The following is a 57671-nucleotide window of genomic DNA, read 5'->3' on the forward strand; positions in this document are numbered from 1 at the left end:
TAAACCTGGCGCGCATGCGCGCAGAAGCGGTCAAAGCGCGCTATGCCGGGCATTTCGGCGATGACCCTTTCGAGCATGGTTACAGCTGGGTTTGCGCAGTGCTGGACCAACCGCACAATGCCTTGCGTGCCCCGGTAGCCGGCTACCCGGTCACGGTTCGGCAGTTCAACATCATGGGCCATACCTTGCAGGGCGTGCTGCTGCTCAATAGCGCGACCTACAAGTCCCAGGCATGCGTTTTGTATACGCCGGATGCCCCGGACCGCAGGGCCTGGCGCCGCTTTCGCACACCGCGTGAACTGCTTCGGACCTTGCGCCTGCAGCCCGGGCTGAAAGCGTACGTGGCACAGCGCCTGCCATTGCTTCCTGCCGACAAGGTGCAGCGCCTTCTGGACAAAGGGCGCCTGGGCACGCATGTGAAAACCCCGGCGGTGAACGATGACCTGTTCTTCGTCTATTACCTGGCCGAAGTCAAAGCGCTGATCGCCCAGGCCGATGCCGACAGCATGACGACCCAGGAAGTGAATGCGCAGTCGGTCATCGCACTGAGCTGGCGCCTGGTGGACTTCATCAGTCTGCTACTACCCAACCACGCCCTGATGACGTTGTCGATCGGCCGCATGGCCATCGAGATCTGGGACGGCGTCGAGGCCTTCAAGCAGGAGGATGCCGAAGGGGTGATGCGCCACGCCTACAATGCTTTCAGCTACCTCAATGATGCAGCGATCAGTTATGTCGGCTCCGGCCTGCTGCGACGTTCGTTGCGCGGCATGCCCAAACAACCGCCATTGCCGTTGCCTGCGCGCCTCCAGGCGCAACCGGACACCAGCAACCTGCGCTATCGCATAGACGGGATCTACGGTGAAGGGGTGTACGAACAGCGCACGGCGTTTGGCGGGCTGTCGCTGTACTTCGTCAAGGACAACGACAACCGCTACTACCAGGTGAGTTTCGACGGCTACCGCTGGCGGGCCATCGACCCTGACCAGCCGGATGCCTACCTGCATCAGCCGCTCAAGCGCAAAGCCGACGGGCAATGGGTAATCGACTCTCCCCTGCAGTGGTATGACGGGCTGCCCGACCTTAAGCAGTTGCTGCAGGACTGCTACCTGCAAGCGCCACTGGCGGGCACACCGCTGAACGTCGAACAAGGGCTCTACCAGGCTGACGATCAACTGTACCTGGTGCTCAAGGGCGGCCAGTTACCTGTACGCCGCCACCTGCTGCCGGACCGTTACCATTTGCAGATTGCCGTAGCCAGCAGCGCCGGCGTAGTGCCGTGGGCAGTGCTGCGCCACGAGAACGGCCAGTGGCTGATACGCGTTCGCCAAGCGGGGCGCAGCAGCGACTGGCTGGCATTGCCAGATCAGCCACTGCCAGCCCGCTGAATGGCCGAACCGCAGGCCTCACTCACCCAGCTTCGGCAATAAACGGTCCAGCCGCTGGTGCAAGGCACTGCCACTCGGCCAGTTGCGCAACAGCCGTGCCCGGTCACGGGCATAGGCCGGGGCGAAGCTGAGCTGGGTGGCGTGCTGGCACATGGCATCAAGGTCGATCAGCGACCACCGGCCATTGTCCCAGAACAAGTTGTGGCCCTTGAAGTCGCCATGGCTGATGCGTTCGCGAATCAGCTGTTGCATCACCTGCACCAGGGCATCCACCTGCTCCTCGGGCGCATCGCCGTTTTCAACGTAGGGTGCAAAGCATGCCGTCAGGTCCGGGCCATCGACATACTCGGTGACCAGGTAGGCACGGCTGCGCAGCCCCATGACCCGTTGCTCCAGCACCGCCAACGGCTTGGGCGTGGCGATGTCGAGGAACTCCAGGCGGTGGCCTTCGATCCACGAATGCCAGGCCCGGCTAGGGCGCCAGAAGCGCTTGAACCAGTGCGCGGTGTTCTTGATGTTGTAGCGCTTGAGCACCAGCTTGCGACCGTTCACCTCGATACGCGCCACGCTGGCGGCGCCACCGGTCTTGTACAGGTGGCCCTTGTCGATCAGCGCATCTGCCTGCTCCAGCACAGGCTGCATGGCCTGCACCTCACTGCGGCGGATTGCCTGCAAGCCCGAGAGGCTGCGCTGGACGCTGAACAGGCTGCACTCGCGGCCCGCTTTGTCCAGGTAGTCCTTCTGGCGCCAGTTGCGCACCTTGTCCACCTGCTTTTGCAGGGCTTCCAGTGGCAACGCATGCTCGGCGTTGGCCAGCAGGTAGTGCACCAACAGCTCTTCGATAAACGGTTCCAGGCGCTTGGGCAGCTGGGCAAAGAAGACGCCGAGATTTTCCAGTACCCGTGGGCGTGACAGCTGCTGGCCCGGCGTTTCGGCCTTGATGCCGGCCCCATCGATCAGGTACAGCTTGCCGCCCTGGCGCAGCAGGTTGTCCAGGTGCAGGTCTTCTTGCCACAGGCCCTGGGCGTGCATGTGCGCGACAGCAGTCAGCGCTTCGCCCAACACCAGGTGCTGTTCGTCAGCCAACACCGGCAGGTTTTCCACCGCCGCCCAGGCATCGGCCAGGCTTTGGGCACCGTCAAGGAACTCGAACAGCAGCCAGCCGCCCTCGCCTTCCTTGAGGCCATCGGCCAACAGTTTTGGCGTGGTCAGGCCTTGCTCGGCCAGCAGCTTCACACCTTGCAGTTCGCGCTGGAAATGCCGGGCGGCGTTACCGCCCACCAGCAGCTTGGCCAGCACCGGGGTACCGCGCCACACACCCGCGCCAACATACCGCTGGCCTGGAAGCACGCGCAGCAGGCTGAGCAGTTGCAGGTCAGCGCTGCCGGCGGCATCCGCCAAGGTGATGCTCAGGGGCAACGACGGGCTGCGCCCGGCATCCTTCAGTTCAGACAAACGCATCAGCGGGCCTCTTTCTCACGACGCCGTTGCGTCAGACGTTGCAGCCAGTCATCGACCAGCGTGCTGTCAGCCGGCTGCCCCAGGTAGGTCGCCAGCACCGTGCGCACATCGGCCTCGCTCCAGGCCCGGGCGCGGCGCAGCAGCGGCTCCAGGTCCTTGAGGCGGTCGCGCATGCCGAACAATAATGGCCGGGTCTTTTCCAGGTCGATCAGTTGCGCGTCCCAGCCTTCACGGCGCTGGCGCAAGAAAATGTGCTTGGGGTAGAAGCAGCCATGCACCTGGCCGGCGTTGTGCAGGGTGCGCGCCAGTTGGCCGCACGCCTGCAGGATACCTTTGCGTTCGGCATCGCCCAGTTGTGGCCACTGCGCCAGCAGGCTGTCGAGGTCGGCCCACTCGTCCAGCGCGCGGGTCATCAGGATGGCCCGGTGCTTGCCGCCCTGCTTGCGCTCGCCATAGAACACCGCCTGCAAGGCAGGGATGTGCAGCTTCTGGTAGCGGCTGATGTTGCGAAATTCGCGGGCGAAAGTGGGCTCGCCAAACGGCCGGTGCAAGGTGCGGGTCAGGTAGTCGCTCTGGCGCTTGAGGTAGTAGCCCTTGCCTTCGAGCTCCAGGCGGAACACGCTGCTCCAGCCGCCACGGCCGGTGTTGGGTTCGTCCACGGCGTCCAGTTGCAGCGCCCACAGCGCCTCGAAGTCGTCCAGGCCATGGCGCTTGAGCAGCGCGAGGTCCGCGCTGGCCAGGTAATCGGTCATTCCCTTCCCTCGAAAAAGCCCAGCACCTGACGAATGCGTTTCTTGTCACGCACATTCAGCCGGTCGCGGCCACGGTACTGCAGATAGAAACGCAGGCGCTGGGTGGCCGACAGGTGGTATTTGGCCACTTTGTCCAGGCAGGCCAGGTCTTTGATCATCCGGTGCCGCCACATGAAGCCGCGCCAGAAGTCGCCGGTGGGGCAGTCGATGAAGAATAGCGTGCCCTGGTCGTCGACCAGCAGGTTGCGCCACTTCAGGTCATTGTGAGCAAAGCGGTGCTCGTGCATCACCCGGGTATGGCGCGCCAGCTGACGGCTGACATGGTCAACCCAGGCCCGGTCCGCCAGGCGTGCATCGTTGCGTTCGGCCAGCGCAGACAGGTCTTCGGTGTTCGGCAGCTCGCGGGTGATCATAGCCCCGCGACCAAAGGCCAGGCCATTGCGCTCCAGGCCCCAGGCCACCACTTCGGCGGTAGGGATACCCCACTTGGCGAACTGCTTGAGGTTCTGCCATTCGGCCTTGATACGCGGCCGGCCCAGGTAGCGGCGCATGTGCTTGCCAGCCCCGGTGTAGCGCTTGACGTAGTAATTGACCCCGTCTCGCTCGATGCGCACCACTTCGCTGAGCGGGTCGCGGGTCAGGCGTTCGCCTTGCAGGGCAAATACCGCATCGAGGCTGCCGAAGTCCACCGCCAGGTGTTCATAGCCTGGCGCCAGTGTCCAACCCGCCATCAGAGTGCATCCCCGTAGCGCTGCTTGCGATCGTAGAGTTTCTGCGCCTTGCGCTCCAGCCAGGCGAGCAACGGCGCTTCGTCCTTCAGCACTTGGCGCAGCGGGCGCTGGAAGTAACCCCGCAAAAAGCGCAGCTTGTCGCGCTGGGTAAGGCCGATGTCCAGCGCCGAGAAGTACAGCGCGGCCAGGTCCTTGTCGCGCCAGCGGCGGCTGATGGTCGCGCGGGTCTGGGCGCGGTGCAGGTCGATGACCGACAGCTTGAAGTCATCCGCCGTCACCGGGCGGTCGGTGTGCAGCAAGAAGTGGCAGATGTAGCAGTCGCGGTGGTTGACCCCGGCGCGGTGCATGCCGCCGGTCATCTTCGCCACTTCGGCGATCAGCGCACGCTTCAGGCGCGGCTCAGGCGGTTGCTTGACCCAGTCGATACTTAAGTCTTCCAGGCTGATGGTCGGCGCCAGCTCTTCGGTGATGATGAACGAGTGCTGCGTGGCCGGGTTGCTGCCACGCTCGCCATAGGCGACGGCGGTCATGGTCGGCACACCCACCTCGTGCAGGCGCTGGATAGCCCGCCATTCCTGGCCGGCACCCAGCACCGGCAGCTTGGCGGTGAGCAGGTTCTTGAAGATCTCGCCCCAACCGATGCCGCGGTGGATCTTGACGAAAAAGCCCTCGCCAGCCACTTCGGTACGCAGCGTGCGGCGCCCTTCCAGCTCGCGATAGACCTCGCCTTGCAGCGCCTCCACGGCGTCGAAGGCATCACGCCCGGCCCACAGGCGCTTGAAGGGTTCGGCCAGTATCAGCTTCATGCGGTTTTCTGCCCCAGGATCACATCGGCAGCATGCTGCGGCATGCTGTACAGATCGGCGGTTTCAGCAAACGCCAGGCCGTTGCGCGACCAGCTGGCGCGGGCCTGCGGGTCTTCAAGCATGCGTTGCAGGTAGCCGTTGAGCTGTTCCTGTTCGAATGGTTCGTCCAGCACCAGGCCGCAGTCGGCCTCGGCAATGTAGTGGGCGTAGCCGCACACCTTGGACACCAGCACCGGCAGGCCAGCCACCAGCGCTTCAAGCAGCACCGTACCGGTGTTCTCGTTGTACGCCGGGTGAATCAGCAGGTCGGCACCCAGCAGGAAGCGCGGGATGTCGCTGCGGCCCTTGAGGAACTGCACCTGGTCGCCCAGGCCCAGGGTGGCGCTCTGCAACTGGAACACCTTGGGGTCGTCCTGGCCAATCACCATCAGCTTCGTGCGTTTGCGCAGGGCCGAGGGCAGCGCGGCCAACGCCTTGAGGCTGCGGTCGACACCCTTGGTCTTGAAGCCCGAGCCAATCTGTACCAGCAACAGGTCGTCATCGCCCAGGTTGAATTCCTTGCGGAACTCGGCGCGGATCTCAGCGGCGTTGGCCGGCGCCCGGCGGTCCTGGGAAATGCCCGGCGGCAGCAGGTGGAAGCGCTCCACCGGGGTGCCGTAATGCTTGATGAACAGCGGCTGCTGCACCTCGGAAATCATCAGCACTTCGGTGTGGGCGTCCTTGCCGAACACCGCACGCTCGTACTCGGCAAAGTGCCGGTAGCGGCCCCAGCGGCGGTACAGGCCACCACGCAGGGTCTGCGCCTTGTCTTCGAAGCAGCCGTCGGCGGCGTAGTACACGTCCAGCCCCGGCATCTTGTTGAAGCCGATCAGGCGGTCGACCGGGCGCTTGGCCAGGTCGGCGGCCATCCAGGCGCTGAGCTTCTCGTTGCGGCGGTGGTTGAAAATGGCCTTCACCGGCGCCACCAGCACTTCGAAGCCAGGCGGAATGTCACCCTCCCAGATCAGCGTGTACACACGGATCTGGTGGCCCCGCTTCTGGCATTCCAGGGCAATGCGCATGAAATCGCGCTGCAGCCCGCCGAAGGGGAAATATTTGTAAAGCACGAAAGCCAGTTGCATCAACGGACATCCTCAGCCAGCAGCAACGCGCTCAAGCGGCCCGCCACATGCTCGGGATTCAGGCGAGTGAAGCACAGCGGCCACTCGCGTTTCAGATCGAACCGGCGCAGGTCGTCTACGCTCGGTTTATAGGTGCACTTCTTCTGCAGGCAGGGAGCGCAAGGCCAGTCACTGGCCTGGTGAATCTGGGTCCGTCCGTAGGCACCGGTCAGGCCCGGGTTGGTCGGGCCGAACAGCGAAATGGTCGGCACATCGAGTGCCGCTGCCAGGTGGCCAAGGCCGGTATCGACCGCCACACAAGCTTTTGCCGCCGCCAATACACGGGCAACGCCGGCAAGGTTCAATTTGGGGAGCACCTGGCAGTTGTTCAAGCCCTGGGCAATGCGCTCGGCCCGCGCCTTCTCGGCCGGGTTGCCCCAGGGCAGGCGCACTTCCAGCTTGCGCCGGCCCATGCGCTCGGCCAGCTCGCGCCAGTAGGCTTCGGGCCAGTGCTTGGTCGCCCAGGTGGTGCCATGCAAAAACACCACATAAGGCGCGGCGGGCGGCAGTTGCAGGCGCTCCAGGTCCAGCCCGTAATCGCCAATGCCTTCTGGCAAGTCGTAGGCCAGGGCCATGGCGAACAGCTGGCGCACACGCTCCACCGCGTGCTGGCCGGTGGCAACCGACAGGCGCCGGTCATAGAAGCGGCTGGCCCAGCCTTCGCGGGCCGAGTAACGGTCCAGGCCGGCGACCGGGGCCTTCACGTAGCGGGTCAGCCAAGCCGACTTGACCAGGCCCTGGGCGTCGATCACCAGGTCGTACTTGCACGCGCGCACACGCTGCTTGAACGCCTTCCACTCACCACTTTTCAGGGTTTGCCAAAGGTTCTTGCGCCAGCGGCGAATGGCCACCGGGATAACCTGGTCGACCGCAGGGTGCCAGCTGGGGATTTCGGCAAAGCCTTCCTCCACCACCCAGTCGAAACGGATGCCCGGGATGGCATGGGCGGCATCGGTAAGCGCCGGCAGGGTGTGGATCACATCACCCAGCGACGAGGTCTTGATGATCAGTACCCGCACTTAGTCGACCTCGGCCACGGTATCGATCAGGTCCGGCCCGCTCAGGCTGTGCAGGGCGGCGATGACTTTGCCCGGCTCCAGCAGGCGCAGGCAGTTGTAGTGGCCGAAGCGGCAGGTACGGTCGAAGCATGGGCTGCACTCGATACCGGTGCGCACCACCTCCACCTGGTCCGCCAGCGGCGGGGTAAAGCCGGGCGAGGTGGAGCCGTACACCGCCACCAGCGGGCGGTTCAGCGCGGCGGCGACGTGCATCAGGCCAGAGTCGTTGGACACCACGGCATGGGCACAGGACATCAGGTCGATGGCCTCGGCCAGCGAGGTTTCACCGGCCAGGTTGGACGATTCTTCGCGCAACCCCGGGATCAGACGGTCACGGATCTGCTCGCCAACCGGGTGATCGTTCTTCGAGCCGAACAGCCACACCTGCCAGCCCTGGCGGATCATCGCATCGGCCACGGCAGCGTAATGCTCGACCGGCCAACGCTTGGCTTCGCCGAACTCGGCGCCCGGGCACAGCGCCAGCACCGGGCGGTCCAGCTCCAGGCCGAACTTGGCCCGCGCAGCATCGCGGCTTTGTGCTTCGATCTGCAGGCTGGGGCGCGGGTACGGCTGCGGCAGCTCGGCGCCGGGCGCGTAGGCCAGGGCCATGAAGCGCTCGATCATCAGCGGGTAGCGGGCCTTGTCCAGCTTGCGCACATCGTTCAGCAGACCGAAGCGCATTTCGCCGCGCCAGCCGGTGCGCTTGGGGATGCCAGCGAAGAACGGCACCAAGGCCGACTTCAGCGAGTTGGGCAGCAGGATGGCCTGGTCGTACTGGCCGGCCAGGGATTTGCCGATGCGCCGACGCGTAGCCAGCTCCAGTGCGCCGTGGCCGAGCGGGAAGCTCAGGGCCTGACGTACTTCGGGCATACGCTCCAGGATCGGCCGGCTCCACTCGGGTGCCAGCACGTCGATCACGCAGTCGGGGTGCTGCTGTTTCAGGCACTGGAACAAGGTCTGCGCCATCACCATGTCGCCGACCCAGCTGGGGCCAATGATCAGTATTCTCATGCTTAGTCCAGAAACGCTCGGGGAGGCTACAGGCTGCGGTACAGCCTGGCCTCCCCTCTTTATATTCAGGCTATGTGGCGGACAGTGTACCACTCAGGCAGATCCATGGCTGATCGCAGCCCCTGTGGGAGCGGGTTCACCCGCGAACACGGGCGAAGCCCGTGCCAGACACCGCGGTGCCTGCTTCGCGGGTAAACCCGCTCCCACATGGCCTGCGGCGCCTTCAGGTCAAACCCAGTTCACCCCATATCCGCCGCACTTCGCGGCGTTCATCGGCAAACTGCGTCGCATCGATCACCCCGGCCTCCTTCTGCAAGGCCTGGCGGTGCGAGGCCGAGCGGAACGCCTTGTACACTTCACGCAACAGCACCGCGTCACTGGCCGGCATCAGGCTCGCCTGCTCCAGCTCTTCCAGAATGCGGATGTTATCGGTCCATCGCAGTATGGCCGGATGGTCGTGGGACCAGGCCAAAGCGGCGTATTGCACCATAAATTCGATATCGACGATACCGCCGGCATCCTGCTTGATATCGAAGGGCACACCGGCCTCGAAGGCGTTGGCTGCGGTACCGGCAGCCGTGGCCTTGGTACCGAGGTTGCCGCGCATCTTGGCGCGCATTTCACTCACTTCGGTGCGCAGTTTTTCCAGGTCGCGCGCCTGGCCCAGCACGTTGGCGCGCACGCCTTCGAATGCCGTGCCCACCTGCTTGCAACCTACCAGCACGCGGGCCCGCACCAGGGCCTGGTGCTCCCAGGTCCAGGCCTCGTTCTGCTGGTAGCGCTCGAATGCGCCCAGCGAGCTGACCAGCAGGCCAGAAGCACCGGACGGGCGCAGGCGCATGTCCACATCGTACAGCTGGCCCGAGTTGGTCTGGGTGGTCAGCAGGTGAATGATGCGCTGGCCCAGGCGGGTGAAGAACTGCGCACTGTCGATAGGCTTGGTGCCGTCGGTTTCCGCCTGCGGGTCGCCGTCGTGGATGAACACCAGGTCCAGGTCCGAGCCATGGCCCAGTTCCAGGCCGCCGACCTTGCCGTAACCAATGATGATGAACCCTGGGTCGCACAGGCTGCCGTCGCTGCGCTTGGGCTGGCCGTGGCGGGCCACGGTCTGGCGCCAGGCCAGGGCAAGCACCTGGTCGAGGATGGCTTCGGCCAGCCAGGTCAGGTAGTCGCTGACTTTCATCAGCGGCAGGTTGCCGCTGATTTCCGAAGCCGCCACGCGCAGGCTGTGCGCCAGCTTGAAGTGGCGCAGCGCTTCCATCTGCTGCTCCAGGTCGTCCTCGGGGATGCGCGTCAGGCGTTCGCGCAACTCGCTGGCCAGCTCTGGGGCCAGGGGCGGGCTGAACAAGCGGCCTTCATTGAGCAGTTCGTCGAGCAACAGCGGGTAGAGCGCAATTTGCTCGGCAATCCACGGGCTGGCGGCGCACAACGTCAGCAGGCGGCGCAAGGCGCCGGGGTTTTCGGTCAGCAGTACCAGATAGGCAGAACGCCGCGCCACGGCCTCGACCAGCGGCAACACGCGTTCAAGCACCAGGTCAGGGTTGTCATGTTCCACCGCCTGGGCCAGCAGCCGTGGAATGAAGGCATCCAGGCGCTCACGGCCGATACGCTGCATCGAGCGCAGCTGTGGGCTGGAGCGCAACCCGGCCAGACGCCTCAGGGCTTCGACGGGCTGCTTGAAACCGGCCTCTTCCAGCTGCCGGCCAGCGGCTTCCTCGTCCTGGGCCTGCTCCCACAGCGGCGACCATTCGCCCCCCACCACCAGTTCGCCCTCACCGTCTTCGTCATCCGGGTCGGCGATTACCTGGCGGAAGTGCCAGTCGATACGGCCACGCCAGTACATCAGCTGGTCGTGGAAGCTCTGCCAGTCGGCAAAGCCGAGCATATAGGCAACCCGCGCCTGGTCGGTCTCACCTTCCGGCAGCATTTGCGTCTGGCGGTCGGCGATGGCCTGGATGGCGTGCTCGGTGTAACGCAGAAACTCATACCCCTCGCGCAGCTCGGCCACCACCGCCGGCGGCAGGTAACCCTGGCCCTCGAGGGTGGCCAGCACCTTGAGCAACGGCCGTTGCTGCAGGCTGAGGTCGCGCCCGCCGTGGATCAGCTGGAAGGCCTGGGCGATAAACTCCACCTCGCGGATGCCACCGGCACCCAGCTTGATGTTGTCGGCCATGCCCTTGCGCCGCACTTCCTGCTGGATCAGCTGCTTCATGGTGCGCAGCGCTTCGATTGCGGAGAAGTCCAGGTAACGGCGGTACACGAACGGCCGCAGCATTTCCTGCAACTGCGCGCCGGCCGCCTGGTCACCAGCCACCACCCGCGCCTTGATCATCGCGTAGCGCTCCCAGTCACGGCCCTGGTCCTGGTAGTACTGCTCCAGGGCATTGAAGCTCAGCACCAGTGCGCCGGCCGAGCCATAGGGGCGCAGGCGCATGTCGACGCGGAACACGAAGCCGTCGACGGTCACCGGGTCCAGCGCCTTGATCAGCCGCTGGCCCAGGCGGGTGAAGAACTCCTGGTTTTCCAGCGAGCGCTTTACCCCTTCGGTTTCACCCCCTTCGGGGAAGCCGAAGATCAGGTCGATGTCTGACGACAGGTTCAGCTCCACCGCCCCCAGCTTGCCCATGCCCAGCACCACCATGTGCTGCGGCTGGCCGCTGCGGTTGCCGATGGGCGTGCCGAACTGCTGGCAATGGCGCGGATACAGCCATTGGTAGGCTTCGTCGATGGCGGCATCGGCAAGGTCCGACAGGTCGCGGCAGGTTTCGCCAAGCTCTGCCTGGCGGGTGATGTCGCGCCAGATGATGCGCAGCTGCTGACGGTTGCGCGCACGGCGCAGGTTGCGTGCCAGTTCGTCGTCGCTCTGCGCCGCCTGGGCAGCCGCCGCAATTTGCCCGCGCAGTTCCCCCGGCGCGTAACGCCGCTCCAGCTCACCACTGGCCAGCAGGTCGAACAGCATGGCTGGCTCGCGCTGGGCCAGGCCCAGGACAAAGTCGCTGGCTGCGGCAACCTGGTCGAATTGTTGCCGGTGCACCGGGGCCCAGGCATTCAGGTCGAGGTCGGGGTGCGCGGCCACTGCATCGTTGAGGAATTGCTGGTTGCGAGCGACCAATGGCTGGAGGGTGGCGGGCAGATCGGACGGCAAAGGCAGGCGCATGGTCTATCCTTGATCGGCGTGAAATAGAAGGGAAAAAGCGGCCAAGGGGAAGCCGGACCACGGTTGGACTGTCGTACAAAAGTTGGAAATAGCTGAAAAAAACGAAAACTTGGCAACAAACATCAAGAAGTACCCGTTCGCGTCACAATGCCAACCACCATGAACGTTTTTCCTCACAAGCCAAGGTGCGACCAAACGTCGCAGAAATGTAGTTTTACTACTACCCATGTCGTGCAAAAGCATGAAATGCGCAAGCAAATGTAGTAAAACTACACGGCGCCGGATGACACCCCGGTAATCCAAGAATTCACGACGTCTGCCCATAAGGCCAGTCGCAATCTCAGGCAATCGATTCTGGTTGCCTTTCCGCCCTGGAGCAAGCCATGCAAGACCTCGATCCAATCGAAACCCAGGAATGGCTGGATGCCCTGGAGTCGGTCCTCGACAAAGAAGGCGAAGACCGCGCTCATTACCTGATGACCCGTATGGGCGAGCTGGCCACCCGCAGTGGCTCCCAGCTGCCGTATGCGATCACCACGCCATACCGCAACACCATCCCTGTCACCCACGAAGCACGCATGCCTGGCGACCTGTTCATGGAACGCCGCATTCGCTCGATGGTGCGTTGGAACGCCTTGGCCATGGTCATGCGCACCAACCTGAAAGACTCGGACCTGGGCGGACACATCTCCAGCTTCGCCTCCAGCGCCACCCTGTACGACATCGGCTTCAACTACTTCTTCCAGGCCCCGACCGAAGAACACGGCGGCGACCTGATCTTCTTCCAGGGCCACGCTTCGCCAGGCGTCTACGCCCGCGCCTTCATGGAAGGCCGCATCAACGAAGACCAGATGAACAACTTCCGCCAGGAAGTGGACGGCAACGGCCTGTCTTCGTACCCGCACCCATGGCTGATGCCTGACTTCTGGCAGTTCCCGACCGTATCGATGGGTCTGGGCCCGATCCAGGCCATCTACCAGGCGCGCTTCATGAAGTACCTGGAAGCCCGTGGCTTCATCCCGGCCGGCAAGCAGAAGGTCTGGTGCTTCATGGGCGACGGCGAGTGCGACGAGCCGGAATCCCTGGGCGCAATCGCCCTGGCCGGCCGCGAGAAGCTGGACAACCTGATCTTCGTCATCAACTGCAACCTGCAGCGCCTCGACGGCCCGGTTCGCGGCAACGGCAAGATCATCCAGGAACTCGAAGGCGTGTTCCGTGGCGGTGGCTGGAACGTCAACAAAGTGGTCTGGGGCCGTTTCTGGGACCCACTGCTGGCCAAGGACACCAACGGTGCCCTGCAGCGCCGCATGGACGAAGTCATCGACGGCGAGTACCAGAACTACAAAGCCAAAGACGGCGCGTACGTTCGTGAGAACTTCTTCAACACCCCAGAGCTCAAGGCCATGGTCGAAGACCTGTCCGACGACGAGATCTGGAAGCTCAACCGCGGCGGCCACGACCCGTACAAGGTTTACGCGGCGTACCACCAGGCTGTGAACCACAAAGAGCAGCCGACCGTCATCCTGGCCAAGACCATCAAGGGTTACGGCACCGGTGCTGGCGAAGCCAAGAACACCGCGCACAACACCAAGAAGGTCGACGTCGACAGCCTGCGTCACTTCCGTGACCGCTTCGACATCCCGGTCAAGGATGCCGACCTGGAGAACCTGCCGTTCTTCAAGCCGGAAGAAGGTTCTGCCGAAGCCAAGTACCTGGCCGAGCGCCGCGCTGCCCTGGGCGGCTTCGTACCACAGCGCCGTGCCAAGAGCTTCAGCGTACCGACCCCATCCCTGGAAACGCTGAAAGCGATCCTGGACGGCTCGGGCGACCGCGAAATCTCCACCACCATGGCCTTCGTGCGTATTCTGGCGCAGCTGGTCAAGGACAAGGAAATCGGCCAGCGCATCGTGCCGATCATCCCGGACGAAGCCCGTACCTTCGGTATGGAAGGCATGTTCCGCCAGCTGGGTATCTACTCGTCGGTCGGCCAGCTCTACGAGCCAGTCGATAAAGACCAGGTGATGTTCTACCGCGAAGACAAGAAGGGCCAGATTCTCGAGGAAGGCATCAACGAAGCCGGCGCCATGTCGTCGTTCATCGCTGCCGGTACCTCGTACAGCTGCCACAACCAGCCGATGCTGCCGTTCTACATCTTCTACTCGATGTTCGGCTTCCAGCGCATTGGCGACCTGGCCTGGGCCGCTGGCGACAGCCGCACCCGTGGCTTCCTGATCGGCGGTACCGCCGGCCGTACCACCCTGAACGGTGAAGGCCTGCAGCACGAAGACGGTCACAGCCACATGATGGCGGGTACCATCCCGAACTGCCGCACCTACGATCCAACCTACGGCTACGAGCTGGCGGTGATCATCCAGGACGGCATGAAGAAGATGACCGAAGAGCAACAGGACATCTTCTACTACATCACCGTGATGAACGAATCCTACCAGCAGCCAGCCATGCCGGCCGGTGTCGAGGAAGGCATCATCAAGGGTATGTACCTGCTGGAAGAAGACACCCGCGAAGCCGCGCACCACGTACAGCTGATGGGCTCCGGCACTATCCTGCGCGAAGTCCGCGAAGCGGCGAAGATCCTGCGTGAAGAGTTCAACGTCGGTGCCGACGTGTGGAGCGTCACCAGCTTCAACGAACTGCGTCGCGACGGCCTGGCCGTAGAGCGCGCCAACCGCCTGAAGCCTGGCCAGAAGCCACAGCAGACTTACGTCGAGCAGTGCCTGAACGGTCGCAAAGGCCCGGTCATCGCCTCCACCGACTACATGAAGCTGTTCGCCGAGCAGATTCGCCAGTGGGTACCAAGCAAAGAGTTCAAGGTCCTGGGTACCGACGGTTACGGTCGCAGCGACAGCCGCAAGAAGCTGCGTCACTTCTTTGAAGTCGACCGCCACTTCGTGGTACTGGCTGCCCTGGAAGCCCTGGCTGACCGTGGCGAGATCGAACCCAAGGTTGTGGCTGACGCCATCGTCAAGTTCGGCATCGACCCGGACAAGCGCAACCCACTGGACTGCTGAGGAGTATTTTTAAGTGAGCGAACTCATTCGCGTACCTGACATCGGCAGCGGTGAAGGTGAAATCATCGAGCTGTTCGTCAAGGTCGGTGACCGTATCGAGGCTGACCAGAGCCTGCTGACCCTGGAGTCCGACAAGGCCTCCATGGAGATCCCGGCCCCCAAGGCCGGTATCGTCAAGGAGCTGAAGGTCAAGCTGGGCGACCGCCTGAAAGAAGGCGACGAGCTGCTGGTGCTGGAAGTCGAGGGTGCCGCTGCTGCGGCGCCTGAGGCTCCGGCCGCGGCCGCTGCCCCGGCAGCTGCTCCAGCGCCAGCCGCTGAAGCCGCGCCTGCCGCCGCCGCCGCAGCCCCGGCTGCGGCCAGCGTGCAGGACATCCACGTGCCGGACATCGGTTCGTCGGGCAAGGCCAAGATCATCGAAGTGCTGGTCAAGGTCGGCGACACCGTCGAAGCCGACCAGTCGCTGATTACCCTGGAGTCCGACAAGGCCTCCATGGAAATCCCGTCGCCGGCTGCCGGCGTGGTCGAAGAAGTACTGTGCAAGCTGGAAGACGAAGTCGGCACTGGCGACCTGATCTTCAAGCTGAAAGTGGCGGGCGCTGCCCCGGCTGCTGCGCCGGCACCTGCTGCTGCACCGGCGCCAGCCAAGGCTGAGGCTGCTCCGGCCGCCGCGCCTGCCGCTGCTGCCCCTGCTGCTGCCCCTGCACCGGCTGCTACCGCACCGGCTGCTGGCAACAATGCCAAGGTTCACGCAGGCCCGGCGGTTCGTCAGCTGGCCCGTGAATTCGGTGTCGAGCTGGGCGCAGTGGCTGCCACCGGCCCGCACGGCCGTATCCTGAAGGAAGACGTGCAGGTTTACGTCAAGGCGATGATGCAAAAGGCCAAGGAAGCCCCGGCAGCCGCCGGTGCGACCGGTGGCGCTGGCATCCCGCCGATCCCGGTAGTGGACTTCAGCAAGTTCGGTGAAGTGGAAGAAGTGGCCCTGACCCGCCTGATGCAGGTCGGTGCCGCCAACCTGCACCGCAGCTGGCTGAACGTGCCACACGTTACCCAGTTCGACTCCGCCGACATCACCGAGCTGGAAGCCTTCCGCGTTGCACAGAAGGCCGTGGCCGAAAAAGCTGGCGTGAAGCTGACCGTGCTGCCACTGCTGCTCAAGGCCTGCGCCTTCCTGCTCAAGGAACTGCCGGACTTCAACAGCTCGCTGGCACCAAGCGGCAAAGCCATCATCCGCAAGAAGTACGTGCACATCGGCTTCGCCGTGGACACCCCGGACGGCCTGCTGGTCCCTGTGATCAAGAACGTCGACCAGAAGAGCCTGCTGCAACTGGCTGCCGAAGCCGCTGCACTGGCCGAAAAGGCGCGCACCAAAAAGCTGTCGGCCGACGACATGCAAGGTGCCTGCTTCACCATCTCCAGCCTCGGCCACATTGGCGGCACCGGCTTCACGCCGATCGTCAACGCGCCTGAGGTGGCTATCCTGGGCGTCTCCAAGGCGACCATGCAGCCAGTGTGGGATGGCAAGGCCTTCCAGCCGAAGCTGATGCTGCCGCTGTCGCTGTCCTACGATCACCGTGTGATCAACGGCGCTGCCGCCGCGCGCTTCACCAAGCGCCTGGGCGACGTGCTGGGCGATATCCGCACCATGCTGCTGTAAGGCAGCCCGCTGCCCCTCCCTGGAGGGGCAGTACCCTTTTCGAGCTGCCACGCTCGTACCTCAACCCCGCCAATTGGCGGGGCTTTTTTTGCCTGGATATATTGGGAGGGCTTCGCCCTCCATCGCGACACAAGGCCGCTCCTACAAGGCGATCGCGGTTCCCTTTTTGCCTGGATATCTTGTCGCGACACAAGGCCGCTTCTACAAGGCGATCGCGGTTCCCTGTAGGAGCGGCCTTGTGTCGCGATGGGCCGCAACGCGGCCCCAAAATCTCCAGCCAAACTACAGAATCGGCCACGTCAGCCGATAACCTGTCCACAGCATCAAGCATGGCCGCTTGCCAGCCCTCGGGACATGATGCAACCTTGCCGAATCCGCCGCCGCTACAAGGCCGCGCTCCCTGTTCAAGCGAGTCTTCGATGAAAAGCCAACCCGATGCCGCCAGCCGTGTGGCGGCCGAGGTCGTCACGCCGTTACCCGTGCCCTCGCGGCTCGGTATGCTGCGTTTCGAAAGGCTCAACGAAGCCACTTGGGCCATGCTCTACCTGGACCCGGCCTGTGAGCGCCATTTTGGCCTGCTCGCCGCCGACCTGTGTGCCCTGGTGGACGCGCCCTATGCCAGCCTGATGGAGCCCGAGGCCCGCTACCGGCTGCACGACGAAATCCAGCTGCAACTGGCCCAGCGCGGCTACTACCGCGTGCGCTACTCCCTGCACACCCCAGGCATGCTGCTGCGCCTGCTGGAGACCGGTGAAGCCTACAAGCAGCACAACCGCCAGCTGTTGCGCGGTTACCTGAGCGTGCTCGACGACCAGCCCGACGACCCGGGCGAGAGTGCCAGCGACCTGGAATCGCGCAACAACCGCCTGCAACTGGCCCTGCAACTGAACCAGCGCGCCCAGCAAGAACAACTGCAACACCTTGAGCGGGTGCGCGGCCAGCAGGACCTGATCCTGCGCCTGGCCCGCCAGCGCTACAGCGCCGAGAACTCGCTGCTGGAAGCCGCCCAGCTGATCACCCGAAGCGCCTGCGAAATCTACAAGGTCGACAGCGCCAGCATCTGGCACCTGGACGACCAGCGCCTGGACCCGATCACTGCCTGGTACCGCGACGCGCAGGAGCATCGCCAGCCTGAAGCCATCGATGCCAGCCGCTTCCCCGATTACCTCGAGGCGCTGCACGCCAGCCGCGCCATCGACGCCCACAACGCTGGCCACGACCCGCGCACCCGCGCGCTCACGCAAAGCCTGCGCCCCGAAAACAAGGCCATGCTTGATGCCAGTATTCGCGTTGATGGCCAGGTAGTAGGCGTGCTGTGCCTGGAGCAGAGTGGCCAGCCAAGGGCCTGGCAATCGGACGAGATCGCCTTTGCCGGCGAGCTGGCCGACCAGTTCGCCCAGGTCATCACCAACCACAACCGGCGCGCCGCGGCCAGCGCATTGCATCTGTTCCAGCGTGCGGTGGAGCAAAGCGCCAGCGCCTTCCTGCTGGTCAATCGCGATGGCCGGGTGGAGTACGTCAACCCAAGTTTCACCGCCATCACCCAGTACAGCACCGACGAAGTGCAAGGCCGCCAGCTGGGCGAGCTGCCGGCACTGGAAAACCTGAGCGAACTGCTGTTCGACTCGCCCTCCAGCCTGGCCATGGGCAATAGCTGGCAGGGCGAGTTCAAGAGCCGGCGCAAGAACCTGGAGCCCTACTGGGGCCAGCTGTCGATTTCCAAGGTGTACGGCGACAACCGTGAGCTGACCCATTACATCGGTATCTACGAAGACGTCACCCAGACCAAGCTGGCCCAGCAGCGCATCGAGCGCCTGGCCTACACCGACAACCTGACCAACCTGGGCAACCGCCCGGCGTTCATCCGCAGCCTGGACGAGCGCTTTGCCCGTGATGGCGAAAGCGCTATGTGCCTGCTGCTGGTAGACATCGACAACTTCAAGCGCATCAACGACAGCCTCGGCCACCAGACCGGCGACAAGCTGCTGATCAGCCTGGCCAGGCGCCTGCGCAACAGCCTGCACAGCGGTGGCATTCTGGCGCGCTTTGCCAGTAACGAGTTCGCCGTGCTGCTCGACGACACCAGCCTGGAAGATGGCCAGGGCGTTGCGCTGCAGTTGCTGAGCACACTCGACAAGCCGATGTTCGTCGACAACCAGCTGATCAACGTCACCGCCTCGGTAGGCCTGGCCTGTGCACCGCTGCACGGCGTCGACCCGGCCAGCCTGATGAAAAACGCCGGCCTTGCGCTGCACAAGGCCAAAGCCAACGGTAAGCACCAGGTGCAGGTGTTTACCGAAGTGCTCAACGCCGAGGCCAGCTACAAGCTGTTTGTCGAGAACAACCTGCGCCGCGCCCTGACGCAGAACGAGCTGGAGGTGTTCTACCAGCCCAAGATCTGCCTGCGCAGCGGCCGCCTGCTGGGGCTGGAAGCGCTGTTGCGCTGGAACCACCCCGAGCGCGGCATGATCCGCCCGGACCAGTTCATCAGCGTGGCCGAGGAAACCGGCCTGATCATCCCCATCGGCAAGTGGGTGGTACGCCAGGCGTGCCGCATGAGCAAGCAACTGCGCGAGGCCGGCCTGGGCAACCTGCACGTGGCCATCAACCTGTCGCCCAAGCAGTTTTCCGACCCGGACCTGGTGGCGTCGATCAGCAGCATCCTCAAGGAAGAAGCCCTGCCCCCGCACTTGCTGGAGCTGGAGCTGACCGAGGGCCTGCTGCTGGAAGCCAGCGAAGACACCCACCGCCAGCTGGACGAGCTCAAGGCCCTGGGCCTGACCCTGGCCATGGACGACTTCGGTACCGGTTATTCGTCGCTGAGCTACCTGAAGAAGTTTCCGATCGACATCCTCAAGATCGACCGCAGCTTCATCAACGAAATCCCGGATAACCAGGACGACATGGAAATTACCTCGGCGGTGGTGGCCATGGCCCACAACCTCAAGCTGAAGGTGGTGGCCGAGGGTATCGAGACGCCGGAGCAGCTGGCGTTCCTGCGTCGGCACCGTTGCGACGTGGGCCAGGGCTACCTGTTCGACCGGCCGATTCCGGGGCGCGAGCTGGCCGAACGGCTGAAGCGTTATCCGCGCGGCCCGTTGGCCTGACAGCAGCGTAATCCTCGGGCACTATAGAACCTATTCGGGCCCTATCGCCGGCAAGCCAGCTCCCACAGGGACCGCACAGATTTCCAGACCTGTGATATGCCTGTGGGAGCTGGCTTGCCGGCGATGGCCCCAACACCTATCCCACTGAATAAACACAGAGGAACGGCCATGGTCCTGCGTTCGGAAATCCTGGTGAACAAAAACGTCATGCCAACTGCGGAACAGGCCCTGCCTGGCCGCGAAACGCCAATGAGCCTGCCCGAGTTCCACTACGTGTTCGAAGGCACCCCGCTGCTCGGCCCCTTCTTTGAGGGCGCCATCGACTTCGCCATCTTCGGCCTGGGTTGCTTCTGGGGCGCGGAGCGGCGCTTCTGGCAGCGCGAAGGCGTGGTCAGCACCGTGGTCGGCTACGCCGGCGGTTTCACCCCGCACCCTACCTATGAAGAAGTCTGCTCGGGCCTGACCGGCCACACCGAAGTGGTGCTGGTGGTGTTCGACAAAGACAAGGTCAGCTACCGCGAGCTGCTGGCGATGTTCTGGGAGCTGCACAACCCGACCCAAGGCATGCGCCAGGGCAACGACGTCGGCACCCAATATCGCTCGGCCATCTACTGCACCAGCCCTGAACAGCTGGACCAGGCCAAGGCCAGCCGCGACGCCTTCCAGGCCGAACTGACCAAGGCCGGCTTCGGTGAGATCACCACCGAAATCGACCAGGCACCGACCGTGTATTTCGCCGAGGCCTACCACCAGCAGTACCTGGCCAAGAACCCGGACGGCTACTGCGGCATCGGTGGCACCGGTGTATGCCTGCCACCCAGCCTGCAGGGGAACTGAACCATGGCCACGATGACCCTGTTCCACTCGCCATTGTCGCCTTTCGTGCGCAAGGTCATGGTGGTGCTGCACGAGACCTCGCAGCTAGAGCGTGTAAAGCTGCAAGCGGTAAACATCAGCCCGGTGAGCGGCGACCCGCAGCTTAACCAGGACAACCCGATCGGCAAGATCCCGGCCCTGCGCCTGGACGACGGCACCGTGCTGCATGACAGCCGGGTGATCTGCGAATACCTGGACCTGCAACACGTCGGCCTGCCACTGCTGCCCCGTGAAGGCTCGGCGCGCTGGCGGCGCATGACGCTGGTGTCGCAGGCCGATGCGATCATGGATGCGGCGGTGTCGTCGCGCTATGAAAGCTTCCTGCGGCCAGAAGACAAACGCTGGGACGGCTGGTTGCAGGCGCAGGGCGACAAGATCCGCCGTAGCCTGGCCAACCTGGAGCAGGAGCACCTGCCCGAGCTGGTGTCCGGGTTCGACCTGGCGGCGATTGGCGTGGCCTGTGCGCTGGGGTATCTGGATTTGCGTCAGCCGGAGTTTGGTTGGCGTGAACGCCAGCCAGGCCTGGCTGCCTGGTATGCCGAAGTGGCCAAGCGGCCGTCGATGGTCGCCACATCTCCAGTTGCCTGACAAGGCCTCTTCGCGGGCACGCCCGCTCCCACAGGTAGAGTGCTGTGGGAGCGGGCGTGCCCGCGAAAGCTTCATCTAGGTAATGCAGGAAACAGCTGCCCAATCCTGAGGGCCAGCCACCGCCCGATTTCTCTGTCCTCCCTCATGCCGACCTCCCCACCCGCGCCCAGTCCAGCCGCCGGGTCAGCACCATGAACACCCCCAGCAAGCCAAAGCACAGCAGCGAGCCCATCAGCAGCGCATAGTCCTCGGCACTCAACAGCCCGTAGAGCATCGCATACAGCGCCGCCAGCCCCGCCGCAAACCCCACGCCTCGCCCCAGGCTGCGCAACACATGGCTGAGGTAGAAGCCGATCAGCAGCACACACGCCGAAGCCGACAGCCCGTACGCCAGGCCAAAGCCTATGTGCTCGGACAACGACAACAGCAGCAGGTAGAAGAACGCCAGCGCCACGCCCACCAGGATGTACTGCACCGGGTGCACACTCAGGTTTTTCAACACTTCGAACAGGAAGAAGCCGGCAAAGGTCAGCGCGATGAACAGCAACGCGTACTTGATCGCCCGCTCACTCTTAAGGTACTGGTCCACCGGGTCGACAAAGCTCACGCCGAAGCTGCGCTCGCTGAAGTCTTCGCACTGGCCGGCGGTGGCGCACTGGCGCAGGGCATCTTCAAGGTTGGTGGCGAAGAACGACGTCTGCCAGTGGGCGCTGAAGCCTTGCGCATCGATGTCGCGGCGGTTGGGCAGGTAGTTGCCGACAAAGCTCGGGTGCGGCCAGTTGGCACGCATGTCCACGCTGCTGGTGCGGCCCACCGGCACGATGTGCAACTGGCCGGTGCCTTGCAGAGCAAGGTCGAAGCCATAGCTGAATTCCCGTGCCTGCATACCGTCCAGCCCCGGCAGGCTGGCATGCACGCCACCGCGCATCCAGTCGAGCTGGGTGCCGGCCTCGAACGGCACCTTGTGCTCGTCCATGCTCAGCTCCAGGCCATTCTCGATGCCGCGGATATCGCTGATGCCCACCACCAGGAAGGGTTTGTCGAAGCGATAGTCGTCGAAGTCCTTGTCGATGCCCCAACGCTCCGGGAGCTTGAAGCGGCCGCTGATACGTCCCTTGGCGTGGAACAGCCGGGCCTGGTAGATGCCGCGGGCACGCAGCTCTGTGTCCACGCCCAGGTCGGCGGCGAAGGTTTCCGGCAGGAAGTACAGGTGGCCGGCCACGGTGCTGGTTTCCTGGGTGCGCTCGCCGTCCTTTTCGATCCAGCGGCGCTGGTACTTGCGGTACGGCACCACCAGCAGCGGGCCGCTGAGCTGCTGGTCGAAGCTGGCACTTTGGGCGATGTCGCGCAACACGTTGTCGCGCAGGGCCTGGCGCTCATCGATCAGGCCGTTGATCAGCAGCAGCGGGATGAGCAGCAGCAATATGAGCACGGCGATCATGCCGAGTTTGTAACCGAGGGTCTTGGTCATGGGGCCTCCTTTGGCAGTGGGCGCAAGTGTCTGCGCCTTGCGTGGAGGCTTTGGGGAGCTTGTGTGGAGATCGTGTGTACTTTCAAGGACCAAATCGCCGGCAAGCCAGCTCCCACAGGTCCAGCACAAGGCCCGAAACCTGCGCAGTACCTGTGGGAGCTGGCTTGCCGGCGATGGGCTGCAAAGCAGCCCCGGCTATTTCAGCTGATACGCCGCACCGGCAGCCACAAGCGCACCCGCACCCCGCCATCGACGTTATCCACCGCCAACGCCCCGCCATGCAGTTGCATCACCTCGGCCACAAAATTCAGCCCCAGCCCGGTGCTCTTGCGCCCGCTCCCCGGCCGCGGCAGCGAGTAGAACCGCTCGCTGACCCGCCCGATGGCATACGCCGGTATCGCCTGCCCCTGGTTGAACAGGCTCAATGCTACCCGCTCGCCAGCGCGCTCCAGGTCAAACAGCAGGGCGCCACCGGCGGGGGTGAAATCCAGTGCGTTATCCAGCAGGTTGGCCAGCGCCTGGCGCATCAGGAACGGATCACACAGCAAACGCAAACCCGCCGGCACCCGCTGACGCACGTGCAAACCGGCGCCTTCGATCCGCGCCCCATGGGCCAACAGCAACTCGTCCACCAGCGCCGCCAGCGCCACCTGCTGTTCATCCTCCAGGGCCTGCATCTGCTCGACCCTGGCCAGGTTGAGCAGGCGCTCGACCATCTGCTGCAAGCGCTCGCTCTCGCGCTCGATATTGCCAGCAAAGCGCGCGCGCTGGTCGGCGGGCATGCCCTCGTCCTGCAGCAGCTCGCAAGCCCCACGGATGGCCGCCAGCGGGCTTTTCAGCTCGTGAGTCAAGGTATGCACATAGCGCTCGACATAAGCCTTGCCCTCCAGCTGGGTGCGCATGCGTTCCACCGCCTGGGCCAGGTGCGCCAGCTCGCCACCCTTGTAGTGCGGCAACGCAGCCCGCTCACCCTCGCTGACCGCCTGGGCATAACGCGCCAGCCGGCGCAGCGAGCGCGCCAGCCACCACGACAGCGCCGCGCCAATCAGCAAGCCGAGGCCGATCAGCCCCAGGCCCAGCGTGAGCAGGCGCCGCTCGGAACGGTCGATGTACGGCTGCAGCGAGCTGTTGGGTTTGGCCACGGTGACCACGCCGATGACCTTGCCGTCGTCGATGATCGGTGCGCCAACGTGCATCACCGAGGTGCTTTCATCATTGGGGTCGCTGCGGGTGGAGCGGGCGCCGTACTGGCCGCGCAGGGTCAGCAGCACGTCATTCCACTGCGAGTAATCCTTGCCCAGCGCCTCACCGCTGGAGTCCAGCAACACGATGCCCTTGGCGTCAGTGACATAGATGCGGTGGCTGACCTGGTTCTTGGCCAAGCCCCAGATCTGCGCGCCCGGGCTGCGCGAGCCGTAGGCCTTGAGTACTTGCGGCAGGCGGCTCTGGTTCAAGGTGCCGGCCTTGACGTCATCGCGCAAGATCTCGGCCAGCAGGTTGGCGGTGTCGACCAGTGTTTCTTCGGAAGACTGGCGCACCACCGGGCGGATCTGTTCACGCACCGTGTTGAGCAGAAAGTAGCCCGCCAGGCCGACGAACAGGAAGTACACAAGGAAGATCCGGATGCCCAGGCGCATCAGGCATGGTCCGGGCTGTAGCTGTAGCCGAGGCCGCGGTGGGTCTGGATCGGCTCGGCGTCACCCGCGACCTGGCGCAGCTTGGCGCGCAGGCTTTTGATGTGGCTGTCGATGGTGCGCTCGTACCCTGCATCGGAGGCCACCCCCAGGGCATCAAGCAGCTGTTCTCGGCTGAACACCCGCTGCGGCTGCTCCAGCAGCGATTGCAGCAGGCGGAATTCATGGCGGGTGAGTGTGAGTGGCTGGCCGCGATAGGTGATCTGCATGCGCAGGGTGTCGAGCTGGAACAACGCCGCATCGGTAGCCGGGGCGGCCCTGGGGCCCATGCGCTTGAGGATCGCCCGCACCCGCGCCGCCACTTCACGCGGGCTGAAGGGTTTGACCACGTAGTCGTCGGCACCGATTTCCAGGCCTACCACCCGGTCGATTTCACCGTCACGGGCGCTGAGGAACATCACTGGCACCTCGGTGAAACGGCGCAATTGCCGGCAGGTTTCGAAGCCACTGATGTCGGGCAAGCCGATGTCGAGGATGATCAGGTCGGCCGGGCGCTGGCGCTGCTGGTCGAGGGCGGCGCTGCCCAGGGTCACCCATTCGGTGCTGTGGCCGTCGGCCTGCAGGGCGTAGATCAGGGTGTCGGCGATGGCGGCTTCGTCTTCGACGATGAGGATATGGGGCATGGATGCGCGGCCTGTGCAGATGTCGATGGCGACGCACTATTGTGTAGGAGCGGCCTTGTGTCGCGAAAGGGCCGTAGAGCGGCCCCGGCTATATCTGCTTCAGCGCTGAGATCATGGGGCCGCTTTGCGGCCCATCGCAGGCAAGCCAGCGCCTACAAGTACTGCATAGCCCTCGAGAGCAGCGCTATCCTGTGGGAGCGGGCGTGCCCGCGAAGGGGCCGGTGCAGGCATCCCGAATCAGCAATCAGGCTTGCCAGCGGTAAACTTCTTCGCCGGGTTGACCGCCGCCTTGAACTCGCGCAGCGCCTTGGAGCCCACCAGCAGCGGGTAGTTGAAGCTGCTGCGGTCCACCAGGTTCACTTCCACGGTGCGCTTCACATCACCCAGGCACAGCTCCAGGTCCACCACCGGGCGCTTGGAAATTTCCGGCGCATCGCCCTCTTCCTCCTCATCGGCACGGCCCTTGATCTTGCTGATGCGCGAGACCTTATGCTCGTACACCTTGCCGTCCGAGTCCTTGGTCGCCAGGCGGAAGCGTACCCACTCGTCGCCATCGCGGCTGAACAGTTCGATGTCCTTGGCCGACAGCGACGCGGTGAAGGCACCGGTGTCCATCTTGGCCTTCAGGGTTTCGCCCAGCTCGGGCAGGGCGATGTTCTCGTACCGGCCGTAGATCGTAGGTTCGGCGGCCATTACTGGCAGCGCCAACAGTGACAACATGGCAAACAGAGATTTCACAAGCAGGCTTCCTTGAGAAGGGTCAGTGCTTAGACTGCACTGGCAGGATAGGTTCGCTGTCACAAGCCTAATCAACATAATGTGAAACATTTGTTGCCGCCGCAGGGCATTGGACATTTGGCGTAGGCCACTGCCCTGCTTATCATTGCCAGCCGTTTATTTCCCACAACAAGAGTCTCTTTATGCGTCGCCTGCTGACCGGCATTCTTACTACCACTCTGCTGCTGCTCAATACTGTGGTGTTGATCTGCCCGCTGCTGGTCTTTGCCCTGCTCAAGCTGGTGTTGCCCGGCCGTGGCCGCGACTATGCCTCGTGGGCAGTGATGTGGGTGGCCGAAACCTGGTCGGAAATCGACAAGGCCATCTTCGCCCTGTGCATTCCTACAAAGTGGGACATCCGCGGTGTGGAGAACCTGCGCAAGGACACGTCCTACCTGGCCGTGAGCAACCACCAGACCTGGGTCGACATCCCCGCGTTGATCGAAAGCCTCAACCGCCGCACGCCGTTCTTCAAGTTCTTCCTGAAAAAGGAACTGATCTGGGTGCCGCTGCTGGGCCTGGCCTGGTGGGGGCTGGATTACCCGTTCATGAAGCGCTACAGCAAGGCGTTTCTGGAAAAGCACCCCGAGCTCAAGGGCAAGGACCTGGAGATCACCAAGGCAGCCTGCGAGCTGTTCAAGCGCCAGCCGGTGACCGTGGTGAACTACCTGGAAGGCACCCGGTTTACCGAAGCCAAACGCCAGGAACAGCAGTCGCCGTATCGCTACCTCCTTAAGCCCAAGGCGGGCGGCGTGGCGTTCGTGCTGGCGGCGCTCGGCGAGCAGCTGGACGCACTGCTGGACGTGACCATCGTGTACCCCGGCAACCAGGCACCGGGGTTCTGGGCGTTGCTCAATGGCAGCATTAGCCGGGTGATTATCGACATTCAAGTGCGAGAGCTGGACCCGGCATTGTGGGCAGGGGATTACGAGAATGATCCCGAGTTCCGGCAGACCGTACAGGCCTGGGTGAACCAGCTGTGGGTCGAAAAGGACCAGCGGATCGAGCAGCTTAAGGCCGAAATGGGCTGATATGTTTATCGTCTGACCTGGCCTCTTCGCGGGTAAACCCGCTCCCACAGGGAGGGCGCGGCACTCAAAGGCAGTGCAGTACCTGTGGGAGCGGGTTTACCCGCGAAGAGGCCAGAACAGGCAAAGCACAATCCCCATTAAAACCCAGGCTAATAATCAACATTAGGATTACTTCTTTGTCACACCCCACCTAAGTGGATAAAAATCGATCAAAGCACAATTACAAAAAGCCTGGATCGATCAATGGCCAATCAACCTAGCTCCGCCCCGCCCCAGCTCCGCCGTGTCCTCGGCCTGCCCGCCCTGGTGTTCTTCGGCCTGGTCTACATGGTCCCACTGACCATCTTCACCACTTACGGCATCGTCACCGAACTCACCGGTGGCCGCACCGCCGGCGCCTACCTGGTCACCCTGGTGGCCATGCTGTTCACCGCAGCGTCCTACAGCTTCATGGTCAAACGCTTCCCGGTGGCGGGGTCGGCGTATTCCTACACCAACATGGCCTTCGGCCCCAACATCGGCTTTCTCGCCGGCTGGTCGCTGCTGCTCGACTACCTGTTCCTGCCGATGATCAACTACCTGCTGATCGGCCTGTTCCTCAACATCGCCTTCCCGGCAGTGCCCGCCTGGGCCTTCGTGCTCGCCTGCATCGCCCTGGTGACAGTGCTGAACGTGGTCGGCATCAACTCGGTGGCCAAGACCAGCAACCTGATCGTCGGCGCGCAGATCGTGTTTATCGGCGTGTTTGTCGCGCTGTCGTGCCAAACGCTGGCCGGCCAGCCGCTCGACCTGCTCTCGCCGCTGCTGGGTGACGGCAACAAACCAGGCTTCGGTCACTTGATGGCTGGCGCAGCGGTGCTGTGCCTGTCGTTCCTCGGCTTCGACGCCGTATCGACCCTGGCCGAAGAATGCCGCGACGCACGCCGCGACGTGCCACGGGCGATTATCCTCACCACCCTGTTTGCCGGCTTGCTGTTCACCCTGCTGGCCTACGTCAGCCAACTGGTGCTGCCGGGCAGCAGCTTCGCCAATGCCGATGCAGCGGCCAACGAAGTGATGTTCAAGGCGGGCGGGCAGTTTCTTACCAACTTCTTCACCGCCGCTTATGTTGCGGGCAGCCTGGGTTCGGCGCTGGCCTCGCAGGCGGCGGTGTCGCGCATCCTGTTCACCATGGGCCGCGACAACGTGCTGCCACGGCGTAGCTTCGGCTACCTGTCGCCGCGCTTTGGTACGCCAGTGTTCGCTATCTTGCTGGTGTCAGCCTTCTCGCTGCTGGCGCTGGTGATCGACCTGGCTACCCTCGCCTCGCTGATCAGCTTCGGCGCGCTGGTGGCGTTCTCGGCGGTGAACCTGGCAGTGGTCAAGACGCACCTAATGGATGACGCTAGCCAGCGTAATGCCAGGGGGCTGGTGAGCTATGGCGTGGTGCCGCTGGTGGGGTTGGGGCTGACACTGTGGCTGTGGACCAGCCTGTCGGCGCTGACGCTGGTGATTGGCCTGTGCTGGTTTGCCTTGGGCCTGGCCTACTTGGCGGTACTGACCGCCGGCTTCCGCCGCCCAGTGCGCCTGGTGGACTTCACAGAAGCCGCCTGACCCAATATCCCGAGGCCTGCGCGGTCCCTTGCAGGGGCGGCCATGTGTCGCGAAAGGGCCGCGCAGCGGCCCCGGCAACCTTCGACGCGAAGCTGAAAAACCGGGGCCGCTGCGCGCCCCTTTCGCGACACAAGGCCGCTTCTACAGGTACACCGCAAGTCTTCAGAGACTGGGATGCCAGCGCTGCCCTACAGGCCCTCAGACTGAAGGTTGGGCCAACGGCGCCGGCGTCGTCCACAAGCTCCCTAGGTTTTGCAACAGCGAACCAGCGATACCCTGCTGCCCCAGGTACTGCAGAATCAACGGCGCAAACTGCCCGATCATCCCGGTGTCCATCCCCAGCGCCTTGAACGCGCTGTCCAGGTCGCTGCGGTTTTCCACGTTGTTGCCCAGCGCATTGCTCAAGGCCGACTGATTTTCGCTGTTCTTGCCCAACAAATCGCCCAAGCCGCTCAAGCCACCCAGCGCATTGGCACCGGCCAGCAGGTCAAGCCCCGGCACTGCCTTGGTCAGCTGGCCGTAGTCATCGCTGCTCAGGTTGTTGCGTGCCAGCCCCAACATCGCCCCAGCCCCGCCCACGGCCTGCTCGGGGGTGATCTTCAATTCGCTGCCCAGGGTGTTCAGCAGATTGGCCTGTGCCTCGGGTGCCTGTACTTGGCCCTGCTGTTTCTGAGTTTGCATGGCGGACACAGCGTTGGCGGCGTCGCTGAGGTTGAAGGCGAACACCGGGCTTGCGGCCAGGCTCATCAGGGTTGCCAGGGTGAATGCTTTCATCGGTAGGGACCTCGTGGGCCGGGATGGCCGGGGAAACGAGGTTTTGACTATGGTTTTGGGAGATTGTTCCTAGCAGCAATCGGAACGTTTTGGTGCAACAGGACGGGATTGTCAACCTGACACTTCTATCAGTAGCCGCATATATTGAACTGTTAGATAATTACTGCCAGTCGCCCCCAGCCGCTATAGGTAAAATACGATGAATCAATATATAGCACAAACCTATACTGCATATGGCTACGCAGCGAAACTACCGACAGAGAAAATTCTTTTGGGGTTTAATGGTGAGCACCCTGACCTGCAGACAAGGCTCTATATTTTGGGTTCCGGGTATAGGGCTTACGCCGCAACATTAATGCGTTTCATGTCGCCCGACATTTTAAGTCCTTTCTCTCACGGCGGCATTAATACATATAGCTATTGCCTAAATGACCCAATCAACAACATTGATCCCACCGGTCATGCTGGGGTTCGGTCGTTGATTAGCAGACGGCAACAACCAGTAGTTCGGACTCGCTCGCAGATTCTGTACCAACTAGACAGCCCATTCCAAGTCAATACTCCTTCTCGGTATGATGCTCCGCCTTACTTCACCTCCCATCCAGAGGCATTTTCGACACCTGGCACTCCCCCCGCTTACAACCCCGGAAAGCTTCCAGAGTATTCCAAGCGGCTGCCACGTGGTCACCAGCGCATTATCACGCCAACGTCATCCTCTGGGGAATTTGTTCAATTAGCATCGCCGCCAGCCTATGAAAAGCTACCACTGCAAACCCAAAAAAAAGATCCGCTGCCTACGCATCAGGCGGAAGCCTATCGAGCTGAGCTACTAGAAATCAATGGAAGATACCGCCGGTTACACAACATGGTCGGAAGGCTCCGGCGCTCAAACATGTTTGTCCCCGAGGAATACCGCAGCAATCTTAATGATCTGCGCCGTGAGCGAAATAATATTCGCGATTTGCTAAGGGAATAACGCAAGGCGTGAAATTCGCCCAGGCTTCGTGATCGGTCCACTCATAGAAATAAAGCCCCTCAATTGGAGGGGCTCTTGTTAGCAGAGGCTGATTACGCCGCACCCCACATCTTGTGCGGGTCGATCACAAACTTCTTCGGTACACCCGCATCAAACTCGCCATACCCTTCTGGCGCCTGATCCAGGTTGATCACCTGCACCCCCACTACTTCAGCAATGTTGATGCGGTCCCACATGATCGCCTGCATCAGCTGGCGGTTGTACTTCATGGTCGGGGTCTGGCCGGTGTGGAAGCTGTGCGACTTCGCCCAGCCCAGGCCAAAGCGTATGCTCAGCGCGCCGATCTTGGCGGCGGCATCGACCGCGCCCGGGTCTTCGGTCACGTACAGGCCCGGGATACCGATGTTGCCGGCCACGCGGGTAACCTGCATCAGCGAGTTCAGCACAGTGGCCGGTGCTTCGTGCTTGGCGCCTTCGTGGCCATGGCCACGCGCTTCGAAGCCAACGGCGTCGACGGCGCAGTCCACTTCCGGCTCGCCGAGGATGTCGATGATCTGTTCGTGCAGCGGGGTGTCCTTGGACAGGTCGACCACTTCAAAGCCCTGGGACTTGGCGTGGGCCAGGCGGGCCGGGTTCAGATCGCCGACGATGACGCAGGCAGCGCCCAGCAGGCGCGCCGAGGCAGCGGCGGCCAGGCCGACCGGGCCGGCGCCAGCTACATAAACGGTACTGCCTGGACCAACGCCGGCAGTCACGGCACCGTGGTAGCCGGTAGGCAGGATGTCGGACAGGCAGGTCAGGTCACGGATTTTTTCCATGGCCTTGTCGCGGTCTGGCAGTTTCAGCAAGTTGAAGTCGGCGTATGGCACCAGCACGTATTCAGCCTGGCCGCCGGTCCAGTCGCCCATGTCGACGTAGCCGTAAGCACCACCGGCGCGGGCCGGGTTTACGGTAAGGCAGACGCCGGTGTGCATCTCTTTGCAGGAGCGGCAGCGGCCGCAGGCTACGTTGAACGGTACCGACACCAGGTCGCCGATTTTCAGACGTTCGACATCCCGCCCGATCTCGACGATTTCACCGGTGATTTCGTGGCCCAGGACCAGGCCGACCTGGGCAGTGGTGCGGCCACGGACCATGTGCTGGTCGGAGCCGCAGATGTTGGTGGAGACCACCTTCAGGATGACGCCGTGCTCGATCTTCTTGCCACGCGGGTCCTGCATTTTCGGGTAGTCGATGTGTTGCACTTCGACCTTGCCGGCGCCGAGATATACCACTCCACGATTGCCAGACATGCTCTTACCTCGCTTGATTTTTATTTATGCAGCGGTGGTTGAACGCGCCGCCATCCATGGGCGGCTTGTGTTACTGGAATGCAGGGAATTGTGGGCCTGATAGGCCGGGGTGCACTGACTGGAAGCGACAGGGGGATGTCTTTTAGCGGCAGGTACAAAGGTGTGAGGCCATTCGCGGGACAAGCCCGCTCCCACAGGCTCACCGCTCTTTCGAACATGGCGATGAACCTGTGGGAGCGGGCTTGTCCCGCGAAGAGGCCGGTACAGGATGTCAGAGCACGACCGTGCGGTTGGCGTTGAGGAACACCCGCCGCTCGATGTGATACCCCACAGCCCGCGCCAGGGTCAGGCATTCGATATCCCGCCCCTTGGCAATCAGGTCTTCCGGATAGTGGCTGTGGTCCACCACCTCGACGCCCTGGGCAATGATCGGCCCTTCGTCGAGGTCGTTGTTGATGTAGTGCGCCGTGGCACCCACCATCTTCACGCCCTTGTTGTAGGCCTGGTGGTAAGGCTTGGCGCCCTTGAACCCTGGTAACAGCGAGTGGTGAATGTTGATCGCCCAGCCATCCAGGCGCCGGCACAGCTCGGGCGACAGCACCTGCATGTAACGGGCGAGGATAACCAGCTCGGCACCCGTTTCCTCGATCACCTGCAGCACCTTGCGCTCTTGCCCCGCCTTGTCGTTGGGGTCGAGGGCGAAGTGGTAGTAGGGGATCTTGTGCCAGTGCGCCAGGGGCTCGAGGTCGGGGTGGTTGGACACCACCGCAACCACGTCCATGCCCAGTTGGCCGATGCGCTGCCGGTACAGCAGGTCGTTCAGGCAGTGGTCGGCCTTGGACACCATGATCACCACCTTGGGGCGGTGATTGGGTGCGGTCAGCTCAAAGGCCATGCCGAACGCTTCGCTGCGCTCGGCCAGGCCGGCACGGAAGCCCGTTTCGTCGAAATCGTCCGGCTGGCGGAATTCGACGCGAATGAAGAAGCGCCCCGACTGCCGGTCATCGAAGGAGTGGTGCTCAGTCACGTAGCAGCGCTGCTCGAAGAGGTAACGCGTCACCACGTCGACGGTGCCGAGCATGCTCGGGCAGTCGGCGGTGAGAATCCAGGTATCCGGTGCCCGACTCATGTTCTGCTCTCCTTAAGCTTCGATGCTCAGGCCGTATTCGGCCGAAGCGTCCTGCAGCCACAGCCACCAGTAGTCGGCGAAGCTGCGGCGAATCACCAGTTCCCAGGTGTCTTCGGCGGTACGGCGGATCACCAGTTGCGACTTGGCGAACACAGTACCCACAGCCTTGCCCACCGGAAAGTTGTTCGGGTGAACATCATAGCTGGTGGATTTCATCAGCACTTCGCGCACGTTCGGGCCGCGCAGTTCCAGCAGGCTTTGCCCGCCGCTGACGTTGACCACCTGGATGTGCTGGCCATCAAGGGCCGCGCGCAGCTTTTGCTCGACCGCCAGTTCCTGGCCACCGGGCACGATCAGCAGCCACTCGTCGGGGCCGACCCATTGCAGCGACATGTCGTTGTTGGCAACCACGGTCAGGGCTACTGGCAGCTCCAGGCCCAGGGCCTTGTGCACGCCGGCGGCGAACTCCGGGTTGTGGCCATCGCCACGCAGGGTCAGGTGGCCAAGGAATTTGCGTTCACGCAGGGTCACGCCTGCGTTCTTGCGGCCTTTGCCAACCAGGCTGGCCAGGTCGGCGTGGTGCAGTGGCGACTGGGCCTTGGCCTCGGCGCCGGGGTTTTGCTGGAAGACGTTGATAGCGCTCATTTCTTACCTGCCTTGAATTCTGTAGTTCCGAGCAACGCCGAACCTGTGGGAGCGGGTTCACCCGCGAAGAGGCCAGTGAGGCCAACATCGCATTCGCGGGTAAACCCGCTCCCACAGGGTTTGGCGCCACCATCCGGGGGCCTTAGACGTTCTGCCGCTCACCCTTCGGATCGAAGAACACCGAAGACACGATTTCCGCCTCGATCACGCTGCCATCTGCCTGCGGCGAGTAGACACGCTCGCCCATGCGCTTGAGGCCGCCTTTGACCACACCCATGGCGAACGAATAGCCCAGGGAGTTGGACGCGTAGCTGGAGGTAACGTGGCCAACCATGTCCATCGGGATCGGCTGTTTCGGGTCGAACACCAGCTGGGCGCCTTCCGGCAGCCACTTGGTCGGGTCGACCGGCTTCAGGCCTACCAGCTGTTTGCGGTTCTCGCGCACGCAGTCTTCGCGGTTCATGCCACGCAGGCCGATCCACGAATAAGGCTTGTTGCGGCCCACACACCAGCTCATGTTCAGGTCGTCCGGGTTCATCGAACCGTCGGTGTCCTGGCCAACGATGATGAAGCCCTTCTCGGCACGCAGTACGTGCATGGTCTCGGTGCCATACGGGGTCAGGTTGTACTTCTTGCCGGCCTCGATGATCTGTTCCAGCACGCCCATGGCGTAGTTGGCCTGCACGTTGACTTCGTACGACAGCTCACCGGTGAACGAGATGCGGAACACACGGGCCGGCACGCCGCCGACGTTGCCTTCCTTCCAGGTCATGAACGGGAAGGCTTCCTTGTCCATGTCGATGTCGGTCAGCTCGCTGAGCAGCTTGCGGCTGTTGGGGCCGGACAAGGTCATGGTGGCCCAGTGGTCGGTGACCGAGGTGAAGTACACCTTCAGCTCCGGCCATTCGGTCTGGTGGTACAGCTCCATCCACTGCAGCACGCGGGCGGCACCGCCGGTGGTGGTGGTCATGATGAAGTGGTTGTCGCCAACGCAGGCGGTTACGCCGTCGTCGAAGACCATGCCGTCTTCCTTGCACATCAGGCCGTAGCGGGCCTTGCCCACGTCCAGCTTGGTCCAGGCGTTGGTGTAGATGCGGTTGAGGAACTCGCGCGCGTCCGGGCCCTGGATGTCGATCTTGCCCAGGGTCGAGGCGTCCAGCAGGCCCACGCTGTCGCGCACGGCCTTGCACTCGCGGGCCACGGCGGCATGGATGTCTTCACCGGCTTTGGGGAAGTACCAAGGGCGCTTCCACTGGCCGACGTCTTCGAACTCGGCGCCGTTCTTCACGTGCCAGGCATGCAGGGCGGTGAAGCGCACGGGCTCGAACAGGTGACCACAGTGACGGCCCGCTACGGCGCCGAAGGTGACCGGCGTGTAGTTGGGGCGGAACATGGTGGTGCCCATTTCCGGAATGGTGATGCCGATCGAACGGGCGGCGATGGCCAGGCCGTTGATGTTGCCCAGTTTGCCCTGGTCGGTACCGAAGCCCAGCGCGGTGTAGCGTTTTACGTGCTCGACCGACTCGAAGCCTTCACGGGTGGCCAGCTCGATACCGGCCGCGGTCACGTCGTTCTGCTGGTCGACGAACTGCTTCGGCCCCTTGCTGCCTTTGTCGTGCGGCACCTGGAACAGCGCCACGGTGGCCTCTTCCTTGCGCGCCACGGTTTTTGGCAGGGTGCCGACAGAGGCTTTGAAGCCCGCCTCGGTGGCTGCGCGAACGCCGCCTTCGAAGCCATCGGCAATCACATCACCAAGGGCGTAGACGCCATTGATGCCACCCACGCACTCGCGTTTCTGCGGCGCATCCCCCGGTACGAAACCGAGGATGTCGTCACGCCATACCGGGCGACCGCCCAGGTGCGAAGCCAGGTGAACGATCGGGCTGTAGCCGCCGGAAGTTGCGATCAGGTCGCACTCAAGGGTTTCGCCTGGGCTGGTGACTTTGTGCGCCTGCACATCGATGGCCGCCACGCGGGCGCCGGTGACGTGCTTGCTGCCTTTGGCCTCGACCACGGCGCTGGAGGTGAGGATGCGGATGCCTTTGGCACGCGCTTCTTCAACCAGCGAGCCACGTGGGTTGTGGCGGGCATCGGCGATGGCGACCACTTGCAGGCCAGCGTCGTGCCAGTCCAGCGCGGCGCGGTAGGCGTGGTCGTTGTTGGTCGACAGCACCAGTTTGCGGCCCGGGGCCACGCCGTAGCGGCGCACGTAGGTGGAAACGGCACCGGCCAGCATGTTGCCCGGTACGTCGTTGTTGCCGTACACCAGCGGGCGCTCGTGGGCGCCGGGCGCCAGTACCACGCGCTTGGCGCGTACACGGTGCACACGGTGGCGTACCTGGCCGATCGGGGCGCGGTCGCCGAGGTGGTCGGTGAGGCGCTCGTGAATGGTCAGGAAGTTATGGTCGTGGTAGCCGTTGACCGTGGCGCGTGGCAGCAGGGTCACTTCCGGCAGGCCTTCCAGCTCTTTGATCACGGCGTTGACCCAGTCGGCGGCAGGCTTGCCGTCGAGGGTTTCGCGGCTGTCGAGCAGGCTGCCGCCAAACTCTTCCTGCTCGTCAGCCAGGATCACACGGGCGCCGCTGCGCGCAGCAGCCAGTGCAGCGGCCAGGCCAGCAGGGCCGGCGCCGACGATCAGCACATCGCAGTGCTGGTTCATGTAGTCGTAGCTGTCCGGGTCGTTCTGCAGCGGTGCACGGCCAAGGCCTGCAGCTTTGCGGATGTACTTCTCGTAGGTCATCCAGAACGATTTCGGGTACATGAAGGTTTTGTAGTAGAAGCCCGGCGGCATCATGCTGCCGCCCACCTTGCCGAGGATGCCCATGACGTCGTTGTTGACGTTCGGCCAGCCGTTGGTGCTGGTGGCGACCAGGCCTGCGTACAGCGCCTGTTGGGTGGCGCGCACGTTCGGGATCTGGGTGGCTTCGCTGGAGCCGATCTGCAGGATGGCGTTCGGCTCTTCGGTACCGGCAGCGATGATGCCGCGTGGGCGCGAGTACTTGAAGCTACGGCCAACGATGTCGACGCCGTTGGCCAGCAACGCAGCGGCCAGGCTGTCACCGGCATAACCCTGGTAGGTCTTGCCGTTGAAAGTGAAGTTCAGGACCTTGCTGCGGTCGATGCGGCCGCCGCTGGCGAGGCGATAGGTCTGGCTCATACTTTTTCCCCTTGGCCTTTGACGGTCGACGGTGCGTTTGCAGCTTTACCGTTGGCGGTCACTTGCGGCTTCTCGCCAATCTTGTAGGTTTCCAGAATTTCGTAGGTCACGGTGTCGCGGGTGACGTTGAAGTACTGGCGGCAACCGGCAACGTGGTCCCACAGTTCATGGTGAATACCGCGAGGGTTGTCACGGTAGAACATGTAGGTACCCCACTCCTCGTCGGAGCAGGCGGCAGGGTCCAGCGGGCGGGCGATGTGCGCCTGGCCAGAGGCGTGAAACTCTTCTTCGGAGCGCAGCTCGCCGCAGTGGGGACAGAAAATATGCAACATGACGGTGTCTCCGGTTAGTGGGCGACGGCGGCGGCGCCGTGTTCGTCGATCAGTGCGCCGTTGTAGAAACGGTCCATGGAGAACGGCGCGGCCAGTGGGTGCATTTCGCCCTTGGCCAGGCTCGCAGCAAAGACGTTGCCCGAACCCGGGGTCGCCTTGAAGCCGCCAGTGCCCCAACCGCAGTTGAAGAACATGTTCTTGACCGGGGTCTTGGTGATGATCGGGCAGGCGTCCGGCGAGGTGTCGACGATGCCGCCCCACTGGCGGTTCATGCGCACGCGCGAGAGGTTGGGGAACATCTCGACGATGGCCTGCAGGGTGTGCTCGATCACCGGGTACGAACCGCGCTGGCCGTAGCCGACCCAGCCGTCGATACCAGCACCGATTACCAGGTCGCCCTTGTCGGACTGGCTGATGTAGCCGTGCACGGCGTTGGACATGATCACGCTGTCGATGATCGGCTTGATCGGCTCGGATACCAGCGCTTGCAGCGGGTGCGATTCCAGCGGCAGGCGGAAGCCGGCCAGCTTGGCCATGTGCCCGGAGTTACCGGCGGTGACCACGCCAACGCGCTTGGCGCCGATGAAGCCTTTGTTGGTTTCCACACCAATGACCGCGCCGTTTTCCTTGCGGAAACCGATCACTTCGGTCTGCTGGATCAGGTCCACGCCCAGGGCGTCGGCAGCGCGGGCATAGCCCCAGGCCACGGCGTCGTGGCGGGCTACGCCACCACGGCGCTGAACGGTTGCGCCAAGGATCGGGTAACGGGTGTTCTTCGAGCAGTCCAGGTACGGGATTTCGGCCGCGACCTGGGCGGTGTTCAGCAGCTCGCCATCGACGCCGTTGAGGCGGTTGGCGCTGACGCGGCGCTCGGAGTCACGAATGTCCTGCAAGGTGTGGCACAGGTTGTAGACGCCGCGCTGGGAGAACATGACGTTGTAGTTGATGTCCTGAGACAGGCCTTCCCACAGTTTCATGGCGTGCTCGTACAGCTGCGCCGACTCGTCCCACAGGTAGTTGGAACGCACGATGGTGGTGTTACGGGCGGTGTTGCCGCCGCCCAGGTAACCTTTCTCGATCACGGCAACGTTGGTGATGCCGTGCTCTTTAGCCAGGTAGTAGGCCGTGGCCAGGCCATGGCCGCCACCGCCGACAATAACCACGTCGTACACCTTTTTAGGGGTTGGCGTGCGCCACATGCGCTGCCAGTTTTCGTGGTGGCTGAGGGAGTGTTTGAAGAGGCCGAAGCCCGAGTAGCGTTGCATGGTCGTTTACTCCACTCAGCGGTAAACAGGGAAGTCTGCGCACAGCGCCGCGACGTTCTTCGCCACATCGGCTTCGACGTCTGCGTCACCGAGGTTGTCGAGGATGTCGCAGATCCAGCCGGCCAGGGCCACGCACTGCGCAACCTTGAAGCCGCGGGTGGTGACGGCCGGGGTACCGATGCGCAGGCCCGAGGTGACGAACGGCGACTGTGGGTCGTTCGGCACGGCGTTCTTGTTGACGGTGATGTGCGCGCGGCCCAGGGCGGCGTCGGCATCTTTGCCAGTGAGGCCCTGGCGGATCAGGCTGACCAGGAACAGGTGGTTGTCGGTACCACCGGACACCACGTCGTAGCCGCGGTCGATGAACACCTGGGCCATGGCCTGGGCGTTTTCGATCACTTGTTGCTGGTAGGCCTTGAAGCCAGGCTCCAGCGCTTCCTTGAAGCACACGGCCTTGGCGGCAATCACGTGCATCAGCGGGCCGCCCTGGGCGCCCGGGAATACAGCGGCGTTCAGCTTCTTCTCGATCTCTTCGTTGGACTTGGCCAGGATCAGGCCGCCACGAGGGCCGCGCAGGGTCTTGTGGGTGGTGGTGGTCACCACATCGGCGAACGGGATCGGGTTCGGGTACAGGCCAGCGGCAACCAGGCCGGCTACGTGGGCCATGTCGACGAACAGCAGCGCACCGACCTTGTCGGCGATGGCGCGGAAGCGTGGGAAGTCGAGGGTTTTAGAGTAGGCCGAGAAACCGGCAACGATCATCTTCGGCTTGTGTTCGACGGCCAGGCGCTCGACTTCGTCGTAGTCGATCAAGCCGGTGTCGGTGTTGATGCCGTACTGCACGGCGTTGTACAGCTTGCCCGAGGACGACACTTTGGCGCCGTGGGTCAGGTGGCCACCGTGGGCCAGGCTCATGCCGAGGATGGTGTCACCGGCCTGCAGCAGGGCCAGGTAGACGGCGCCGTTGGCCGACGAGCCGGAGTGCGGCTGGACGTTGGCGTAATCGGCACCGAACAGCTGCTTGGCGCGCTCGATGGCCAGGGCTTCTACCTTGTCCACGTGCTCGCAGCCACCGTAGTAGCGCTTGCCCGGGTAGCCTTCGGCGTATTTGTTGGTGAGGCCGCTGCCTTGGGCCTGCATGACGCGCTGGCTGGTGTAGTTTTCCGAGGCGATCAGCTCGATGTGATCTTCCTGGCGCTGTTCCTCGGCATTCATCGCCGCCAGCAGTGCGTCGTCGTAACCCTGGATCTGGTCTTGCTTGCTGAACATCGTGTATCTCCCGGCAGCGATCGTTTTTTGTCGTGGGGCACTGTGGCCCTTTGTGGCGATGGTATGACTGGCGGGGTCTGGTCAGATGCCTGCGCACGCCTTGCAATGGCGCGTTTACGACATTCGTTTTGCACTGGGTTCTCTGGCCCTATCGCCGGCAAGCCAGCTCCCACAGAAATTGCAGCGTCCTCAAGCCCTGTGGAGTACCTGTGGGAGCTGGCTTGCCGGCGATAGGGGCTGTACAGGCAAAGCTGAAAATCAGCCGATACACAGCTTGTATAGGCAACCGCTGAATCGATGGTTTAGAGTGCTGTTCTGCGTCGTTCACAGGACCGTGTCATGACAGATAAGAGCCAACAATTCGCCAGCGACAACTATTCCGGTATCTGCCCCGAAGCCTGGGCGGCGATGGAAAAGGCCAACCACGGCCACGACCGCGCCTATGGCGACGATCAGTGGACCGAGCGCGCCTCGGAATACTTCCGCAACCTGTTCGAAACCGACTGCGAGGTGTTTTTCGCCTTCAACGGTACCGCCGCCAACTCCCTGGCCCTGGCCTCGCTGTGCCAGAGCTACCACAGCGTGATCTGCTCCGAGACCGCCCACGTCGAAACCGACGAATGCGGCGCGCCGGAGTTCTTCTCCAACGGTTCCAAGCTGCTGACGGCGGCCAGCGTCAACGGCAAGCTGACCCCGCAATCGATCCGCGAAGTGGCACTGAAGCGCCAGGACATCCACTACCCCAAGCCGCGCGTGGTAACCATCACCCAGGCCACCGAGGTGGGTACGGTGTACCGCCCCGATGAGCTCAAGGCGATCAGCGCCACCTGCAAGGAGCTGGGCCTGAACCTGCACATGGATGGCGCGCGCTTTACCAATGCCTGCGCGTTCCTGGGGTGCAGCCCGGCCGAGCTGACCTGGAAGGCCGGCGTCGACGTGCTGTGCTTTGGCGGCACCAAGAACGGCATGGCGGTGGGCGAGGCGATCCTGTTCTTCAACCGCCAGCTGGCCGAAGATTTCGACTACCGCTGCAAGCAGGCCGGGCAACTGGCGTCAAAAATGCGCTTCCTGTCGGCGCCGTGGGTGGGCCTGCTGGAAGATGGCGCCTGGTTGCGCCATGGCAACCACGCCAACCATTGCGCGCAGCTGCTGGCGTCCCTGGTGAGTGACTTGCCGGGGGTGGAGCTGATGTTCCCGGTGGAGGCCAACGGGGTGTTCCTGCAAATGCCGGAGCCTGCGATTGAAGCGCTGCGCGGCAAGGGCTGGCGGTTCTATACCTTTATCGGCAGCGGCGGGGCACGGTTCATGTGTTCCTGGGATACCGAGGAAGAGCGGGTGCGCGAGCTGGCGGCGGATATCCGCAGCATCATCACCGCCTGACAGGCCGCATTCGCGGGCATGCCCGCCCCCACATGGACCACACAAGGCTCAGGCCTGTGGTGATCCTGTAGGAGCTGGCTTTGCCGGCGATGAAGCCCACACCGATCTAAAGCCTGAACCCACCCATCTGCCGCGCCAGGTCATCAGCCAAGCCACGCAACGCCTGGCACTCTTCTCGGCAGCCCTGCACCTCTGCCGCCGTCTCCCGCGCCAGGTCGGAGATACCCTGCACCGTGCGGTTGATCTCTTCGGTCACCGCCGACTGCTCCTCGGTCGCCGTGGCCACCTGATGGTTCATGTCGCTGATGTGTTCCACCTGGTCGGTAATCGCCCCCAGCGACGCCCCGGTGCGCTGGCTCGATTCCACCCCACTGCCGGTCGCCTGCTGCCCCGCCTGCATTGAGCTCACTGCCGAACCCGCGCCCTGCTTCAGGCGCTGAATCATCTGTTGCACTTCGTCAGTGGACAGTTGCGTGCGTCGCGCCAGCGTGCGCACTTCGTCGGCCACCACAGCAAACCCGCGGCCCATTTCGCCTGCCCGCGCAGCCTCGATGGCAGCGTTCAGTGCCAGCAAATTGGTTTGTTCGGAAATGCTGCGGATAACCGCCAGAACTTCATCGATAGAAGCGACTTCGTCGGCCAACTGCGCCACTGCATCGGCTGCCTTGCCGATGTCGCCCGACATGCCCTCGATGCCCTGAATCGAACGCCGTACCACCTCGCGGGCCTGCAAGGCCTCATCCCGTGCCGACTGCGAGGCCTGCGCCGCATCACCCGCATTGCGGGCAATGTCCTGCACGGTCAGGCCCATTTCGTGTACGGCAGTGGCAACCATTTCGGTCATTTCCTGCTGCCGCCCTGAGCGCTCTGCCGTGTTGTCCACCACTTGGGTCACCTGCTCAACTGCCCGATGCAGCCGTTCGGAAGTCTGCAACACCTCGCCAATCAGGCTGCGCTGGCTGTCGAGAAAGCGGTTGAAACCCCGGGCCAGGTCACCCAGTTCGTCCTCGCGCGAATCATCCAGGCGGTGGCTGAGGTCGCCTGCGCCACTGCCAATCTGTACCAGCGCAGCGGTGACGCGGCGCACAGGGCGCACCAGGCCCCGCGCCAGCAGCACCACCAGCAGCAGCGACACCAGGGCCACGGCGCCACCGATCAGGCTGGTCAGCCATACCGCCTGATGCATTTGTGCGTAGATTTCCGACTCCGGCACCTCGGCTACCAGGGTCCAGTTGAGGTCGCGCAGGGGCAGGCCCAGCGCCAGGTAACGCTCGCCGTCACGGCTGAAACGGCTGCTGCGCAGGCCCTCGCCGCCCGTCATCACGGCCTTGGCAGCGTCCGTACCGAGCTGCTCGGTGAGCTGGCGCTTGCCGCTGAAAGCTGCGTCCGGGTGCACCTGGATCAGGCCGTCGTTACGTACCAGGAAGACCTTGCCATGCTCGCCAAAGCTGAAGTCGTGAATCAGCTTCGACAGCTCGGTCATGCGCAGGCCCATGCCGGCCACGCCCACCAGTTGGCCATTTTTTTCCACGCGGTAATCGATGAACAGCGCCAGCTCCCCGGTGGCACCGTCAATGTCGATATTGATAAACCGTTCGGCGCCGCTGTCGATGTAGCCGTAGAACCACTTGTCCTTGGGGTTACTGCGGTTGAGGGTGCGGTCCAGGCCATTCTCGTTGTAGTAGTGGCCGGTTTCGGTCGAGGCAAACAAGGTGGTGAAGGCTCGGTTGCGCTGTTTGGCTGCGCCCAGGTATTCGATGAATGCTGCAGCGTGCGCGGGGTCTTCACCGGCCGCCAGCCAGTCGCGCAGCAGGGTGTTGCCGGCAATGTCCGCCGCAGCCACCAGTGGCTGGCCGAGCATGCGCTCGATGTCATTGCGGATGGCCTCGACACTGGCGGGCAGGGCAGTGTCGACCAGGTAGCGGTCGGTAAGGCGGTTGAGCGCCACGGTGAAAATGATGACCACCACCAGGATGCTGGCCAGCAGGGCGGCGCCCATGCTGGTGATCAGCTGCCACTGGATGCTTTTACGCCAGATACGCATGCCCTACTCCCCCGCACATTATTGTTTTGCGGGAAGTGTATACACTTGCGTATCCAGTTAATCCAGTGATCTGGAACAATGAGTTGGGGCGTTGGGGCTGCTGCGCAGCCCATCGCGACACAAGGCCGCTCCTACAGGGGAACGCATAACCCTTGGAGGAGCGGCCTTGGGCCTTTCAGCTATCGATCAGGACTCTGAAATAGTCCGAACGATGGCGTCCACCGTGGCGTCGATCTGCGCCTGGGTACGCGCAAGGGTCTGCTGATGTTCTTTCTGCAGTTCAACCTGTTTGGAGCACAGGTTAAGGGCAGCCAGCACCAGCAGTTTGTCCCCGATCAGGGTCGGGTACTGACGCTTGGTTTCGTTCAGGGCGGTGTTGAGCATCCGCACCGCCTGGGCCAGGGTTTCTTCCTGGCCTTCGGGCGCCTTGATCGAATAGTCGATGCCGAGAATCGACACCACATTGACCGGCTGCTCTTGCAATCTCATGCGCCAACAACGCCAGCGCTGGCGCGATCAACCAGGGCTTGCAGGCGGGCGGCGGTGCTGCCGTTCTTTTCTTCCTGCTCCATCAGCGACAGCTGCAGGGTTTCGTTCTCTTCCTTGGCCTGGGCCAGTTGCGTGCCGAGGGCAGCGTTCTGCTCGGTGAGTTGAGCGTTTTTCTGCATCAGGTCGCTGACCAGTTGCTCGATTTGATTCAGGGAAGCTTCCAGCATGGGTCTATCTCAGGTTGTTGCGAGGGGCGCACACGATAAAGAAAAGCGCGGCCCATCGCCATTAAAAATCGGATTCACAAGGTGTCTGGCCCGCAGATTGACAGGGTAATCACCCCCTTGTTCCGACCTGGGTCAACCGCCGGTCAGGAAAAGGTTAGCTGCCTCACAATTTTTGCGGGTCGCACTCAAGACTGGCCAGTCACGACCGATAGCCCGGCAAGTCATGTTTTGTCGCACTTTGCGCACTCTTTATCCCTTGCCTGGATCCTCCTCTCCATGTCTCTACGTAACATGAATATCGCCCCGCGCGCGCTGCTCGGCTTCGCGCTTATCGGCCTGCTGATGCTCGGCCTCGGTATCTTCTCGCTGGTGCAGATGGGCAACATCCGCCAGGCGGGCGTGGCTATCGAGCAAGTCAGTGTGCCCAGTATCAAGATCCTCGACGAAATCACCGCGCTCAACCTGCGCATGCGCACCCTCTCCTACCGCCTGCTGACCAACCGCGAGCCTGCAATCCAAAGCGATACCCTCAACCTGCTGGCCCAGCGCAACAGCCAGATCGACCGCGCACGCCAGGCCTACCTGCCAATGATCGGCGCCGCCGACGAACAGGCCGCGTTCGACCAGTACGGCCAGTTGCTTGAGCAGTACCGCCAACTGGAATCGCGCATGCGCAGCCTCAGCCAGGCCGACCGCGTCGACGAACTGCGCGACCTGCTCAACCGCGACCTGCTGGCCAATTCCGAACAGATCAACAAGGTCATGGACACGCTGGTGCGCATCAACACCGACCAAACCCGCGCCACCAACGAGAAAGCCGCCAGCCAGTACGCTGCGGCCTTTGCCCTGGTGATCGGCCTGCTGGTTGCCGCCACCGTGCTGACCTTCGCCTGCGCCTTCCTGCTGACCCGCAGCATCGTCAAGCCGATCGATGAGGCGCTCAAGTGCGCAGAGCAAGTCGCCGACGGTGACCTGACCCATGTCATCCGCGCCGAAGGTACCGACGAAGCCGCGCGCCTGCTGCGTGCCATGGGCCGCATGCAGGACAAGCTGCGCGACACCCTGCAGCAGATCGCAGGCTCTGCCACCCAGCTGGCCTCAGCCGCCGAAGAGCTGAATGCCGTCACCGACGAAAGTGCCCGTGGCCTGCAACTGCAGAACAACGAGATTGAACAAGCCGCCACTGCCGTCACTGAAATGACCAGCGCTGTGGAAGAGGTGGCGCGCAATGCCGTGAGCACCTCGGAAGCCTCCAGTGAAGCCAGCCGTTCTACTGGCGACGGTCGTGACCTGGTGATGGAGACCGTGGGCGCCATCGAGCGCATGAGCGGTGATGTGCAGGCCACTGCCAAACTGATCACGCACCTGGCCGAACAGTCGCGTGACATCGGCAAGGTACTCGACGTGATCCGCGGCCTGGCCGACCAGACCAACCTGCTGGCGCTCAATGCTGCCATCGAGGCGGCGCGTGCCGGCGAGGCGGGCCGTGGTTTTGCAGTGGTGGCGGATGAAGTGCGTGCGCTGGCACACCGTACCCAGCAGTCGACCAGCGAGATCGAACGGATGATCGGCAGCATTCAAGGCGGTACGGAAGAGGCAGTGGAGTCGATGCGCACCAGCACCGAACGTGCCGAGTCGACACTGAACATTGCCCGTGGCGCGGGCATGGCGCTGGATACCATTGCCGGGGCAGTGGCGCAGATCAACGAGCGTAACCTGGTGATTGCCAGCGCGGCGGAAGAGCAGGCACAAGTGGCGCGGGAAGTGGACCGCAACCTGGTGAACATCAATGACCTGTCGGTGCAGAGTGCTACCGGGGCGCATCAGACCAGTGCGGCGAGTGCTGAGCTGTCGCGCCTGGCGGTTGACCTTAATGGTCTGGTAGCCCGTTTCCGCACCTGAAAAAGTTGGGGCCGCTTTGCGGCCCATCGCCGGCAAGCCAGCTCCCACAGGTTCTTCGCTGGTTTGAAGAGAGCTGTTAGGCTCCCAGAGGTTCTGCGCTGGTTTGAGAGGTACGGTGAGTCTACCTCAGGCCCTGGGTTGGTTTGAGGGGTACTGTGAGCCTTCCTCAGGCCCTGGGCTGGTTTGAAGGGTACTGTGAGCTGCGGGCTTGAGGATTACGGTGAGCCTGTGGGAGCGGGCTTGCCCCGCGAAGGGGCCGGTATTGGTATCAACATCCAGCAAACATTCCCCACTTCACGCCACTGACATCTCACCTAGTGTTGTGCCTGATCTCACTTCAGGGACCCCACATGGACTGTGCCCAATCCCATCTGCTGCGCCGCGGCCGTTTTTCTCAGCCGGGGGGGCTTTACCTGCTGACCACGGTCACTCATGAACGTCAGCAGATCTTCACTCAATTCAACTACGCCCGTGGCGTGATCCAGCAACTGAGACAGGCGGAGCTCGATGGGCTTTGCCGGTCCCTGGCCTGGGTGGTCATGCCCGACCATGTGCATTGGCTGATTGAGTTGCAAAGTGGCACGTTGAGCTGCTTGATGCGCAGGTTCAAATCACGGAGTAGTCATGCGCTCTATCAGCGGGGCATGTCACGCAAGAAAATATGGCAGCCGGGCTATCAGGACCGGGCCTTGCGGCGGGAAGAAAGTGTGCTGCACGTGGCGAGGTACATCGTTGCCAATCCCATAAGAGCCGGGCTGGTTGACCGTGCGGGCGACTACTCACATTGGGATGCCGTATGGATCTGATGGCCCTTTCGCGGGACAAGCCCGCTCCCACAGGTTTACCGAAACCTTCAGACCAGGGGTAAACCTGTGAGAGCCAGCTTGTCCTGAGTACAAACCGGGGACATGGTTTACAGGCTGCAAAGCAGCCCCACCACAGGCCTGAAGATCGCGCTAAACCTGTGGGAGCGGGCTTGCCCCGCGAATGGGCTGCAAAGCAGCCCCAGCATTACTGGATCAGTAATCGATCCGCACATCCCCTTTCGGCACGCTGCAGCAGGACAGGATGTAGCCCTCGGCTTCATCCTCTTCGGTAATGCCGCCGTTGTGCTCCATCTCCACTTCGCCACCCAGCTTCAACACCTTGCAAGTGCCGCAGATGCCCATGCCGCAAGCTTTCGGGATCATCAGGCCAACCTTGGCCGCCGCCGCATGGACGGTCTCGCCCGGGGCGATGCGGATGCTCTTGTCGCTGCCAATGAACTCCACCAGGTTGAGGTCGGAAACATCCAGCTCCGGTGCATCGGCCGCCTGCTCGGCGTGCTCCACTGCATCGGCCTTGGCCTCAGGTGGCGTCGCGCCGAACGACTCCTCGTGGTAGTTCTTCATGTCGAAGCCGACCGCTTCGAGCATGCGCTTGACTGCCGTCATGTAAGGCGTCGGGCCGCAGCAGAACACCACGCGCTCCATGTAGTCAGGGGCAATCAGCTCCATCAGCCGCTGGTTCAGGTAACCGCGGTACCCCGCCCATGGCTCGCCCAGGCCATGCTTCTCGCAAATGATATGCAGGCTGAAGTTGGGGATGCGCGACGCCATCTGTTCCAGCTCGCGGTGGTAGATGATGTCCTTCGGCGAACGCGCGCTGTGCACAAACACCATGTCGACGTTGGCGTTGGTGTCGTAGAACCAGCGCGCCATCGACATGACCGGGGTGATGCCCACACCGCCCGACAGGTACAGCGCCTTGCCCGCCGGGAAGTCGATGGCGTTGAACAACCCCACCGGGCCGTGCACCGGCAGCTCGGCGCCTTCGTGCATGGTGTCGTGCAGGAAGTTGGACACCAGCCCGCCCGGCACGCGCTTTACGGTGATCGAGAAGCTGTAGGGCACCGACGGCGAACTGGAAATGGTGTAGGAACGCATCACCGGCTTGCCTTCGATCTCCAGCTCCAGGGTGACGAACTGCCCGGGTTTGAAGAAGAACATGATCGGCTGATCGGCCATGAAGCAGAAAGTGCGCACGTCCCAGGTCTCCTGGATGACCTTGACGCAGCGCACGATGTGGCGGCCGTTGGCCCAGGTCTGGGTGGTGACCGGATTGAGGAAGGTATCGGACATGTTCATCTCCAGCAGCCGACTATTGGGCTTTTTATGGCTCGGATAATGCGCAAGCTTGCGACGGCGTACATTCCTGCCAGCGACATCGGCGTGCTTATCGCGACCAGCCCCGCGCTACAAGGGCTGGCGCGTCGTAATTCAATTCGGCCATGTCGCCCATGGATACGGTTCGCGACAGCTTCGGACGCACACTCCACGGCAAATAACCACGCCTGCTGTTGAAACAAAGAGCCGCTGAAAACAGCCTTGCGGCAACAACAACGATTAGCCACCTTTTGCCGGCCGCATACGGCCCCGAGGAATACACGATGGACGTCACCGCAACCCTGAGCCTGGGCGATCCACTTGAACCTGCACGCAAGGCGACCGCCGAGATGCTGCAGACCCGCGAGCGCACCTACTCGCTGCCCCAGCCTTTCTACACCGACGAGCGTCTGTTCCAGATCGACATGCAGGAGATCTTCCAGAAAGAATGGTTGATCGCCGGCATGACCTGCGAGATTCCGGCGAAAGGCAACTACATCACCCTGCAGATCGGCAAGAACCCGATCCTGGTGGTACGGGGTGCCGAAGGTAAGGTGCACGCCTTCCATAACGTCTGCCGCCACCGTGGTTCGCGTTTGTGCGTAAGCGACAAAGGCAAAGTGGCCAAGCTGGTCTGCCATTACCACCAGTGGACGTATGAACTGGACGGCCGACTGCTGTTCGCCGGCACCGAAATGGGCGCCGACTTCGACATGAAGGACTACGGCCTGAAGCCGGTACACGTGAAGGTGGCCGGCGGCTACATCTTCATCAGCCTGGCAGAAAACCCGCCTGCCATCGACGAGTTCCTGGCCACCCTGGAACACTACATGGAACCGTACGACATGGAGAACACCAAGGTGGCGGTGCACACCACCTTGATGGAAAAGGCCAACTGGAAGCTGGTGCTGGAAAACAACCGCGAGTGCTACCACTGCAGCGGTTCGCACCCGGAGCTGCTGCAAACCCTGCTGGAGTGGGACGACACCAACGACCCGCGCGCCAGCCAGGAATTCAAGGACCACGTGGCCGCTTCGGCCGCCGCCTGGGAAGCCGAAAAAATCCCGTACCTGCACAAAAGCCACGGCCTGCGTAACCGTATCGTGCGCATGCCGCTGCTCAAAGGCACGGTATCGATGACCATGGACGGCAAGCAGGCCTGCCAGAAGCTGATGGGCCGCATCAAGAACCCAGACCTGGGTTCGATGCGCATCCTGCACCTGCCGCACTCCTGGAACCACTGCATGGGCGACCACATGATCGTGTTCACCGTGTGGCCGATCAGCGCCCAGGAAACCATGGTCACCACCAAGTGGCTGGTGCACAAGGACGCCGTGGAAGGTGTGGACTACGACCCTGAGCGCATGCGCAAGGTGTGGGACGCCACCAACGACCAGGACCGCCGACTGGCGGAAGAAAACCAGCGTGGCATCAACTCCACGGCGTACCAGCCTGGGCCTTACTCGAAGACCTACGAGTTTGGTGTGGTGAACTTCATTGATTGGTACAGCGACCGCGTGTTGGCCAACTTGGGCGCAGAGCCTGCTGCTTACCTGAAAGAGGTGAAGGCGCAGTGAGTATTTAGCGTTAGCCTGCCGCGCTCCACTTGCCTGGCGAGTTGGAGCGCGTCGGCCGACGTTTGGATACCTTGGCCTGCCGCTACACGGGGACGTCGTGCGGGGTCGGGCGCGCTGACCTCATCCCTTTCGCTACTGCTGTAAACCCCAGCGCCACGTAAGCAGGAATCTCCGCCACCATCGTCACATCCATCAAAGTCTCCAGAGCAACCACGGGAATTTCACGCGGGTTTGCCCACAAGTAACTTCCCACCTCACGTGCTGCAGCAAAGTTACCTATCGAACCGCCGCTCAGGTTGGTGACTGAATTCACCACGCCCAATATATCCGTCACTGTCTGGACGGCAGGCGACACACCAGAGATCGCAGCAGCCAACTGCCCAGCTACCCCAGCGCTCCCGGTAAGGAAAAACTGCTGATTCGAGACTCTGGATGCATGAGGCAGCTCCTGATGGGGCACGGAGGGCACGGGCCCGTCTACCCCCGCAGGATTATTGTTGGCCCGGAAAGCGGCCCTGCGCCCCGCTACATTCTTGGCAGTACGTGCCAACGAGCCGAACAACGTAGCACCGCTGGACGCCACGCCAACGATTCTGAGCACGACACCCCAGAAGGCCCCGCTCGGGTCATGGCGATTCACGGGATCGCCGCCACAATAGCCGTATGCATGGATACCTCCCTTGCCGAACGGGCTTAGCGAGTCAGCGCTGATGAACCGCCTCAGGCTCGGACTGTAGAAGCGGCGACCATTGCCCAGCGGATAACAGCCTGTCAGCGGATCCAGATGCTGACCACAGAAAGCCAGCCCTGGTAGTAGTGCGGTGCTCAAGGCACCGTAAGGCGAAAAAGCGCGCGCCTCGTGACGCCCCCTGCCCAATACAGAGTGCTGGCGGTCGATGCTTAGCAGGAATGTCGTCATGGTTATCCACAATTCACGGGAGCGTGTGGACAGGGTAATGAGGGACGTTGCGTTTGCGTACTGGCAAAAATAACAGGCCGGCAACTGGTCACTATTCAACCAATCCCGCCAAGGCCCCGCGATTTCTGGGCTACAGCGATGTTCATACACCTTGTCCACAGAGACACCAACAGAGTTTGTGAGCAAAACGCGGCAATGCAGCCTTTGTTCTGTGGATAAGCGATTCAAGGCCTTGATAATCATGGATCAGGAGGCATTCGCCCCAATTTGATCATTTTCTAATCAACTCCTCACAAGCCATGACCTGCGCGGCTTTCAGGTAGTGCCGAACAGATTATCCACAGACCCGCTAACAGCGATTGTGGGCAAAACCAGCCAGAGGTATGCATAATTGTGTCTGAGGAGCCGGCTCAGAGCTGATCAGTTTATGATCAAAACTCTGTAAGCCCCGCTATTCAACGCCCACAGCCATGCGCCAACACTTTATCCACACCTTGGCGAACAGATTCCGTGGGCAAAACGCGGGCGTACCTGATATTTCTGCCAGTTCCGTGAATGCAGCGATGTGATGGGGTAATGGCTACTACTTTGGCATAATCCAGGAGTGACTTATGCACAGCCGCCAAGAAGGCACTGTGAAGTGGTTCGACGAAGGGCGGGGATTGGGGTGATCAGCGTCGAAGGTCAAACCCGAGAATTCCTGGTTCTACGCTGCGCAGCGGTAAATGTGGCCAGGGAACATCATTAGCCTGTCAGGGCCAATCGCCGGCAAGCCAGCTCCCACAGGTATTGCACTGAACCCGTAGGCAGTGGTGATCCTGTGGGAGCTGGCTTGCCGGCGATGAGGCCAGTAAAGGCCTTAGCGCAGCACGCCCTCTTCCACCAGCAGCTTGAGGATGGCCTCAGCACCTTCCTGTGGCGAAACATCCTTCAGCACCTTGCCGCCACCACCGCTGGCCTTGGCCGTCGCCGCTTTCATCCGGTCGGCGCCGCTCTTGGCCTTGATCACCTTAAGGCGCTTGGGCCGAGGACGGGCCGGCTGCAGCTCTGCGTCAGCCAGCAGTTCATCTTCGACAATGGCCACATTACGCGCCGCCAGCACACCACGTCGCGCGGGCCCGAATGCGCTCTGGCGCGGCTTGGGCGCAGCGTTATCCACAGTCGCCAGCAACGGCAGGCGCACTTTCAGCCGGCGCCGCTGACCCCGCGGCAAGGCCTGCAATACCTGGGCGGTGCCGTTCTCGATCGACTCCACCTCGGCCAACCCCACAATCAACGGCCAGCCAAGTTTTTCGGCCAGCAGGAACGGCAACATGCCCGACCCTTCACCCGTCTCGGCCTGGCTGCCGGTCAGCACCAATTGCGCGCCGGCGTCGCGCAGGTAATCCCCCAGCACGCCAAGCACATCGGCACCGGCCGGCTGCTCCAGCACGTCAAGATGGTCCAGCCCCATGCCCAGGTAGGCGCGCAGCGCTTCTTCCTGCGGGTTGCCGGCATGTACCACCTGCAAGTTATCCCCAGCCAGCTGCAAACCCAGTTCCACGGCGCGGGCATCCTGCTCGGCGCGGCGGGCGCGCCCGGAGCTTGGGTGAGCACCGATGGAAACCAGGCTGATCACTTTCGTACTCATGCTCGTGCCCTTATGCCGCGTCGCGCTGGCCGCCGCTGCGGTAGTTGTCCACAGCCTCGATCAGTGCCTTGAGAATCGCCGAGCTGTCGCCAATCACCGACAGGTCGGCCCGTTTGATCATGTCGCAACCCGGGTCCATGTTGATCGCCACCACCTTGTCGCAGGCGCCGATACCCTGCAGGTGCTGGATCGCACCCGAGATACCCACAGCCACGTACACGCGCGCGGTCACCCAGGTGCCGGTAGCACCCACCTGGCGGTTGCGCGGCATGAAGCCATCGTCCACCGCCACCCGCGAGGCGCCTTCGGTGGCGCCAAGGGCTGCGGTGGCCTGGTGGTACAGGTCCCAGTCCTTGACGCCGTTGCCGCCCGAGATGATGAACTCGGCCTCGGCCATGGCAATGGTGGCCGGGTCCACGGCCACCGAGCCCAGGTCTTCGATGCGCGACAGGCTGCGCGCCACGCTTGTGGACAACTCCACCGGCAACGCTTCGTGGCGGGTTTCGCTGACCGGCTCGGCACACTCGGCCGCTGCCAGGATCAGCCGTGGTACAGCGCGTTGCAGGTCTTGCTGGCCGGCACCGGCGCGGCCGATGCACTGGCCGTCCTTGACCTGCCACACCCGCGTGGCCGGGCGCTCGCCCAGCGCCGCGCCCAGGCGTCGGCCCAGTTCGCCGCCACCGGTGCGGCTGTCGGGCAGCAGCCAGTGGCGCGGGGTGAACTGGTTATCCACAGCCCGCAGGCCCTGCACCAGTTGCTCCGGTGCATAACCCTCGAAAGCCTCGCCTTCGATGACCAGCAGGCGGTCGACACCGGCTGTGGAAAAGTTGCTTTCCTTGTGCTCGCCAAACACCACCGCCAGCACCGCGCCGTCACTGCCGGCCAGGCTGTGGGCCAGGCCGAGCAGATCGCGGTCGTGGCTGCTCAGGCGGCCACCGACCATGTCCGGCACCACGGCGATGTAGAACGCCGGCGCGGGCACCTGGTGCAGCGGCAGCTTGACCTCTGCCGCCGCCGTGCGCCGCCCGCCCACACCCGTGCCCTGCTGGGCGCCGCTGCGGTCGATGCGCTTGATGCCGGCCGGGCCGATAAAGCCTGCGGCAATCGCATGGGGGTTCTTGCGGATCAGGCCATTGGGGCCCATCCAGCTGGTCTGTTGCGTCTGCATGGCCGCATGCAGCGGGTGCAGGCGGTTACGGGCGATCCACTCGGCCCGTGGGTCGCGGCGGATAATGTCGCTCATCAGTGCACCTCCGCAGGTTCACGTTTAGCCGTTTGCGGCTTTGGGGCAGTGGGCGCGTCCTCTTCGATCAGCACGTCGGCCACCAGCTCGGCCAGGTCCTTGATTTGCGGGCGCGGCTCGACCACGCCTTCGAGCATGGCGGTGCACTGTGGGCAACCCACGGCCACCAGCTCGGCCTCGGTCTCGCGGATGTCGTCCATGCGCATGTCGGGGATACGCTGCTTGCCAGGGATGTCAGTGATCGGCGCACCGCCACCGCCGCCGCAGCAACGGGAACGGAAGCCCGAGCGCTGCATCTCGCGCACTTCGATACCCAGCGCCTTGAGCACTTCACGCGGCGCTTCGTACTCACCGTTGTAGCGGCCCAGGTAGCACGGGTCGTGGTAGGTGACGCTGCCGCCCTTGTGCTGGCCGAGGTTGAGCTTGTTGGCCGCGATCAGTTCGGCAATGTAGGTGCTGTGGTGCTGCACCTGGTACTCGCCGCCCAATGCGCCGTACTCGTTCTTCAGCACATGGAAGCTGTGCGGGTCGCAGGTGACGATGCGCTGGAACTTGTACTTGGCCAGGGTCTGGATGTTGCGTTTGGCCAGTTGCTGGAAGGTCGCTTCGTCGCCCAGGCGGCGGGCAACGTCGCCACTGTCGCGTTCTTCCAGCCCGAGCACGGCAAAGTCCACGCCCGAGGCCTTCAGTACTTTGACAAACGAACGCAGCGTGCGCTGGTTGCGCATGTCGAAGGCACCATCGCCAACCCAGAACAGCACCTCGGTGGTTTTCACCTCCGACAGCAGTTTCAGGTTGAGGTCGGCTGCCCAGTTCATGCGACCGCCGGGGGCGAAGCCGCCGGGGTTGTCGGTGGCGATCAGGTTATCCAGCACCTCGGCGCCCTTGTTCGGGGTGGCGCCCTTTTCCAGGGTGAGGTGACGGCGCATGTCGACGATGGCATCGACATGCTCGATCATCATCGGGCATTCCTCGACGCAGGCTCGGCAGGTGGTGCACGACCACAGCGTTTCAGCGTCGACCAGGCCATTGACGATCGGCTGATGCGGATGACCGCCATGTTCACCAATCGGCTTGCCCGGGTAAGGGCTGCCGGCAAACTTGGCGTCCGTGCCACCGGCCAGGCCGATGACCATGTCCTGAATGAGCTTTTTCGGGTTCAGCGGCTGGCCAGCGGCAAAGGCCGGGCACATGGCTTCACATTTACCGCACTGCACGCAGGCGTCGAAGCCCAGCAGCTGGTTCCAGGTGAAGTCCGCCGGCTTTTCCACGCCCAGCGGTGCGTTGGGGTCTTCCAGGTCCAGCGGCTTGAGGCCGGTGGAACGGCCGCCGCCGAAGCGCTCGGCACGGCGGTGCCAGGCCAGGTGCAGGGCACCGGCGAAGGCGTGCTTCATCGGGCCGCCCCAGGTCATGCCGAAGAACAGCTCCGACACGCCCCACAGCACGCCCAGGCCGAGCACAGCAACCATCACCCAGCCACCCGTGTTGGCGGGCAGGATACCGGCGACCGGCAGGGTGGCAATGAAGAAGCTTGCGGCGAACACCAGCAGGCTCTTCGGCAAGCGCATCCACGGGCCTTTGGACAGGCGCGCAGGCGGGTTGAGGCGGCGTTTGAAGACAAAGAGGGCGCCGGTAAACATGATCACCGTGGCTACCAGCAACGCGTAGCCGAGGATTTTGCTCTGCAGGCCAAAGCCATGCACCAGGATCGCCAAGGCAGCCGACAGCACGAAGCCGCCTGCGGTGGCCACGTGGGTCTTGGACATGTATTTGTCGCGCTCGACCACGTGGTGCAGGTCCACCAGGTAACGGCGCGGCATGGCCAGCAAGCCGCCGATCAGGTCGACCTTGGAGGCCCGGCCCCGCCGCCACATGCGCACCCGGCGCAGGGCGCCGAGCACCGCCAGGCCAAGGGCAGCGAACAGCAGGATGGGTAGAAGGGTGTTCAACATGGGAGGCTCCCACAACAGCTAGATTCTTGCGCCACTCTGAAGCTGGGATTGGCCCCTGTGGGAGCGGGTTTACCCGCGAATGCGTCCGATCAGACAACGCTGTTGCTTGTGCTGACGCATTCGCGGGTGAACCCGCTCCCACAGGGACCATGCCCTGTGGCGAAAATTTGGATCGATCAGAAATCCTTGCACAGGCGCAAGGCGTCGTAGATCGCCGCGTGCACGTTGCGCTGGGCCACGCAGTCGCCGATGCGGTACAGCAGGTAACCTTCGCCCGGCTGGCTGAGGATCGGCTGTGGCTTGATGGCAAACAGCGCCTCCACATCGATCTGGCCCTTGTTGCGCGAGCCGTCCTTCAGCGCGTAGTACAGCGCTTCATCAGGCCGCACGCCGTTCTCGATCACCACCTGGTCGACCACGCGTTCTTCCTTGGCGCCGGTGTATTCGTTCTCCAGCACCGCCACCAGCTTGTCGCCTTCGCGGTAGACCTTTTCCAGCATCATGTCGCCGGTCATGATCACTTCTTTCGGGTACATGCTGCGGTAGTAGGTCGGGAAGGTCGTGCCGCCCATGGCCACGCCCGGCTTGATGTCGTCGGTGACGATCTCGACCTGGCTGCCTTTGTCGGCGACGAAGTCTGCCGCCGACATACCGGTGAATTCACAGATGGTGTCGTACACCAGCACGTTCTTGCCCGGCGCAACCTTGCCGTCGAGCACATCCCAGCTGCTGACCACCAGCCCTTCGGCAGCGCCCCAGTGCTCGTTCTGCTCGACGAACGGATGGCCACCCACCGCCAGCACGATAACGTCCGGGCGCAGGTCCTGGATGGCGTCCACGCTGGCAGCGGTACCCAGGCGCAGGTCCACTTTCAGGCGCGCCAGCTCCAGCTGGTACCAGCGGGTGATGCCGGCGATCTGGTCACGCTGCGGTGCCTTGGCGGCAATGGTGATCTGCCCGCCGATCTGGTCTTTCTTCTCGAACAGGGTCACGTCGTGGCCACGTTCGGCGGCCACGCGGGCTGCTTCCATGCCGGCCGGGCCTGCGCCAACCACCACCACCTTGCGTTTGACGCCGGTGGTTTTTTCGATGATGTGCGGCACACCCATGTATTCACGGGAGGTCGCGGCGTTCTGGATGCACAGTACATCCAGGCCCTGGTACTGGCGGTCGATGCAGTAGTTGGCACCAACGCACTGCTTGATCTGGTCAATCTGGCCCATCTTGATCTTGGCAATCAGGTGCGGGTCGGCCATGTGCGCACGGGTCATGCCGACCATGTCTACGTAGCCGCCTTCAAGGATGCGCGTGGCCTGGTTCGGGTCCTTGATGTTCTGCGCGTGCAGCACCGGGACCTTGACCACTTCCTTGATGCCGGCTGCCAGGTGCAGGAACGGCTCTGGCGGGTAGCTCATGTTGGGGATGACGTTGGCCAGGGTGTTGTGGGTGTCGCAACCCGAACCAACCACGCCAATGAAGTCGAGCATGCCGGTGCCGTCGTAGTAGGCGGCAATCTGCTTCATGTCCTCGTGGCTGAGGCCATCCGGGTGGAACTCGTCGCCACAGAGACGCATGCCCACGCAGAAGTCGTCGCCCACTTCGGCGCGCACGGCTTTCAATACTTCCAGGCCGAACTTCATGCGGCCTTCAAACGTGCCGCCCCATTCGTCGGTACGCTTGTTGACCCGCGGGCTCCAGAACTGGTCGATCATGTGCTGGTGCACCGCCGACAGTTCGACGCCGTCCAGCCCGCCCTCTTTAGCACGCCGCGCAGCCTGCGCGTAGTTGCCGATGACGCGCCAGATCTCTTCCACCTCGATGGTCTTGCAGGTGGCGCGGTGCACCGGTTCGCGGATGCCCGACGGCGACATCAGGGTTGGCCAGTTGAAGCCGTCCCAGCGCGAGCGACGGCCCATGTGGGTAATCTGGATCATGATCTTGGCGCCATGCTTGTGCATGGCGTCGGCCAGGTTCTGGAAGTGCGGGATGATGCGGTCGGTCGACAGGTTGACCGACGCCCACCATTCCTGCGGGCTGTCGATGGCGACGACGGACGAGCCGCCGCAGATCGCCAGGCCGATGCCGCCCTTTGCCTTCTCTTCGTAGTACTTCACGTAGCGGTCGGTCGTCATGCCGCCGTCAGTGGCGTAGACCTCGGCGTGCGCGGTGCTGAGCACGCGGTTGCGGATGGTCAGTTTGCCGATCTGGATCGGCTGGAACATTGCTTCGAATGCCATGACGCTATCTCCGGCTTACAACGGCTTTGTAACGAACAGGCCATCTTCGTGGCCTTCCTCCGACCCACCGTAGACTTGTTCGGCCACGGTGCGGATCGAGCTGCCACGGGCAGCGAGAATCTGGTCCATTGCGCCGGCGAACCAGCCGGTGAACATGTAGTCGACCTTGCGGCCAACCTTGCCGTACACGTACACGAACGCCGAATGCTTGAGCTTGACACTGCAGGTGCCTTTGTCCAGGTCGATGTCCTGGATCTCGAACAGGCCCCAGCCACGCTGGGACAGGCGCTTCATGTAGTGCTCAAACACCGCCACGCCTTCCAGGCCATGGCACTCGGCTTCTTTCTCACACCAGTGCCAAGCGGACTTGTAGCCGGCCTTGTAGAGGATCTCGGCGTAGGCGTCGGCGCCCAGCACTTCCTCGATGCCCATGTGGTTGTTGACGAAGAAATGGCGCGGCACGTACAGCATCGGCAAGGCGTCGCTGGTCCAGACACCGGTCTCGCTGTCGACTTCGATTGGCAATTGCGGGGCGATCTTGGCCATGGAAACTCAACTCCATACAAATTTTTATGTGGGTGCCCCGGCGTTGCTGGCAGGGGCTATCAGGCTTGGAGAGCGGCTTACTCGCCCCAGACGTCCTTCAGGACGTTGACCCAGTTCTCGCCCATGATCTTGCGCACCACACGCTCGGAGTGGCCGCGCTTGAGCAAGGTTTCGGTGAGGTTGGGGAATTCGCCCACGGTGCGGATGCCCAGCGGGTTGATGATCTTGCCGAAGTTGGTCAGGCGACGGGCGTAGCCCTTGTCGTGGGTCAGGTACTCGAAGAACTCCTGGCCATGGCCCTGGGTGAAGTCGGTGCCGATACCGATGGCGTCTTCACCGACGATGTTCATGGTGTACTCGATGGCTTCGGCGTAGTCGTCGATGGTCGAGTCGATGCCTTTGGCCAGGAACGGCGCGAACATGGTCACGCCGACGAAGCCGCCGTGGTCGGCGATGAACTTCAGCTCTGCGTCCGACTTGTTGCGCGGGTGCTCTTTAAGGCCCGACGGCAGGCAGTGGGAGTAGCAGACCGGTTTTTTCGATTCGAGGATGACCTCTTCGGAGGTCTTGGAGCC

Annotated in this window: 44 protein-coding genes (2 of these 44 only partly in view); 13 read left to right on the forward strand and 31 right to left on the reverse strand. The window is 63.1% G+C overall.

All coding sequences use genetic code 11. The features are described 5' to 3' along the window. On the forward strand, positions 1 to 1388 hold the 3' end of the coding sequence (locus tag N805_RS20545) for a dermonecrotic toxin domain-containing protein (RefSeq protein WP_019470542.1). It extends 1399 nt beyond the left edge of the window; only the last 1388 of its 2787 coding nucleotides appear in the window; its start codon lies beyond the left edge, outside the window; the stop codon is at positions 1386 to 1388. Between the two features lie 18 nt (positions 1389 to 1406). Here N805_RS20545 and N805_RS20550 read toward each other — a convergent pair whose 3' ends face one another. The 8 genes from N805_RS20550 to glnE form a co-directional block, all read right to left on the reverse strand. Further along, positions 1407 to 2849, reverse strand: coding sequence for a lipopolysaccharide kinase InaA family protein (locus N805_RS20550; RefSeq protein WP_019470541.1), 1443 nt, complete (start codon positions 2847 to 2849; stop codon positions 1407 to 1409). Beyond that, a complete protein-coding gene (locus tag N805_RS20555) occupies positions 2849 to 3601 on the reverse strand; it encodes a lipopolysaccharide kinase InaA family protein (protein ID WP_019470540.1) in 753 nt (250 codons plus the stop codon). Before N805_RS20555 ends, N805_RS20550 begins: the two co-directional genes overlap by 1 nt. Next, a complete protein-coding gene (locus N805_RS20560; protein ID WP_019470539.1) occupies positions 3598 to 4332 on the reverse strand; it encodes a lipopolysaccharide kinase InaA family protein in 735 nt (244 codons plus the stop codon). The genes N805_RS20555 and N805_RS20560 overlap by 4 nt, the downstream gene beginning before the upstream one ends. Then, complete coding sequence (gene rfaP, locus N805_RS20565) at positions 4332 to 5138, reverse strand: lipopolysaccharide core heptose(I) kinase RfaP (protein ID WP_019470538.1); 807 nt, start codon at positions 5136 to 5138, stop codon at positions 4332 to 4334. Before rfaP ends, N805_RS20560 begins: the two co-directional genes overlap by 1 nt. Continuing rightward, entirely contained in the window at positions 5135 to 6259 is a 1125-nt protein-coding gene (locus N805_RS20570; RefSeq protein ID WP_019470537.1) for a glycosyltransferase family 4 protein, read from the reverse strand. The genes rfaP and N805_RS20570 overlap by 4 nt, the downstream gene beginning before the upstream one ends. Continuing rightward, on the reverse strand, positions 6259 to 7317 hold the full coding sequence (waaC, locus tag N805_RS20575; RefSeq protein ID WP_019470536.1) for a lipopolysaccharide heptosyltransferase I: 1059 nt from the start codon (positions 7315 to 7317) through the stop codon (positions 6259 to 6261). The genes N805_RS20570 and waaC overlap by 1 nt, the downstream gene beginning before the upstream one ends. After that, complete coding sequence (gene waaF / locus N805_RS20580) at positions 7318 to 8367, reverse strand: lipopolysaccharide heptosyltransferase II (RefSeq protein ID WP_019470535.1); 1050 nt, start codon at positions 8365 to 8367, stop codon at positions 7318 to 7320. A gap of 223 nt (positions 8368 to 8590) precedes the next feature. Next, positions 8591 to 11524 (reverse strand): bifunctional [glutamate--ammonia ligase]-adenylyl-L-tyrosine phosphorylase/[glutamate--ammonia-ligase] adenylyltransferase, encoded by a 2934-nt coding sequence (gene glnE / locus N805_RS20585; RefSeq protein WP_019470534.1) that lies wholly within the window; start codon positions 11522 to 11524, stop codon positions 8591 to 8593. Between the two features lie 383 nt (positions 11525 to 11907). Between glnE and aceE the strand changes: the two genes are divergently transcribed. From aceE to N805_RS20610, 5 genes are all read left to right on the forward strand, one after another. After that, positions 11908 to 14553 carry a pyruvate dehydrogenase (acetyl-transferring), homodimeric type gene (aceE, locus tag N805_RS20590; protein WP_019470533.1) on the forward strand — a complete coding sequence of 882 codons (2646 nt, stop codon included), beginning with the start codon at positions 11908 to 11910 and terminating at the stop codon, positions 14551 to 14553. A gap of 13 nt (positions 14554 to 14566) precedes the next feature. After that, positions 14567 to 16207 (forward strand): dihydrolipoyllysine-residue acetyltransferase, encoded by a 1641-nt coding sequence (gene aceF, locus N805_RS20595; RefSeq protein ID WP_019470532.1) that lies wholly within the window; start codon positions 14567 to 14569, stop codon positions 16205 to 16207. A 419-nt stretch (positions 16208 to 16626) separates the two neighbouring features. Then, positions 16627 to 19314, forward strand: a complete 2688-nt coding sequence (locus N805_RS20600; protein WP_019470531.1) for a putative bifunctional diguanylate cyclase/phosphodiesterase — start codon at positions 16627 to 16629, stop codon at positions 19312 to 19314. 168 nt (positions 19315 to 19482) lie between these two features. After that, entirely contained in the window at positions 19483 to 20151 is a 669-nt protein-coding gene (gene msrA / locus N805_RS20605) for a peptide-methionine (S)-S-oxide reductase MsrA (RefSeq protein ID WP_019470530.1), read from the forward strand. Positions 20152 to 20154: 3 nt separating this feature from the next. Next, a complete protein-coding gene (locus tag N805_RS20610; protein ID WP_019470529.1) occupies positions 20155 to 20778 on the forward strand; it encodes a glutathione S-transferase in 624 nt (207 codons plus the stop codon). 142 nt (positions 20779 to 20920) lie between these two features. Here the strand turns inward: N805_RS20610 and creD are convergent, their stop codons facing one another. The 4 genes from creD to N805_RS20630 all read right to left on the reverse strand — a co-directional run bounded on the left by creD (position 20921) and on the right by N805_RS20630 (position 25304). Beyond that, positions 20921 to 22249 (reverse strand): cell envelope integrity protein CreD, encoded by a 1329-nt coding sequence (creD, locus tag N805_RS20615; protein ID WP_019470528.1) that lies wholly within the window; start codon positions 22247 to 22249, stop codon positions 20921 to 20923. A gap of 200 nt (positions 22250 to 22449) precedes the next feature. After that, positions 22450 to 23886: a two-component system sensor histidine kinase CreC gene (creC, locus tag N805_RS20620; protein ID WP_019470184.1), complete on the reverse strand. Its 1437-nt coding sequence runs from the start codon at positions 23884 to 23886 to the stop codon at positions 22450 to 22452. After that, on the reverse strand, positions 23886 to 24566 hold the full coding sequence (creB, locus tag N805_RS20625) for a two-component system response regulator CreB (RefSeq protein ID WP_019470185.1): 681 nt from the start codon (positions 24564 to 24566) through the stop codon (positions 23886 to 23888). The genes creC and creB overlap by 1 nt, the downstream gene beginning before the upstream one ends. A 237-nt stretch (positions 24567 to 24803) precedes the next feature. Beyond that, positions 24804 to 25304, reverse strand: coding sequence for an ATP-dependent zinc protease (locus tag N805_RS20630; protein ID WP_019470186.1), 501 nt, complete (start codon positions 25302 to 25304; stop codon positions 24804 to 24806). 182 nt (positions 25305 to 25486) lie between these two features. On the opposite strand from N805_RS20630, the gene N805_RS20635 reads away from it, so the two are divergent. After that, positions 25487 to 26374, forward strand: coding sequence for an acyltransferase (locus N805_RS20635; protein WP_019470187.1), 888 nt, complete (start codon positions 25487 to 25489; stop codon positions 26372 to 26374). Positions 26375 to 26617: 243 nt separating this feature from the next. Then, positions 26618 to 27967, forward strand: coding sequence for an APC family permease (locus N805_RS20640; protein ID WP_019470188.1), 1350 nt, complete (start codon positions 26618 to 26620; stop codon positions 27965 to 27967). 198 nt (positions 27968 to 28165) lie between these two features. Here the strand turns inward: N805_RS20640 and N805_RS20645 are convergent, their stop codons facing one another. Continuing rightward, positions 28166 to 28741: a DUF2780 domain-containing protein gene (locus tag N805_RS20645; RefSeq protein ID WP_019470189.1), complete on the reverse strand. Its 576-nt coding sequence runs from the start codon at positions 28739 to 28741 to the stop codon at positions 28166 to 28168. A gap of 199 nt (positions 28742 to 28940) precedes the next feature. Between N805_RS20645 and N805_RS31175 the strand changes: the two genes are divergently transcribed. Beyond that, positions 28941 to 29717 carry an RHS repeat-associated core domain-containing protein gene (locus tag N805_RS31175; protein WP_080956827.1) on the forward strand — a complete coding sequence of 259 codons (777 nt, stop codon included), beginning with the start codon at positions 28941 to 28943 and terminating at the stop codon, positions 29715 to 29717. Positions 29718 to 29809: 92 nt separating this feature from the next. Here N805_RS31175 and fdhA read toward each other — a convergent pair whose 3' ends face one another. The 7 genes from fdhA to N805_RS20680 form a co-directional block, all read right to left on the reverse strand. Next, on the reverse strand, positions 29810 to 31009 hold the full coding sequence (fdhA, locus tag N805_RS20650) for a formaldehyde dehydrogenase, glutathione-independent (RefSeq protein WP_016497631.1): 1200 nt from the start codon (positions 31007 to 31009) through the stop codon (positions 29810 to 29812). A 271-nt stretch (positions 31010 to 31280) separates the two neighbouring features. Next, entirely contained in the window at positions 31281 to 32138 is an 858-nt protein-coding gene (gene purU, locus N805_RS20655) for a formyltetrahydrofolate deformylase (protein WP_016484540.1), read from the reverse strand. A 12-nt stretch (positions 32139 to 32150) separates the two neighbouring features. Then, the gene (locus tag N805_RS20660; protein ID WP_012270121.1) at positions 32151 to 32783 is read right to left on the reverse strand and encodes a sarcosine oxidase subunit gamma; all 633 of its coding nucleotides are present in this window, start codon (positions 32781 to 32783) and stop codon (positions 32151 to 32153) included. Positions 32784 to 32925: 142 nt separating this feature from the next. Further along, positions 32926 to 35940 carry a sarcosine oxidase subunit alpha gene (locus N805_RS20665; protein ID WP_016497630.1) on the reverse strand — a complete coding sequence of 1005 codons (3015 nt, stop codon included), beginning with the start codon at positions 35938 to 35940 and terminating at the stop codon, positions 32926 to 32928. Continuing rightward, on the reverse strand, positions 35937 to 36272 hold the full coding sequence (locus N805_RS20670) for a sarcosine oxidase subunit delta (RefSeq protein WP_016484537.1): 336 nt from the start codon (positions 36270 to 36272) through the stop codon (positions 35937 to 35939). The genes N805_RS20665 and N805_RS20670 overlap by 4 nt, the downstream gene beginning before the upstream one ends. 14 nt (positions 36273 to 36286) lie before the next feature. Further along, entirely contained in the window at positions 36287 to 37537 is a 1251-nt protein-coding gene (locus N805_RS20675; protein WP_016484536.1) for a sarcosine oxidase subunit beta family protein, read from the reverse strand. Between the two features lie 15 nt (positions 37538 to 37552). Next, the gene (locus N805_RS20680; RefSeq protein WP_016497629.1) at positions 37553 to 38806 is read right to left on the reverse strand and encodes a serine hydroxymethyltransferase; all 1254 of its coding nucleotides are present in this window, start codon (positions 38804 to 38806) and stop codon (positions 37553 to 37555) included. A 339-nt stretch (positions 38807 to 39145) separates the two neighbouring features. On the opposite strand from N805_RS20680, the gene N805_RS20685 reads away from it, so the two are divergent. Beyond that, a complete protein-coding gene (locus tag N805_RS20685; RefSeq protein WP_019470190.1) occupies positions 39146 to 40186 on the forward strand; it encodes a threonine aldolase family protein in 1041 nt (346 codons plus the stop codon). A gap of 106 nt (positions 40187 to 40292) precedes the next feature. On the opposite strand, the gene mcpH is transcribed toward N805_RS20685, so the two are convergent. The 3 genes from mcpH to N805_RS20700 all read right to left on the reverse strand — a co-directional run bounded on the left by mcpH (position 40293) and on the right by N805_RS20700 (position 42946). Next, positions 40293 to 42230, reverse strand: coding sequence for a methyl-accepting chemotaxis protein McpH (gene mcpH, locus N805_RS20690; protein ID WP_019470191.1), 1938 nt, complete (start codon positions 42228 to 42230; stop codon positions 40293 to 40295). A 186-nt stretch (positions 42231 to 42416) separates the two neighbouring features. Then, entirely contained in the window at positions 42417 to 42719 is a 303-nt protein-coding gene (locus tag N805_RS20695; protein WP_019470192.1) for a cell division protein ZapA, read from the reverse strand. Then, positions 42716 to 42946, reverse strand: coding sequence for a hypothetical protein (locus tag N805_RS20700; RefSeq protein ID WP_019470193.1), 231 nt, complete (start codon positions 42944 to 42946; stop codon positions 42716 to 42718). Before N805_RS20700 ends, N805_RS20695 begins: the two co-directional genes overlap by 4 nt. Positions 42947 to 43222: 276 nt before the next feature. Here N805_RS20700 and N805_RS20705 point away from each other — a divergent pair, with 276 nt between their 5' ends. After that, positions 43223 to 44848 (forward strand): methyl-accepting chemotaxis protein, encoded by a 1626-nt coding sequence (locus tag N805_RS20705; RefSeq protein ID WP_019470194.1) that lies wholly within the window; start codon positions 43223 to 43225, stop codon positions 44846 to 44848. Positions 44849 to 45198: 350 nt separating this feature from the next. After that, a complete protein-coding gene (locus tag N805_RS20710) occupies positions 45199 to 45654 on the forward strand; it encodes an REP-associated tyrosine transposase (RefSeq protein ID WP_019470195.1) in 456 nt (151 codons plus the stop codon). A 213-nt stretch (positions 45655 to 45867) separates the two neighbouring features. Here N805_RS20710 and gbcB read toward each other — a convergent pair whose 3' ends face one another. Beyond that, positions 45868 to 46968 (reverse strand): glycine-betaine demethylase subunit GbcB, encoded by a 1101-nt coding sequence (gene gbcB, locus N805_RS20715; protein WP_019470196.1) that lies wholly within the window; start codon positions 46966 to 46968, stop codon positions 45868 to 45870. Between the two features lie 308 nt (positions 46969 to 47276). Here gbcB and gbcA point away from each other — a divergent pair, with 308 nt between their 5' ends. After that, positions 47277 to 48569, forward strand: coding sequence for a glycine-betaine demethylase subunit GbcA (gbcA, locus tag N805_RS20720; protein ID WP_019470197.1), 1293 nt, complete (start codon positions 47277 to 47279; stop codon positions 48567 to 48569). Between the two features lie 82 nt (positions 48570 to 48651). Here the strand turns inward: gbcA and N805_RS20725 are convergent, their stop codons facing one another. The 7 genes from N805_RS20725 to N805_RS20755 form a co-directional block, all read right to left on the reverse strand. Continuing rightward, positions 48652 to 49731 carry an RHS repeat-associated core domain-containing protein gene (locus N805_RS20725; RefSeq protein ID WP_230685689.1) on the reverse strand — a complete coding sequence of 360 codons (1080 nt, stop codon included), beginning with the start codon at positions 49729 to 49731 and terminating at the stop codon, positions 48652 to 48654. Positions 49732 to 50347: 616 nt separating this feature from the next. Then, complete coding sequence (locus tag N805_RS20730; protein ID WP_016484524.1) at positions 50348 to 51118, reverse strand: electron transfer flavoprotein subunit beta; 771 nt, start codon at positions 51116 to 51118, stop codon at positions 50348 to 50350. 10 nt (positions 51119 to 51128) lie between these two features. Further along, positions 51129 to 52361 (reverse strand): electron transfer flavoprotein subunit alpha/FixB family protein, encoded by a 1233-nt coding sequence (locus N805_RS20735; RefSeq protein WP_019470199.1) that lies wholly within the window; start codon positions 52359 to 52361, stop codon positions 51129 to 51131. Next, entirely contained in the window at positions 52361 to 54313 is a 1953-nt protein-coding gene (dgcB, locus tag N805_RS20740; RefSeq protein WP_019470200.1) for a dimethylglycine demethylation protein DgcB, read from the reverse strand. The genes N805_RS20735 and dgcB overlap by 1 nt, the downstream gene beginning before the upstream one ends. Positions 54314 to 54489: 176 nt before the next feature. Continuing rightward, positions 54490 to 56550 carry a dimethylglycine demethylation protein DgcA gene (gene dgcA / locus N805_RS20745; RefSeq protein ID WP_019470201.1) on the reverse strand — a complete coding sequence of 687 codons (2061 nt, stop codon included), beginning with the start codon at positions 56548 to 56550 and terminating at the stop codon, positions 54490 to 54492. A 15-nt stretch (positions 56551 to 56565) separates the two neighbouring features. Continuing rightward, positions 56566 to 57096 (reverse strand): DUF5943 domain-containing protein, encoded by a 531-nt coding sequence (locus N805_RS20750; RefSeq protein ID WP_019470202.1) that lies wholly within the window; start codon positions 57094 to 57096, stop codon positions 56566 to 56568. Positions 57097 to 57173: 77 nt separating this feature from the next. Then, positions 57174 to 57671: the 3' portion of a dipeptidase gene (locus tag N805_RS20755; RefSeq protein ID WP_019470203.1), read on the reverse strand. It continues 480 nt past the right edge of the window; the window shows 498 of its 978 coding nt (coding positions 481-978); its start codon lies beyond the right edge, outside the window; its stop codon occupies positions 57174 to 57176.

The sequence above is a fragment of the Pseudomonas putida S13.1.2 genome, from assembly GCF_000498395.2.
Classification (GTDB): domain Bacteria; phylum Pseudomonadota; class Gammaproteobacteria; order Pseudomonadales; family Pseudomonadaceae; genus Aquipseudomonas; species Aquipseudomonas putida_Q.

Bases quoted from the DNA above. Each gene is read 5' to 3' on its own strand.
- N805_RS20550 (WP_019470541.1), bottom strand. From the start codon at position 2,849: ATGCGTTTGTCTGAACTGAAGGATGCCGGGCGCAGCCCGTCGTTGCCC.
- N805_RS20555 (WP_019470540.1), bottom strand. From the start codon at position 3,601: ATGACCGATTACCTGGCCAGCGCGGACCTCGCGCTGCTCAAGCGCCAT.
- N805_RS20560 (WP_019470539.1), bottom strand. From the start codon at position 4,332: ATGGCGGGTTGGACACTGGCGCCAGGCTATGAACACCTGGCGGTGGAC.
- rfaP (WP_019470538.1), bottom strand. From the start codon at position 5,138: ATGAAGCTGATACTGGCCGAACCCTTCAAGCGCCTGTGGGCCGGGCGT.
- N805_RS20570 (WP_019470537.1), bottom strand. From the start codon at position 6,259: ATGCAACTGGCTTTCGTGCTTTACAAATATTTCCCCTTCGGCGGGCTG.
- waaF (WP_019470535.1), bottom strand. From the start codon at position 8,367: ATGAGAATACTGATCATTGGCCCCAGCTGGGTCGGCGACATGGTGATG.
- glnE (WP_019470534.1), bottom strand. From the start codon at position 11,524: ATGCGCCTGCCTTTGCCGTCCGATCTGCCCGCCACCCTCCAGCCATTG.
- aceE (WP_019470533.1), top strand. From the start codon at position 11,908: ATGCAAGACCTCGATCCAATCGAAACCCAGGAATGGCTGGATGCCCTG.
- N805_RS20600 (WP_019470531.1), top strand. From the start codon at position 16,627: ATGAAAAGCCAACCCGATGCCGCCAGCCGTGTGGCGGCCGAGGTCGTC.
- msrA (WP_019470530.1), top strand. From the start codon at position 19,483: ATGGTCCTGCGTTCGGAAATCCTGGTGAACAAAAACGTCATGCCAACT.
- N805_RS20610 (WP_019470529.1), top strand. From the start codon at position 20,155: ATGGCCACGATGACCCTGTTCCACTCGCCATTGTCGCCTTTCGTGCGC.
- creD (WP_019470528.1), bottom strand. From the start codon at position 22,249: ATGACCAAGACCCTCGGTTACAAACTCGGCATGATCGCCGTGCTCATA.
- creC (WP_019470184.1), bottom strand. From the start codon at position 23,886: ATGCGCCTGGGCATCCGGATCTTCCTTGTGTACTTCCTGTTCGTCGGC.
- creB (WP_019470185.1), bottom strand. From the start codon at position 24,566: ATGCCCCATATCCTCATCGTCGAAGACGAAGCCGCCATCGCCGACACC.
- N805_RS20635 (WP_019470187.1), top strand. From the start codon at position 25,487: ATGCGTCGCCTGCTGACCGGCATTCTTACTACCACTCTGCTGCTGCTC.
- N805_RS20640 (WP_019470188.1), top strand. From the start codon at position 26,618: ATGGCCAATCAACCTAGCTCCGCCCCGCCCCAGCTCCGCCGTGTCCTC.
- N805_RS20645 (WP_019470189.1), bottom strand. From the start codon at position 28,741: ATGAAAGCATTCACCCTGGCAACCCTGATGAGCCTGGCCGCAAGCCCG.
- N805_RS31175 (WP_080956827.1), top strand. From the start codon at position 28,941: ATGAATCAATATATAGCACAAACCTATACTGCATATGGCTACGCAGCG.
- fdhA (WP_016497631.1), bottom strand. From the start codon at position 31,009: ATGTCTGGCAATCGTGGAGTGGTATATCTCGGCGCCGGCAAGGTCGAA.
- purU (WP_016484540.1), bottom strand. From the start codon at position 32,138: ATGAGTCGGGCACCGGATACCTGGATTCTCACCGCCGACTGCCCGAGC.
- N805_RS20660 (WP_012270121.1), bottom strand. From the start codon at position 32,783: ATGAGCGCTATCAACGTCTTCCAGCAAAACCCCGGCGCCGAGGCCAAG.
- N805_RS20665 (WP_016497630.1), bottom strand. From the start codon at position 35,940: ATGAGCCAGACCTATCGCCTCGCCAGCGGCGGCCGCATCGACCGCAGC.
- N805_RS20670 (WP_016484537.1), bottom strand. From the start codon at position 36,272: ATGTTGCATATTTTCTGTCCCCACTGCGGCGAGCTGCGCTCCGAAGAA.
- N805_RS20675 (WP_016484536.1), bottom strand. From the start codon at position 37,537: ATGCAACGCTACTCGGGCTTCGGCCTCTTCAAACACTCCCTCAGCCAC.
- N805_RS20680 (WP_016497629.1), bottom strand. From the start codon at position 38,806: ATGTTCAGCAAGCAAGACCAGATCCAGGGTTACGACGACGCACTGCTG.
- N805_RS20685 (WP_019470190.1), top strand. From the start codon at position 39,146: ATGACAGATAAGAGCCAACAATTCGCCAGCGACAACTATTCCGGTATC.
- mcpH (WP_019470191.1), bottom strand. From the start codon at position 42,230: ATGCGTATCTGGCGTAAAAGCATCCAGTGGCAGCTGATCACCAGCATG.
- N805_RS20695 (WP_019470192.1), bottom strand. From the start codon at position 42,719: ATGAGATTGCAAGAGCAGCCGGTCAATGTGGTGTCGATTCTCGGCATC.
- N805_RS20700 (WP_019470193.1), bottom strand. From the start codon at position 42,946: ATGCTGGAAGCTTCCCTGAATCAAATCGAGCAACTGGTCAGCGACCTG.
- N805_RS20705 (WP_019470194.1), top strand. From the start codon at position 43,223: ATGTCTCTACGTAACATGAATATCGCCCCGCGCGCGCTGCTCGGCTTC.
- N805_RS20710 (WP_019470195.1), top strand. From the start codon at position 45,199: ATGGACTGTGCCCAATCCCATCTGCTGCGCCGCGGCCGTTTTTCTCAG.
- gbcB (WP_019470196.1), bottom strand. From the start codon at position 46,968: ATGTCCGATACCTTCCTCAATCCGGTCACCACCCAGACCTGGGCCAAC.
- gbcA (WP_019470197.1), top strand. From the start codon at position 47,277: ATGGACGTCACCGCAACCCTGAGCCTGGGCGATCCACTTGAACCTGCA.
- N805_RS20725 (WP_230685689.1), bottom strand. From the start codon at position 49,731: ATGATTATCAAGGCCTTGAATCGCTTATCCACAGAACAAAGGCTGCAT.
- N805_RS20730 (WP_016484524.1), bottom strand. From the start codon at position 51,118: ATGAGTACGAAAGTGATCAGCCTGGTTTCCATCGGTGCTCACCCAAGC.
- N805_RS20735 (WP_019470199.1), bottom strand. From the start codon at position 52,361: ATGAGCGACATTATCCGCCGCGACCCACGGGCCGAGTGGATCGCCCGT.
- dgcB (WP_019470200.1), bottom strand. From the start codon at position 54,313: ATGTTGAACACCCTTCTACCCATCCTGCTGTTCGCTGCCCTTGGCCTG.
- dgcA (WP_019470201.1), bottom strand. From the start codon at position 56,550: ATGGCATTCGAAGCAATGTTCCAGCCGATCCAGATCGGCAAACTGACC.
- N805_RS20750 (WP_019470202.1), bottom strand. From the start codon at position 57,096: ATGGCCAAGATCGCCCCGCAATTGCCAATCGAAGTCGACAGCGAGACC.